Annotated in this window: 74 protein-coding genes; 68 read left to right on the top strand and 6 right to left on the bottom strand. The window is 32.0% G+C overall.

Annotation, left to right across the window (positions count from 1 at the left end; all coding sequences use genetic code 11):
* Window positions 1-191: 191 nt before the first annotated feature.
* From N4A57_RS02515 to N4A57_RS02530, 4 genes are all read right to left on the bottom strand, one after another.
* Window positions 192-992 carry an ABC transporter permease gene (locus tag N4A57_RS02515; RefSeq protein WP_293655903.1) on the bottom strand — a complete coding sequence of 267 codons (801 nt, stop codon included), beginning with the start codon at window positions 990-992 and terminating at the stop codon, window positions 192-194.
* Window positions 985-1170 carry a hypothetical protein gene (locus N4A57_RS02520; protein WP_330671428.1) on the bottom strand — a complete coding sequence of 62 codons (186 nt, stop codon included), beginning with the start codon at window positions 1168-1170 and terminating at the stop codon, window positions 985-987. The genes N4A57_RS02515 and N4A57_RS02520 overlap by 8 nt, the downstream gene beginning before the upstream one ends.
* A gap of 41 nt (window positions 1171-1211) precedes the next feature.
* A complete protein-coding gene (locus N4A57_RS02525) occupies window positions 1212-2828 on the bottom strand; it encodes a recombinase family protein (protein ID WP_293655904.1) in 1617 nt (538 codons plus the stop codon).
* A gap of 122 nt (window positions 2829-2950) precedes the next feature.
* Entirely contained in the window at window positions 2951-4450 is a 1500-nt protein-coding gene (locus N4A57_RS02530) for a GIY-YIG nuclease family protein (protein ID WP_293655905.1), read from the bottom strand.
* Between the two features lie 937 nt (window positions 4451-5387).
* Here N4A57_RS02530 and N4A57_RS02535 point away from each other — a divergent pair.
* Window positions 5388-5510, top strand: a complete 123-nt coding sequence (locus N4A57_RS02535; protein ID WP_293655906.1) for a hypothetical protein — start codon at window positions 5388-5390, stop codon at window positions 5508-5510.
* Between the two features lie 11 nt (window positions 5511-5521).
* On the opposite strand, the gene N4A57_RS02540 is transcribed toward N4A57_RS02535, so the two are convergent.
* Window positions 5522-5878: a helix-turn-helix domain-containing protein gene (locus N4A57_RS02540; RefSeq protein WP_293655908.1), complete on the bottom strand. Its 357-nt coding sequence runs from the start codon at window positions 5876-5878 to the stop codon at window positions 5522-5524.
* A gap of 179 nt (window positions 5879-6057) precedes the next feature.
* On the opposite strand from N4A57_RS02540, the gene N4A57_RS02545 reads away from it, so the two are divergent.
* The 21 genes from N4A57_RS02545 (at window position 6058) to N4A57_RS02645 (ending at window position 16966) form a co-directional block, all read left to right on the top strand.
* Entirely contained in the window at window positions 6058-6291 is a 234-nt protein-coding gene (locus N4A57_RS02545) for a helix-turn-helix transcriptional regulator (RefSeq protein ID WP_293655909.1), read from the top strand.
* Window positions 6292-6405: 114 nt separating this feature from the next.
* On the top strand, window positions 6406-6630 hold the full coding sequence (locus N4A57_RS02550) for a helix-turn-helix domain-containing protein (RefSeq protein ID WP_293655911.1): 225 nt from the start codon (window positions 6406-6408) through the stop codon (window positions 6628-6630).
* A 24-nt stretch (window positions 6631-6654) separates the two neighbouring features.
* Window positions 6655-6837: a hypothetical protein gene (locus N4A57_RS02555; protein WP_293655913.1), complete on the top strand. Its 183-nt coding sequence runs from the start codon at window positions 6655-6657 to the stop codon at window positions 6835-6837.
* Window positions 6834-7565 carry a Rha family transcriptional regulator gene (locus tag N4A57_RS02560; protein WP_293655915.1) on the top strand — a complete coding sequence of 244 codons (732 nt, stop codon included), beginning with the start codon at window positions 6834-6836 and terminating at the stop codon, window positions 7563-7565. Before N4A57_RS02555 ends, N4A57_RS02560 begins: the two co-directional genes overlap by 4 nt.
* 16 nt (window positions 7566-7581) lie before the next feature.
* On the top strand, window positions 7582-7710 hold the full coding sequence (locus N4A57_RS02565; protein WP_293655916.1) for a hypothetical protein: 129 nt from the start codon (window positions 7582-7584) through the stop codon (window positions 7708-7710).
* A 73-nt stretch (window positions 7711-7783) separates the two neighbouring features.
* On the top strand, window positions 7784-8017 hold the full coding sequence (locus tag N4A57_RS02570; protein ID WP_293655917.1) for a hypothetical protein: 234 nt from the start codon (window positions 7784-7786) through the stop codon (window positions 8015-8017).
* 3 nt (window positions 8018-8020) lie between these two features.
* On the top strand, window positions 8021-8536 hold the full coding sequence (locus tag N4A57_RS02575; RefSeq protein ID WP_293655918.1) for a host-nuclease inhibitor Gam family protein: 516 nt from the start codon (window positions 8021-8023) through the stop codon (window positions 8534-8536).
* Between the two features lie 3 nt (window positions 8537-8539).
* Window positions 8540-9388 (top strand): hypothetical protein, encoded by an 849-nt coding sequence (locus N4A57_RS02580; RefSeq protein WP_293655920.1) that lies wholly within the window; start codon window positions 8540-8542, stop codon window positions 9386-9388.
* Window positions 9389-9415: 27 nt separating this feature from the next.
* On the top strand, window positions 9416-9661 hold the full coding sequence (locus tag N4A57_RS02585) for a hypothetical protein (RefSeq protein ID WP_293655921.1): 246 nt from the start codon (window positions 9416-9418) through the stop codon (window positions 9659-9661).
* Between the two features lie 37 nt (window positions 9662-9698).
* Window positions 9699-9851 carry a hypothetical protein gene (locus tag N4A57_RS02590; protein WP_293655922.1) on the top strand — a complete coding sequence of 51 codons (153 nt, stop codon included), beginning with the start codon at window positions 9699-9701 and terminating at the stop codon, window positions 9849-9851.
* Between the two features lie 9 nt (window positions 9852-9860).
* Window positions 9861-10802 carry a phage replisome organizer N-terminal domain-containing protein gene (locus N4A57_RS02595; protein ID WP_293655923.1) on the top strand — a complete coding sequence of 314 codons (942 nt, stop codon included), beginning with the start codon at window positions 9861-9863 and terminating at the stop codon, window positions 10800-10802.
* Window positions 10803-11000: 198 nt separating this feature from the next.
* Complete coding sequence (locus N4A57_RS02600; RefSeq protein ID WP_293655924.1) at window positions 11001-11171, top strand: hypothetical protein; 171 nt, start codon at window positions 11001-11003, stop codon at window positions 11169-11171.
* A 23-nt stretch (window positions 11172-11194) separates the two neighbouring features.
* On the top strand, window positions 11195-11644 hold the full coding sequence (locus tag N4A57_RS02605) for a Cas9 inhibitor AcrIIA9 family protein (protein ID WP_293655925.1): 450 nt from the start codon (window positions 11195-11197) through the stop codon (window positions 11642-11644).
* Between the two features lie 20 nt (window positions 11645-11664).
* A complete protein-coding gene (locus N4A57_RS02610; protein ID WP_293655926.1) occupies window positions 11665-13599 on the top strand; it encodes a PcfJ domain-containing protein in 1935 nt (644 codons plus the stop codon).
* A gap of 15 nt (window positions 13600-13614) precedes the next feature.
* Window positions 13615-13953 (top strand): hypothetical protein, encoded by a 339-nt coding sequence (locus tag N4A57_RS02615; protein ID WP_293655927.1) that lies wholly within the window; start codon window positions 13615-13617, stop codon window positions 13951-13953.
* A 1-nt stretch (window position 13954) separates the two neighbouring features.
* Window positions 13955-14494: a Holliday junction resolvase RecU gene (locus tag N4A57_RS02620; RefSeq protein WP_293655928.1), complete on the top strand. Its 540-nt coding sequence runs from the start codon at window positions 13955-13957 to the stop codon at window positions 14492-14494.
* On the top strand, window positions 14491-14811 hold the full coding sequence (locus N4A57_RS02625) for a hypothetical protein (protein WP_293655930.1): 321 nt from the start codon (window positions 14491-14493) through the stop codon (window positions 14809-14811). Before N4A57_RS02620 ends, N4A57_RS02625 begins: the two co-directional genes overlap by 4 nt.
* 13 nt (window positions 14812-14824) lie before the next feature.
* Window positions 14825-15022 (top strand): hypothetical protein, encoded by a 198-nt coding sequence (locus N4A57_RS02630; RefSeq protein WP_293655932.1) that lies wholly within the window; start codon window positions 14825-14827, stop codon window positions 15020-15022.
* 14 nt (window positions 15023-15036) lie between these two features.
* On the top strand, window positions 15037-15210 hold the full coding sequence (locus N4A57_RS02635) for a hypothetical protein (RefSeq protein WP_293655933.1): 174 nt from the start codon (window positions 15037-15039) through the stop codon (window positions 15208-15210).
* Window positions 15203-15877: a sigma-70 family RNA polymerase sigma factor gene (locus tag N4A57_RS02640; RefSeq protein ID WP_293655935.1), complete on the top strand. Its 675-nt coding sequence runs from the start codon at window positions 15203-15205 to the stop codon at window positions 15875-15877. Before N4A57_RS02635 ends, N4A57_RS02640 begins: the two co-directional genes overlap by 8 nt.
* A 60-nt stretch (window positions 15878-15937) precedes the next feature.
* A complete protein-coding gene (locus N4A57_RS02645) occupies window positions 15938-16966 on the top strand; it encodes a nucleoid-associated protein (protein WP_293655936.1) in 1029 nt (342 codons plus the stop codon).
* A 548-nt stretch (window positions 16967-17514) separates the two neighbouring features.
* Here the strand turns inward: N4A57_RS02645 and N4A57_RS02650 are convergent.
* The gene (locus N4A57_RS02650) at window positions 17515-17952 is read right to left on the bottom strand and encodes a hypothetical protein (RefSeq protein ID WP_293655937.1); all 438 of its coding nucleotides are present in this window, start codon (window positions 17950-17952) and stop codon (window positions 17515-17517) included.
* A gap of 283 nt (window positions 17953-18235) precedes the next feature.
* Between N4A57_RS02650 and N4A57_RS02655 the strand changes: the two genes are divergently transcribed.
* From N4A57_RS02655 to N4A57_RS02880, 46 genes are all read left to right on the top strand, one after another.
* A complete protein-coding gene (locus N4A57_RS02655) occupies window positions 18236-18895 on the top strand; it encodes a hypothetical protein (RefSeq protein WP_293655939.1) in 660 nt (219 codons plus the stop codon).
* 22 nt (window positions 18896-18917) lie between these two features.
* Window positions 18918-19436 carry a sigma-70 family RNA polymerase sigma factor gene (locus N4A57_RS02660; protein ID WP_293655941.1) on the top strand — a complete coding sequence of 173 codons (519 nt, stop codon included), beginning with the start codon at window positions 18918-18920 and terminating at the stop codon, window positions 19434-19436.
* A 220-nt stretch (window positions 19437-19656) separates the two neighbouring features.
* Window positions 19657-19836, top strand: coding sequence for a hypothetical protein (locus N4A57_RS02665; protein WP_293655942.1), 180 nt, complete (start codon window positions 19657-19659; stop codon window positions 19834-19836).
* A 323-nt stretch (window positions 19837-20159) separates the two neighbouring features.
* Entirely contained in the window at window positions 20160-20345 is a 186-nt protein-coding gene (locus N4A57_RS02670; RefSeq protein WP_293655943.1) for a sporulation protein Cse60, read from the top strand.
* A gap of 136 nt (window positions 20346-20481) precedes the next feature.
* Entirely contained in the window at window positions 20482-20955 is a 474-nt protein-coding gene (locus N4A57_RS02675; RefSeq protein ID WP_293655945.1) for a hypothetical protein, read from the top strand.
* A gap of 77 nt (window positions 20956-21032) precedes the next feature.
* Window positions 21033-21209: a hypothetical protein gene (locus N4A57_RS02680; RefSeq protein ID WP_293655947.1), complete on the top strand. Its 177-nt coding sequence runs from the start codon at window positions 21033-21035 to the stop codon at window positions 21207-21209.
* A 58-nt stretch (window positions 21210-21267) separates the two neighbouring features.
* Window positions 21268-22029 carry a phage terminase small subunit gene (gene terS, locus N4A57_RS02685; protein ID WP_293655949.1) on the top strand — a complete coding sequence of 254 codons (762 nt, stop codon included), beginning with the start codon at window positions 21268-21270 and terminating at the stop codon, window positions 22027-22029.
* The gene (locus N4A57_RS02690) at window positions 22016-23380 is read left to right on the top strand and encodes a PBSX family phage terminase large subunit (protein ID WP_293655951.1); all 1365 of its coding nucleotides are present in this window, start codon (window positions 22016-22018) and stop codon (window positions 23378-23380) included. The genes terS and N4A57_RS02690 overlap by 14 nt, the downstream gene beginning before the upstream one ends.
* Window positions 23380-24852 carry a phage portal protein gene (locus N4A57_RS02695; RefSeq protein ID WP_293655953.1) on the top strand — a complete coding sequence of 491 codons (1473 nt, stop codon included), beginning with the start codon at window positions 23380-23382 and terminating at the stop codon, window positions 24850-24852. The genes N4A57_RS02690 and N4A57_RS02695 overlap by 1 nt, the downstream gene beginning before the upstream one ends.
* The gene (locus tag N4A57_RS02700; protein ID WP_293655954.1) at window positions 24852-26495 is read left to right on the top strand and encodes an exonuclease SbcC; all 1644 of its coding nucleotides are present in this window, start codon (window positions 24852-24854) and stop codon (window positions 26493-26495) included. The genes N4A57_RS02695 and N4A57_RS02700 overlap by 1 nt, the downstream gene beginning before the upstream one ends.
* Before the next feature lie 18 nt (window positions 26496-26513).
* Window positions 26514-26663: a hypothetical protein gene (locus N4A57_RS02705; RefSeq protein ID WP_293655955.1), complete on the top strand. Its 150-nt coding sequence runs from the start codon at window positions 26514-26516 to the stop codon at window positions 26661-26663.
* A gap of 62 nt (window positions 26664-26725) precedes the next feature.
* Complete coding sequence (locus N4A57_RS02710) at window positions 26726-27367, top strand: phage scaffolding protein (RefSeq protein WP_293655957.1); 642 nt, start codon at window positions 26726-26728, stop codon at window positions 27365-27367.
* Between the two features lie 16 nt (window positions 27368-27383).
* A complete protein-coding gene (locus N4A57_RS02715) occupies window positions 27384-27734 on the top strand; it encodes a hypothetical protein (protein WP_293655958.1) in 351 nt (116 codons plus the stop codon).
* A 12-nt stretch (window positions 27735-27746) separates the two neighbouring features.
* Window positions 27747-28784 (top strand): major capsid protein, encoded by a 1038-nt coding sequence (locus tag N4A57_RS02720; RefSeq protein ID WP_293655959.1) that lies wholly within the window; start codon window positions 27747-27749, stop codon window positions 28782-28784.
* Between the two features lie 51 nt (window positions 28785-28835).
* A complete protein-coding gene (locus N4A57_RS02725; RefSeq protein ID WP_293655961.1) occupies window positions 28836-29048 on the top strand; it encodes a DUF7210 family protein in 213 nt (70 codons plus the stop codon).
* 29 nt (window positions 29049-29077) lie between these two features.
* Window positions 29078-29359 carry a hypothetical protein gene (locus tag N4A57_RS02730; RefSeq protein WP_293655963.1) on the top strand — a complete coding sequence of 94 codons (282 nt, stop codon included), beginning with the start codon at window positions 29078-29080 and terminating at the stop codon, window positions 29357-29359.
* Entirely contained in the window at window positions 29356-29736 is a 381-nt protein-coding gene (locus tag N4A57_RS02735; protein WP_293655965.1) for a hypothetical protein, read from the top strand. The genes N4A57_RS02730 and N4A57_RS02735 overlap by 4 nt, the downstream gene beginning before the upstream one ends.
* 1 nt (window position 29737) lies before the next feature.
* Window positions 29738-30142 (top strand): hypothetical protein, encoded by a 405-nt coding sequence (locus N4A57_RS02740; RefSeq protein ID WP_293655966.1) that lies wholly within the window; start codon window positions 29738-29740, stop codon window positions 30140-30142.
* 2 nt (window positions 30143-30144) lie between these two features.
* Window positions 30145-30966 (top strand): hypothetical protein, encoded by an 822-nt coding sequence (locus tag N4A57_RS02745; RefSeq protein WP_293655967.1) that lies wholly within the window; start codon window positions 30145-30147, stop codon window positions 30964-30966.
* 11 nt (window positions 30967-30977) lie between these two features.
* Entirely contained in the window at window positions 30978-31172 is a 195-nt protein-coding gene (locus tag N4A57_RS02750; protein ID WP_293655968.1) for a hypothetical protein, read from the top strand.
* A gap of 1 nt (window position 31173) precedes the next feature.
* Window positions 31174-32604 (top strand): phage tail sheath family protein, encoded by a 1431-nt coding sequence (locus N4A57_RS02755; protein WP_293655969.1) that lies wholly within the window; start codon window positions 31174-31176, stop codon window positions 32602-32604.
* A gap of 10 nt (window positions 32605-32614) precedes the next feature.
* Window positions 32615-33022 carry a phage tail tube protein gene (locus N4A57_RS02760; protein WP_293655970.1) on the top strand — a complete coding sequence of 136 codons (408 nt, stop codon included), beginning with the start codon at window positions 32615-32617 and terminating at the stop codon, window positions 33020-33022.
* 20 nt (window positions 33023-33042) lie between these two features.
* Entirely contained in the window at window positions 33043-33477 is a 435-nt protein-coding gene (locus N4A57_RS02765) for a phage tail assembly chaperone (RefSeq protein ID WP_293655971.1), read from the top strand.
* A gap of 23 nt (window positions 33478-33500) precedes the next feature.
* On the top strand, window positions 33501-33656 hold the full coding sequence (locus N4A57_RS02770; protein WP_293655972.1) for a hypothetical protein: 156 nt from the start codon (window positions 33501-33503) through the stop codon (window positions 33654-33656).
* Window positions 33657-36638, top strand: a complete 2982-nt coding sequence (locus tag N4A57_RS02775) for a phage tail tape measure protein (RefSeq protein WP_293655973.1) — start codon at window positions 33657-33659, stop codon at window positions 36636-36638.
* Window positions 36639-36688: 50 nt separating this feature from the next.
* Window positions 36689-37639 carry a hypothetical protein gene (locus N4A57_RS02780; RefSeq protein ID WP_293655974.1) on the top strand — a complete coding sequence of 317 codons (951 nt, stop codon included), beginning with the start codon at window positions 36689-36691 and terminating at the stop codon, window positions 37637-37639.
* A gap of 146 nt (window positions 37640-37785) precedes the next feature.
* Window positions 37786-38442 (top strand): LysM peptidoglycan-binding domain-containing protein, encoded by a 657-nt coding sequence (locus N4A57_RS02785; protein ID WP_293655975.1) that lies wholly within the window; start codon window positions 37786-37788, stop codon window positions 38440-38442.
* Window positions 38443-39414 (top strand): XkdQ/YqbQ family protein, encoded by a 972-nt coding sequence (locus tag N4A57_RS02790; RefSeq protein WP_293655976.1) that lies wholly within the window; start codon window positions 38443-38445, stop codon window positions 39412-39414.
* Window positions 39401-39805 carry a DUF2577 family protein gene (locus tag N4A57_RS02795; RefSeq protein WP_293655977.1) on the top strand — a complete coding sequence of 135 codons (405 nt, stop codon included), beginning with the start codon at window positions 39401-39403 and terminating at the stop codon, window positions 39803-39805. The genes N4A57_RS02790 and N4A57_RS02795 overlap by 14 nt, the downstream gene beginning before the upstream one ends.
* On the top strand, window positions 39805-40266 hold the full coding sequence (locus N4A57_RS02800; RefSeq protein ID WP_293655978.1) for a DUF2634 domain-containing protein: 462 nt from the start codon (window positions 39805-39807) through the stop codon (window positions 40264-40266). Before N4A57_RS02795 ends, N4A57_RS02800 begins: the two co-directional genes overlap by 1 nt.
* Window positions 40267-40271: 5 nt before the next feature.
* On the top strand, window positions 40272-41399 hold the full coding sequence (locus N4A57_RS02805; protein WP_293655979.1) for a baseplate J/gp47 family protein: 1128 nt from the start codon (window positions 40272-40274) through the stop codon (window positions 41397-41399).
* The gene (locus tag N4A57_RS02810; protein WP_293655980.1) at window positions 41396-42034 is read left to right on the top strand and encodes a YmfQ family protein; all 639 of its coding nucleotides are present in this window, start codon (window positions 41396-41398) and stop codon (window positions 42032-42034) included. Before N4A57_RS02805 ends, N4A57_RS02810 begins: the two co-directional genes overlap by 4 nt.
* Window positions 42035-42036: 2 nt before the next feature.
* Complete coding sequence (locus N4A57_RS02815; RefSeq protein WP_293655981.1) at window positions 42037-46122, top strand: phage tail-collar fiber domain-containing protein; 4086 nt, start codon at window positions 42037-42039, stop codon at window positions 46120-46122.
* A 4-nt stretch (window positions 46123-46126) separates the two neighbouring features.
* Window positions 46127-46930: a hypothetical protein gene (locus N4A57_RS02820; RefSeq protein ID WP_293655982.1), complete on the top strand. Its 804-nt coding sequence runs from the start codon at window positions 46127-46129 to the stop codon at window positions 46928-46930.
* A gap of 110 nt (window positions 46931-47040) precedes the next feature.
* On the top strand, window positions 47041-47481 hold the full coding sequence (locus N4A57_RS02825; RefSeq protein ID WP_293655984.1) for a YcbK family protein: 441 nt from the start codon (window positions 47041-47043) through the stop codon (window positions 47479-47481).
* A gap of 21 nt (window positions 47482-47502) precedes the next feature.
* Window positions 47503-47925, top strand: coding sequence for a phage holin family protein (locus tag N4A57_RS02830; RefSeq protein WP_293655985.1), 423 nt, complete (start codon window positions 47503-47505; stop codon window positions 47923-47925).
* Between the two features lie 88 nt (window positions 47926-48013).
* On the top strand, window positions 48014-48196 hold the full coding sequence (locus tag N4A57_RS02835; RefSeq protein WP_293655987.1) for a hypothetical protein: 183 nt from the start codon (window positions 48014-48016) through the stop codon (window positions 48194-48196).
* A 253-nt stretch (window positions 48197-48449) separates the two neighbouring features.
* Window positions 48450-49181, top strand: a complete 732-nt coding sequence (locus tag N4A57_RS02840; RefSeq protein WP_293655988.1) for a hypothetical protein — start codon at window positions 48450-48452, stop codon at window positions 49179-49181.
* Window positions 49182-49700: 519 nt separating this feature from the next.
* Window positions 49701-49958 carry a DNA-binding protein gene (locus tag N4A57_RS02845; protein ID WP_293655989.1) on the top strand — a complete coding sequence of 86 codons (258 nt, stop codon included), beginning with the start codon at window positions 49701-49703 and terminating at the stop codon, window positions 49956-49958.
* Between the two features lie 58 nt (window positions 49959-50016).
* Window positions 50017-50388, top strand: coding sequence for a hypothetical protein (locus N4A57_RS02850; protein WP_293655990.1), 372 nt, complete (start codon window positions 50017-50019; stop codon window positions 50386-50388).
* 156 nt (window positions 50389-50544) lie between these two features.
* The gene (locus N4A57_RS02855; RefSeq protein WP_293655991.1) at window positions 50545-51597 is read left to right on the top strand and encodes a lamin tail domain-containing protein; all 1053 of its coding nucleotides are present in this window, start codon (window positions 50545-50547) and stop codon (window positions 51595-51597) included.
* A gap of 310 nt (window positions 51598-51907) precedes the next feature.
* Complete coding sequence (locus N4A57_RS02860; protein ID WP_293655992.1) at window positions 51908-52210, top strand: hypothetical protein; 303 nt, start codon at window positions 51908-51910, stop codon at window positions 52208-52210.
* 204 nt (window positions 52211-52414) lie between these two features.
* Window positions 52415-53515, top strand: a complete 1101-nt coding sequence (locus N4A57_RS02865; RefSeq protein ID WP_293655993.1) for an AAA family ATPase — start codon at window positions 52415-52417, stop codon at window positions 53513-53515.
* Window positions 53516-53518: 3 nt separating this feature from the next.
* Window positions 53519-55912: a S8 family peptidase gene (locus N4A57_RS02870; RefSeq protein ID WP_293655994.1), complete on the top strand. Its 2394-nt coding sequence runs from the start codon at window positions 53519-53521 to the stop codon at window positions 55910-55912.
* Window positions 55913-55973: 61 nt separating this feature from the next.
* Window positions 55974-56501, top strand: coding sequence for a hypothetical protein (locus N4A57_RS02875; protein ID WP_293655995.1), 528 nt, complete (start codon window positions 55974-55976; stop codon window positions 56499-56501).
* Window positions 56502-56516: 15 nt separating this feature from the next.
* The gene (locus N4A57_RS02880; protein ID WP_293655996.1) at window positions 56517-56681 is read left to right on the top strand and encodes a hypothetical protein; all 165 of its coding nucleotides are present in this window, start codon (window positions 56517-56519) and stop codon (window positions 56679-56681) included.
* The last annotated feature ends 26 nt before the right edge of the window (window positions 56682-56707 follow it).

Raw genomic sequence — 56707 nt, forward strand, 5'->3', positions numbered from 1 at the left:
AGAATTTGGTAGTGAAGAGACAATAATTAGTTTGTCTCAAAGTTAGTATGTAAATAACTTGTTTTGGAATATTTATTTGTTCAAAGGTTTTAATAATAGGCATTTTGCAAATTTTATATATTTTAAAAATTAAGTTTTAAAGAGACAGAAACTTCCTATTATAGGATCAACCCTATAGATAGGAAGTTTTTTTATAACCATCTATTATTCTTAATTAATTTCTTCTCTATATAAGCAACAAATTGATACATTAAGGCTGCAAGTATAGCTAATATAAATACACTCATCATGACTAAATCTAGCTTAAATACTTGACTTCCATATACGATCAAATATCCAATTCCAGCCTGAGATACTATAAACTCGCCTACTATAACACCAACCCAAGAAAGGCCCACATTTATTTTTAAGGCATTAATAATAGCAGGTACACTAGATGGAATAACTACCTTTTGAAGTACTTGAAACTTATTAGCACCAAAGGTTTGAAGCATCCTTATCTTATCATTAGAAACCTCTTTAAATCCTCCATATACTCCAAGTATAGTAACTATAATAGAAACTATCATGGCAGTAACTATGATACCAGATATACCAGCACCAACCCATATGATAATAATAGGAGCTAGGGCTGTTTTAGGCAGAGCATTTAATACTACTAAATAGGGATCTAATACCTTTGATAAAAAATCAGACCACCAAAGGATTATGGCTACCAATGTTCCTAGTATAGTACCCAAGGTAAATCCTATTACTACCTCTGTAGTACTTATTAGTACATGATTAAATAAGGCTCCAGATTTGATCATTTTAACAAATAGTGTAAATATCTCAGAGGGATAGCTAGTTAAGAATGTATCTATTAACTTAAATTTAGCTGCAATTTCCCATAGGGTTAGAATACATATTAGTATTAAAATTTGAGTGACTCTGATTAGTATTTTTCTATTTTTGACTTTCTTTAGAAATTCCATATGCTCTTTACTATACATGTATATCCAGCTCCTTCCATATGCCTTGAAAATAATCTTTGAATTCGGGAGCTTCCCTAGAACTTAGAGGAGTACGCTTAGTATCTAGGGTGAATTTTATCTCATGTATACTTTTTACACTGGCAGGTCTATTAGTTAGTACAATTACTCTGTCTGCCATGGATATAGCTTCTGCCATATACACAAAAAAGCCACTATTGGAAAATAGTGACTTTGTCTTTAACGTTGGCCTAAGAGAGTAACTTCTAAGTGCTCTCCATCCCAGTGAATATATTCAATTATTTGATTTAATAAAGATTTCTTCTCATTAAAATCTATGTTATGAAAATTCTCTATAAGTTTATGGATTGACTCTTCAAGTAAGTCTACATTCATTTGCTCTATGAACGTAGATTCTTTTTCTTCATCAAGCTCCTGAAGTTTAGTATTTATTTCAGTGATTTTTTTATGGAAATTTTCAATTTGCTCTATTATATATTTAGAAGCAATAGAGCTGTCACTTTCAGCTAACTGTAGAGTTAAATTATTAATAGATTCTTTATATTTGTTAACTTCTTTCTCTAAATTATCTTTAGCAGAACCTTGTGTTTTAGATAATTCTTTTATATTATTCTTTCTATTATATAGTTCAGATATTAAATTATTTCTATTGGAATAAATTTTCTTTAACTCATTGATCACAATCTGATCTGCTAAGGACCCATTTAAGTTAATGATATCACATTGTGACTTTCTGGATCTTTCTTTCAGGAGACATTTGTAGTAATAATTTTTAACTTCTCCATCGACTTTCCTATAGGAGATTCTCATTTTAGAACCACAGGATTTACATCTTAGGAATCTAGTTATAAGACCATGTTTACTTGTACCAGTCCGAGGAGCTTTTTTACTATTAGCCTTTAACATATTTTGAACTGTAATCCAATCCTTAGAATTTATTATACCTTTGTGCTTACCTACAGCAATTATCCATTCAGATTCATCTTTTCTAGATACTTTCTTTTTTCTTTTAACATTATTCTTATTAAAAACCATAAGCCCACTGGTTCCATCAAAGTCACTTAAGGGTGCTGCCATTTCCGCATTGAGATTATTAAAATATTCATATGCTAGATTGTCAGCCTTACAATAAACTGGATTAGTGAGAATTAATTTTAATGCACTTTTATCAAAGTTTTTATTATTCTTGGATTTGATTCCTTCTTCTAAGGTCCAGCTCTCTAATTGAGTAAGACTTTGAACCTCTAAATATTTATCATAAATCATATTCACAATTTCCAATTCTGATTGAATGGAAGTCAGTTTATAAGCTTTTCTTTGTACTAAATTTTCATCATGATATATTATAGATTCACTTTCATAACCTGTAGGAGTTTTACCACCTAACCATCTACCAGAGCGTGCTAGTTGGTGCATATTATCTTTAATACGTTCAGCTATAGTTTCTCGTTCTAATTGAGCGAAAACACTAGTAATGTACATCATGGCACGACCCATAGGTGTAGAGGTATCAAATTGTTCCCTGATAGATACAAAATTAATATCATGTTCTTCAAGTAGTTCCATGGTAGAGGAAAAGTCAGAGATATTTCTACTAATACGGTCTAATCTATAGCAAATTAAAGTATCAAACTTTTTTTTAGTAAGATCTTTTACTAATCTTTTAAATTCCGGTCTATCTGTATTGCCACCAGAAAATCCTTCGTCTTCATATATGTATATTTCTTCCACTTCAAAGTGTTTATTTGCATATTCTTTACACAGTTCAATTTGATTTTGAATGGATTCACCTTTACCAGTGAATTTGGATTTTCTAGAATATATAGCTATTCTCATTGCATCACCTTTTCTAGTTTGTAATAATACCATTATATAACTTTTTAAGAAGAAAATAAAAACCACTTTAATCCAGTGGTTTTTATTCTAAAACATGTTTATAGTATATACAAAAGAGATAGTTAACTAACTTTTGTACTAGAAATTTTTTCAGTCATTATTTGAGACTGCCTATACTCTTGGGCTAAAATACTTCTTTTAAATTCAGCAGTAGGATCTATTTCATTAGTTATATTTTCTAAATCGTCAATTGAAACTCTGAAGAACTCTTTTCTAAGATTAACTTTATTTACACGATTACTGTCTAAAATTTTGTGAAGCTTATTTTCTAATGCTGGTGCATCTTCTGAAAAAATAAAACTATGGATATCAAAAGAAAAAGGAACACTAGCACCACCAAGCTCTTTAATTCTATCCATAGGTTCTAGTCTACGAGTCATACCTACTTTAAAAACTTCGTCTCCAAAAGAACCGATGTTACTAATAATATAAACATAACCAGCTTTTCCATTTTGTAAAGATACGATTTCTTCTTTCTTAGATTCAACTTGTGCTAATTGTGATTCTAGAAGCTTTAGACGTTCTTCTAATTGCTTTAATTTATTATCGTCCTTTTCATTTTGAATCAATTCATTAACTGTGGAGATTTCAGTTGAATACTTTGACTCTTCAGCTTCAATTTTCTTACGTTCCTTCTCAAGCTGTTTTCTTTCTTCAGCTTCTTGACGCATTTGTTCTTTTAAGGCTCTTTGTTCCTCTTTTTCTCTTTCTCTTTTTGTATAATATTCATATTCTGTATCAACTAAGTCCATAAAATGACTTTGAATTTCACCGATAAACTTAACTAGAGTACCATATATGCTTTTGTTACCATCTCCTGCGATTGTAAGATATTTATTGGTCATTTTTTCTATAGCATCTTTTGCGTTATCAATTTTATCATATTTTAAGTTGTAAAGAATATTTTGTAGCTCTGATTGTAGAGCTATAGTCATCAATGAGTAGATAGATTTATTGGCTTTTGTGGTGTACCTTTTATCATATTCAATCAATAACTTTTCAATTTGCTTTTGTATAGTTTTAGATCTACTTCTTAGAGCTTTTATATCCATGCTGTGTGTAGGTAATATAATTGTAGGGTAAACTAAGTCCAATATATTTGTATTAAATTCTTCACACTCGCCATATTGCCTGTAGTATTTTACAGAACTAGTAATTGACTTTTGAGCTATTTGTAAATTGGTTACTTTTTTACTTAACGATGCTTCTTTCTTTTCTAATTTTTCAATCTCGATAACTAAGGTATTTAATTTTTCATCTGCATTTGTTTTGTCCTGAATTGTTTTTTGTAATGATTCAGTTATTTGCTTAGCTTCTGCATTAGCATTATTGATTATTTTTTCTGATTCTATATTAGCAGTATTAATTATTTGCTTAGCTTTTTCATCAAGTTCTTTCTCTATATTTCTTCTTAAATTGCTACAAAAGCTTTTATCATGTTTATGCTGTTTGACAATTAGCGCTATACAGATAGGTGCAGGTATAATAAGAAAGCTAAAAATACCTAATAAAAATATAAACCAAGTATTTAAATACCATGGTCTTATTAAGTTTTTATCCATTGGTAATTCCCCCTTTTCTAAGTAGATTATAGCACCATGAAAAGTCATTAAATGTAGAAAATTGTAAGTTTAATCTAAAATGGATTATAAAAACTTAAAATGAAAGATCGTTAATAAGGTTATAGTTATAAGTTGTACAATATATTAAATGGTATTGATTTACAAAAATATCATATGATATAATATTTTTATGGATATATATTCAGGCTAGTCATTTTTAAAGTAGAAAACTATAATTAAATAAGAATATTGATTGTATGTATTTTAAAGGAGAAATTTACAACATAATAAGTGTTGTAAATTAAAGTAGATGTATGAGAGTGTAATTACGGAGGATGATATTCTGGTGCAAAAAAGCATTGTTTAAATGCCTTTGAGGAGGATATTACAGTATAAAAATACTGGTAATATAGATTGATTATATGAATGTATAATCAAATCTGAAGATGTATGAATTTAGAAATTCTTAATAGAACATAACTACTGTTTTGTTAAGCATTTTGAGGAGAGAGTAATCAATAAAATGATTCCCTAGTTTACTAGGTCTGTTCTTAATGCTTAAAAACAGTAGTTTTTTTATTGCTATAAATCGATTGTCAAAATATGCAAGAAAAAGACGAACGATAACGCTATAGCGTCCATTTTTTCTGCTACAATAATATATATAGTAGGCCTATAGAATCATATTTTTGTGTTATTTGTATTTTGTATCGTTATTTTTACAATAACATAAACTGAGTATTTGCAATGGACACAACGGAAATATATAATAAAAAACAAGCACGTGCTAAAAAAAGATAAGTGAAATTTAAAAGAATTTGTATAAAGTGGATATAATATTAATATAGTTAAATTTAACGTTGAAAGAAATAAATGGAAGTAGTATAATATAAAAAAGAACGTATGTTCGACGGGGTTCGAACAAAGGGGGCAACTTATGAAGAAAATAGAGATTAAAGAAATTGAAAAAAATATAGATATAGAATATTTAGTAGATTTAAAAATAAATAATAAAATTATTATAAATAAAAAAAATAACAACAGGTCTAATAAGATCTAGTTGTTATTTTTTTATGTGTGTTTTTTTAAAATATCTAAAATTTTCTTGACATCTTCTGGGGGGATTTCTTTATCCTGCATTTCTTTAGCAAGAGTTAGATACTCAATACCGATATCTCTAAGTTCTTCAGGAAGTTTATCTCCTGAAACTCTTATATGATTAGGATCATCCACTATCCCTAAAAGATAATCAACAGATACATCAAAGAAACAAGATAATTTTTTTAATGTATTAGCATCTGGAATTCTATTTTCTTTTTCCCAATTAGATACTGTTTGCTTAGAAACGTTCATATACTTAGCTAATTGGGGCTGAGTATATTCTTTTTTTAACCTTAATTCCTTTATTCTATTACCAATTGTCAACATAATTAAAACTCCTTCCTTAAGTCAATTATAAACAATTAGTTGATTTTTTAAAATGATTGTCAACTAAATGAATATTTTTTTAGAAAAAAAGTAAAAATACTATTGACAGTAAACAAAAAGTTGACTAAACTGTAAATATATCAAGTAAACATAAAGTTGACCGAGGTGGTGATGAAAGTATGGCTAAAGAATACAAAAGTTTGAAAGCCTATAGAAAGTTAGTAGGTATAAATCAAAGTGATTTGGCACAAATGTTAGGTATAGGAACCAATACATATTCCTTTAAAGAAAATGGCAAAACTCCATTTACATTAGATGAAGCAAAAACCATAGCAGATTTCTTTGGAGCAACTGTAGATGAAATTTTTTTTATGGATACAGTCAACGGTAAGTTGATAAAGACAACTGCTTAAATATAGTTTACCACATGCATATAGGTAAAAAATGAGTAAATATTGGAAAAACAGAGGAGCAGAGAGAAACGAACTCTAGAAAGGGGGCAATAAAAAAGCAGGAGATGAATAACATTGAAATTACTTCTAAAAAAAGTTAGAACACAGAAAGATTTTAGCAAAAGAAAACTTTCTATAGAATCCGGAGTATCAAGATCATTTTTAGATGAACTCGAAAGAGGTAGCAAGAGAAACATATCAGTTAAGCTACTTTGTAAATTGGCATGTGCAATGGAGGTTGAAATAGGGGATCTAGTAGAGTGTAATTGTAGTGAATATGACAAGCAGAATAAAACATAAAGTTTACAAAGGGAGGGAGTAGAATTGGCTAAACCAAAAATCAAAGTTGTTATGAATATTCCAGATATGAAATATGCGGAAAATCTAAAAACTAAAGCATTAGCAGACATAATAATAGCCAGAATAAATAAACTCCCATATGAGCAGAGAAAAGCTGCTAAAGAATACATTGAAAGAGAATATGAGAGGGGGAAGAACAAAAGATGAAATTTTTAAAATTAAATGAGCAAGAAGCAACTATGACAAGTTTAGAGATAGCTGAAATGACGGGCAAAGAGCATAAGAATGTTATAAGAGATATTAAGAATGAAATTGAACAAATAGAAAGTGAAGGCTTAAGAGCTGAGCTCATTTTTGAGCCCAGTGAATACAAAGATGTTACTGGAAGAAAGTTGCCATGTTACAAGCTGAATAAAAAAGGTGTTCTACAGCTAGGTGCTAGATACAATGCTGGAATTAGATATAAATTAATACACTACATAGAAAAACTAGAAGAAGAAAGACAACCGAAATGCATGGAAGATTTAATTATAATGCAAGCCCAGGCCATGAAGAATTTGAAGTTGGAAGTTAATACAGTTAAAGAGATAGCTGCTACTGCTATGGATGAAGTAAAGGAAATAAGAGAGGTTATAGAGATTAATCCAAAAGCAGAGTGGAGAAAGCAAACTAACTTAATGCTTAATAAAATTTCTAAGAAATTAGGAGATTACAGAACACCTAAGGAACAGGCATATAAAGCATTAGAGGAAAGAGCTAAATGTAAGTTAAGTATAAGACTTAAGAACTTACAGAGCAGAGCTATGATGAATGGAATGGCAAAAAGTAAGGTGGACAACCTTAATAATTTAGATGTAATAGCAAATGATCCAAGACTTAAAGAAATATATATTGTCATAGTTAAAGAATTGGCTATAAAGCATAGAGTTAACTAGAAAGGTGGTGGAATAAATGATTAGTGTGGAAACATTAGAAAGACTATATGAGCAAACAGGATTAATTGCAATCTGTAAAAATGGTAAGTTTGTAAAGTTTTCTAAGAAATTAGAAAAAGACCACAAAGCAGCTGCAACTGCATAATAGTGGCCTATAAAAAATACTAGTAATCAAATTATATACAAAACCTTCATTAGATGCAAGGGAGGGACAAGTCGTGAATGAGTTATTAGCTAAAGATTTAGATAAAACACTTACATTATCAGAAAAAGTAGCACGGTTAGAACTTAACAGTAAAAATGTATTAAATCAGTTAGAGGTAGTTAAGAAATATATTAAATCAGCGACTGCGAATAGTGATCCAATTAATAAAGAAATTGAATTAAATGTGGCTAATAATTTTTTAGAAGTGGCCATGGAAGACCTAAAAAAAGTTGAAAGGGGAATATAAAGCATGAATAAATTACAAGTATTAGAGATAAATGAGTTTGAGAAGGTGCAAGAGGAAATGAGAGAAGGGTTTAGAGTTGAAGATAAGGGCCAAGTTGAATGGTGCTTAAGAAAGGTACAAGCCTTACAAGCTGAAATTAAGGATAATAATACATTAGCAGACCAAGAGATAATGAGGATTAATAAATGGAGAGAAGATGAGAATAAGAAAGCTGAGGATAGTATTAATTTCTTCAAAGGATTGCTTGAAGAGTACATGAGAAGTGTCAATGCAGAGGATGAAAAAGTTAGAAGTATGAAATTGCCACACGGAATAATTAGGCTTAAAAAACAACAGCCAGAGTTTAAGTTCCATGAGGAAAAGACAATAGCATGGCTTAAAGAGAATTACCCTGACAAGATCAAGATAGTGGAGAAATTCTCTAAGACAGATGTTAAGAAGATAGTGAAAGATACTGGAGAGGTATTTGATGGCCTAGAAATAGTTCAGAGAGATTATAAATTTGAGATGGAGGTTTAAGATATGGAAAACGTAAGAGAATTACAACCCGTAGGTGGAAGTATATCAATCATAGATGATATAGATGTTACAGCCATACAAGGTACTATGAGAAAAATAACTCAGTTACAAGTAGCAGTACAGAGTACTTTAAAAAAAGATCATGACTTTGGGGTAATACCTGGAACATTTAAGCCTACGTTACTTAAGCCAGGAGCAGAAAAAATATTGATGATGTTCGGATTGACTAGTGAATATGAGTTTTTAGAAAAAGTTGAGAATTACGAAAAAGGTTTCTTTGCATATACTCTTAAATGCAAATTACTTAAAAAAGGACAGAAAATCACAGAAGGTGTAGGCCAATGTAATACCATGGAAGGAAAATATCGTTATAGATGGGTTAGCGAGAAAAATGTACCAGAAGGGATAGCTAAAGAAACATTACCTTCAAGGAATAAGGAAGGGAAGTATGGTCCATATACAGAGTACAAAATTGAAAATGATGATCCATATACACTTGCTAATACTGTTTTAAAAATGGCTAAGAAAAGAGCCCAAGTAGATGCAGTATTGACAGTGGCAAGTTTATCAGAAGTATTTACACAGGATATTGAAGATATGAGGGAGTTTATACAGCAAGAGCAAATGGACAACATGGATGTAACAGATGCCAAGAATTTGAAGATTACTTTTGGAAGTAAGCACAAAGGCAAAACTTTAGGAGAAATATATAAATCTGATATTGGCTATGTGAAATGGTTATCTCATAAAGCTTCTGATGCAGTAGTAAGAAAAGCAGCCACGGAGTTATTAATGGAAAAAGAAAATGAAGGAGAGAAAACTGTACAAGATGGAGACGATCATCCATTCTAACATAGATAAAGGAGAAGGTGAATCTCGATGTGTATATTTTACAAACCAACTGAATATGGAAAAAGCACCTGGGGTGATGTCGTTCCGCCTTCTCCGCCCTGGTGCAAGTTAAAGAGTGTTGAACTCATATCATTTGATAGACAAGACCCCTGCGGAGAGTGCAAATATCGTACAAATGATGAGCTTAAGATTGAACCTTACAAAAGGGAGTTCAATAAAGAATATATGGAACTGGCTATTACTTATGAAGATAATGAACCAATACCATTTTAAAGTAAATGTTAATGTAAAACATTAAGGAGGACACTAAATGCTTAGTAATCCCAAACTATTGAGTATAGAGCGTGCGAGTGTAGGTACACGCTTAAACTCAATAGCTAAAAAGAAAAAGAAAGTTTTTACCTTAATTATATTTTTAGTATTGGCAGTAATATTTGGAATTATACAGTTGATAGTAAAGTAGGTGGAAAAGATGACAAAAGCAAAAAGATATTATTGGTTAAAATTACATGATAATTTCTTTGATAGAGAAGAAATTAAGCTAGTAGAAAATATGACGAATGGTAAGGACTATATAATTTTTTACCTAAAGCTATTATTAAAATCTATCAAAACAGAAGGGGAACTTAGATTTAGAAACGTCATTCCTTATACACCTGAAATGTTAGCTAGTATAACAGGAATTAATATAGATACGGTTAGAGTTGCTACTGATTTATTTATCAATTTGCAGCTTATGGAAAAATGGGATGATGGAACTCTCTTTATGGCTGAAACACAAGCTATGATAGGGAGTGAAACCGAGTCAGCTAAACGGATGAGAAGGAAAAGAGAAAAAGATCAAAAACTATTAGCGTCACAATGTGACGAAGATGTGCAAAAAAGTGACACAGAGATAGAGTTAGAGAAAGAGATAGATATAGATATAAATAATAGTGTTGAAGATTCGGATGAACCTTCAAGCCATTCTGATGAAAAAATTAAATATGATGAAAAATCTACGTACTATAAAGCTGCTATATACCTAAGAGAAAAAATACTAGAGTTTAATCCTAAGTGTAGAGTTCCTAAGGATACTTTAAAGGATTTACAAAAGTGGTCTAACGATATGAGACTTATATTTGAGAAAGATAATAGAACTAGAGAAGAAGTATATCGGATTATTCAATTCATCTTTGATGAAGATGATTTTTGGAGCACAGTAGTTCAATCTCCTAGTGGTCTTAGGAAGAATTGGGATAAAATCATGGCCCAAATGATAGCCAAGGAGAAAAAGAAAGATAGGGTTGAGGTAAATAAACCTAAGGGTAATAATAATAGATTCCATAATTTTAAGCAACGAACGGATAAGTATTCGGCTGAGGAACTAGAAAAATTAGTGCGAAATAGGGGGAAGAACAAAGATGAGCCATAGGGGAGTAAGTAGTCCTTGTTATCAATGCAACGCAAGGTACATAGGTTGCCACGATGAATGTGAGAAATACTTGGAGCGAAAAAGAAAAATATATGAAGCTAAAAAAGTGGAACAGGAAATAAATAATTATATTTGCTGGCAGAGTGGGATAAATGCAGAAATAACTAGGAAATGCAATTCACGATAAGGGGGATAATCATGTTTAAACAAGCTAATGAATTAGCTACAGCAGTAGCGGAGATGGCCTTAGCAGGAAAAGATACTAATGAACTTATAAACCAGGCTAAAGAAGTGATGGGAACATATGGACAAGCTATAAAGTGTGAAATGGGAAAAGGGAAGCTACTGGATGTAGTCAGAGGCAAATAGTTCTATAGGAAAGGGGATCTTCAATGATTAACTCTGCAGTTGAGAAATTAGAAAAGGGACTTGAGAATGAGGATAAAGTAGGAGTACCGGCACGACATATAATTAAATTTTTAATAGCAAGGTGCAAAACAGACGAAGCTTTTTCAAAAAAAGTGCTTGTGAAGGAAAAAGAAGTAGAAGGTTGCTTTAATTATGTCTATGAAGAAGTAAAGAAAAGATTAAGTGGTAAAAGTGGCTGGATGGCTGATGATGAAGTTTATAAAATTGCATCAATGTATTTTGACCCTGATGATACTGAATTTGATTATAAGTCAATAAATAAAGCTAGAGTTGAAAATTCTGATTCAATTATTCAGACAAAGATAGTGGAGCAAAAGGCAGTCACTAATAAAAGGACCACAAGATTTACTAAAAAGAAAAATGGAAAAGTAATTAATTTCAAAGATCAAGTATCAATGTTTGAATTAGTGTAAGTTATTTGAGGGGGATGGCAATGAAAAAGAAATTACTTTCACAGGTGCCAATAGAAGAATTAAATATAGATTGGGATAGTTATGAATATGAAGATAAATTACATCATCTAGCAGCTAAAGAAGTGACAGTAAATGAGAATAAAGTTTTAATGATACATCTGTATAGAGCTAATCCAGAAGAAAGACAAGTAAATTTCAGTTACAGAGTATTCTTAACCAAAGATGATTATATAACACAGGATTTAAGGACAAGCCCTATGAAATGGAAAACAGGAGCCATAGAAAGCTTATTAGGATATGCAGGATATGTGTGGTATAAGAATGCTAAATGTGTTGATCAAGAATCAGCTAGAGTTATAAAAGACTTTCTTAAAACGGAAGATAATCCATGTAAGGCCATATATAAATTACAAGAAGAGATTAAACACAACAGATTGAGAAAGAGACATGCAGCCATTAAATCTAAGATTGATAAAAGAATGGAAAATGTACCACCAGTACCTATGGATTTTAAGGAATGGGTTGAAAATATTGCATTGTACAAGAGTAGATACATTTACTATGAATATAAAAAAGGCAAGAAGAAGCTAAAAGCTTATTGTACCCATTGTAAACAGGATCTTATTGTGGAATCACCACGATACAACCAGAAAGGCACATGTATTTGTGGTAGCCCTACAACGTATAAGTCAGTAGGAAAAGCCACTGGTGTACATGATACAGGGGAAGCAATTTTAATACAAAAGGTAGATGGAGATATTTTATTGAGATATTTTACAATATCAAAGACATACAGAGATCACTACAGACATCCTAAATTATACTATGGAGAAATGAAGAGAGTTTTTCTAAATAGTGAGGGTAGGACCAAAGCCTATGAATGGGCAGATTTTAAGCAAACAGGAGAAATGAGATGGTGTGATAGTCTTGGCAAATATGAAAGACTATATACTGCAGCTGTATATGATAGGAATTTAGAAGATGTTCTAGGAGGAACAAAATATCAGTACTGTGCACTAAAGGAATTTATAACGCATAAGCCAGGCCATAAGGTAGATGCATTAGAGTACTTAAGAAAATATGAAAAATATCCAGTCATTGAGTATTTAGTAAAACTTAAATTATATAACTTGGTTGGTCATATAGTAAAAGAATATAGCTACTCAAAATTAAATCTAAAAGGGAAGTCTATAAAAGAAGTATTAGGAGTAGACAAAGAGTATATGCCAGTACTACAAAGACTTAATGTAAACGATGATGAACTTATGATAATCAAAGAATCTCAGAAAAGAAATATAAAAATTAGTGATGAACAGATAAGGTTTATAGGGAATCAACTCATGGGAAGTCTAGATATATTTAATTGCAGCGAATATACCACTATAAGCAGAGTAATCAAATACATTAAGAAAAATGCATTTTGTAAACCTGGTGAGCGTTATGCCTATGATAAATTCCTAGATTGGAAAGATTACATAGAAAACTGTAGAGTTCTTGGATATGACATAAGAAGTGAATTTGTAATATTTCCTAAAGATTTTAAAAAAGAACATGACAAAGTGTATAAGTTAGTCCAGGAAAATCAAAGTGAGCTCTTTGACAAAGCTATAAAAAATATGAGTAATAATATATCTAGTCTATATAATTGGCAAAGAAAAGATTACATGATAATAGCTCCTAAGAGTGCAGAGGAAATTATAAGAGAAGGAGAAGCTCTTCATCATTGTGTAGGAACCTATATAGAAAAGATGGCCAAAGGCAAATCTATAATACTATTCTTAAGACAAAAGAATAATCCTATAAAATCATTCTACACCATTGAAGTAAAGAATGGGAAAGTAGTGCAATGTAGAGGCAAAAAGAATAAGAGCATGACTAAGGAGATAGAAAAGTTAATAAATAGATTTAGTAAAGAGAAATTAGTACCAATGTTACAGAAGAAAATAGCAAGTTAATAAGGGGGAATTAAGGTGGAATTTTTAATACCGATATTACACTCTAATGAAGAGTTAGGGTTTAAAGATAACTTAGATTTGGATAAGTTAGGAGAAAAATTAATAGAAGAGGCCAAAGAAGTACAGTCAGCTATAAACTGCTTTTTAGAATGTGATGATGTTGGTTTTAAATCTAAGAACATAGGAGATATAGTTGAGGAGGCTATGGATGCAATACAAATAGGTATAGGGATATTAAATTTCTGTATGAAAGAAGATGGTCAGATAACAAAAGAGAGAATGAAAGCTCATTTACCTAAATTGTTAAAAAGAGGATGGTTAGTTGAAAATGTATTGAGAGTTGAGGAGTTTTAATATGAGCAGAGTAAAAGGAAATTACATTAAAAATCATAGAATGGCCAACAAGGGGAAATTATTTGAGAAAGAAGTCATATTATCCAATACGGCCTATAAGAATAGTGGCATAGCATTAATTCAAAAGATTAGTACTCCATGGAATGTAGTAAGGCAAGGAAAGAAAATAGTATCAGCATTTCCTGAGGAAAAAAGTACTTTGGATTTTAGGGGAACTGTAAAAGGTGGTATGTCAGTATCTTTTGATTGCAAGGAGACAGTTAACGAAAATGGGTTGCCACTTAGGAATATAGAGCCACATCAAATAGAGTATATGAGAATGGCCATAGCCATGGGTGAGACAAGCTTTATTCTTTGTTACATGAAAAAACTTAATAAGAGATTCTTGATTCAAGGAAATATTGTTGTAGATCATTGGGACAGATGGCAAGAGAACAAAGGAAAAAGAGGTTTTAACTATATACCTAAGGAGCTTATGACTGAAGTTAAATCAGGTAAAGGCATTATACTAGACTACTTAAAGGGACTGGATAAGATATGAAGAGACAATCTATAGAACTAGACAATTTATTTCCACAGGATATAAAGCAGTATTATGAAGTTGCTCATGAGTACCTAGAATTACAACCGGAGAACTTTAGAGGAGCATTTAAGTTATCTCAAATGGCATGGGCATTAGCAGATAGATGGAATGACATATTGGCTAATATATCTAAATTAGACATTACTAAAGGAACTACTAAAAGTGAGTTACAAAAGTATTGTTATGGGAAGTATAGGCAAATGAAATTGATACATGAGCATTGTAGGAGTATATGGAGGCTAGGTGAAGATATAAACAAATTCAATGCAAAATAGTTGAGGTGAGGATATGAGTTCACAAGAAATGGCCGCAAGGGCAATCATTAGATTATTAAATGAAGAATTCGGAATATTCAGAGAATATAAAAGGGCAGCTATAGAATTATTTGAGGAAGAAGAAAGAGAGATAGAAATACCTAGAGCAAGTTTTCCTATAGGAGAGCTTATACCAAAGAAGGTTAGAAAAGAATTATACGAGATTGCATAAGGGGGATTATCAATATGTTTATAAATGCAAAAAAGGGTCATGTATGGGTTGTTACTGAGAAAGCTGAAAAACAATTTGGAGGGAAGAAAGCTGGAACACCACTTAATAAGGCATACAAGAAGAAAGTTCATGAAAGCTGGGTTAAAAAAGGTTATGTAGAGGAAAAGAAGGTGGATGCCAATGTATAACCAGGAGTTAGTAACAGAGAATATGGGATTGGTACATATGGTTTGCCAAAAGTATAGACAATCCATAAATGGAATAATTGACTATGAAGATCTTGCAGGAGTAGGAACTGAGGGGTTGATAAAGGCAGCACAAATATATGATCCATCAAGAGGAGTTAAATTTTCAACTGTAGCAGTGACTTGGATTAAAGGGTATGTAATGAAATTCATTAGAAATTGGAGCGATGGAATTAAGTATCCAAGACAAGTGAAGTTAGATTCTAGAGATATTGTAGAGAAAAACTTAATAGAATCTAATCCAGAAGAAATAGCTAATAAATTAAAGATATCAGTATATAGAGCTAAAGCAGCATTAGATTATTACAAGCACAAAGAAGTAAGGTATTTAGATGAACCTGTACATGATGGAGAAGGAAAAACCATAGTTTTAAAAGATAGAATCGGTTGTGAGTCACAAGAAAATAGTGTAGATAAACAACTCTTGTTAAATGCTTTTATAGGTACCTTAACTAAAAGAGAAAAATTAATTGTAGAGTTACAATTTAAAGGCGAAAGTCAAACTCAGATAGGTAAAATCATAGGAATATCACAAGCACAAGTAGGAAGAATCATTAAAAATATCTATGTTAAAGCAGAGACCTATGGAAAGGAAAATATAGTGGCTTAATAAATGGGCCACTATAGGCCCTAAGCTACAAGGCTGTAATTAAGAGGGGGAAAATATAAAATGAGAAAAATAGATTCAATACTTATAAAGAAGGTAATTACTCACGTAATAGACATGAATTCAGATAGACCATTACTAAATGATTTTACTCAAGAAATAGATGCAACTATTCATGAATTTTTAGAAAAACATATTGTGAAGAATCTACAAAGTGAGGATAACAAGAAGGCTAATTTTAGAAGTGGAGAACAGACTATATTGAGAGCTTGTGAGAGTATATTTGATGATAGTGATACTTTTGTAGCCAACTCCCAAAGAATAGCGGAGAGGCTGTTTAAGGTCATGAAAGATAATAACTATAGTTCATCTTGTGACTTGGTAGTAGTATTGTATTCCTTTGAAGAAAATGATTATGTAGCCATACTAAATTTAGACTACAGTACATCCTTTATACATCAGGTAGAGTTTGTAGAGGATAGATTTAAGATAGATATTAAACCACAAGCTATAGGTCTTCCAGGGACGAATAAGAAGATTAATAAATGTGCATTTATAAAAAGATATGATGAAGAAAGTGAATATGATCTCATTGTTCTAGATAAATATGTGGATTTAAAAAATGATGATATAGTTCCATTCTTTGTAAATGATTTTTTAAACTGCAATATGATTCTAGATGATAGAGATAAAACTAAAATATTTAGGGATTCTGTGGAAAAGTGGGTTAGAAAGAATCTGAGAGAAGATATTGATGCTGCTATGGAGGTTAGGGATGAACTAGTAAATCAATATAGAAATAAAGTGGATATAGATCCTAATGATTTTGTACGACAAGTGATTGATGATAATGATAAAAGAGACCATTTAGTACAATACTTAGCCGATGCAGGAATTAATTCTAAATTTGAAATAGATAAGGATTGGGTTGAGAAAAAGATTAAAAAGAGAAAAATCAAAACTAATACTGGAGTGAAGATTGAGGTAGCGTATGAGGACTTTAAAGATAATTCTAAAATTGAAATTGAAAGAAATAATGATGGAACTATAGATATAGTAGTTAAAAGTGTGAGATTTACACAAGAGTCCTAAAGATGTATTAAGTGAAAAGTATCGAAGAAAAAAGGCAGTTATCCATGTGGATTATGCTGTGTGTTGAACATCTATGTTCATGCTCTACCGCTGAGCTACCTCCCCAGAAAGCCACAACACACAGCATTGGTGATATAAAGTATCGAGTCAAGGAACCCCACAACCTTTCAATATAAATTCGTATAGCTGTAATTTCTTTTGTAAAGAAATCCACTGCTATAGTAAAAGTTACAACCGAAAAAATGGAAAGGATCAATTTCAACACTTCGGGGAGGGTTGGAATCGAACCAACGCACTGGGCATCAAATTGTATTATAAATTTATCACAAACTAACAAATAGTTCAAGAAAAGAAATGGGAATGCATGCAGAAATCAGTAATATGCCTTATATAGAAAAGGTTGTAAATAAGTATGAATTTAAAATAGATGACAAACGGAAGGTAAAGTCGCTAGAATGAAGTTTTACTGTATAGACCGAAAAAGTGATAAGGATAATAGTTAGGGAAAAGAAGAACTATGATGAAAAATAAGAGCAGGATCGCTGCTCTTATTGAGACATTATATACATAAATGTAAAGAAAACGAAAACAAGAAATAAAAAAATCATAGTTAACGAAACTAAATAATTGAGATAATAGAATCCAGCAATAAAAATTAGTAATCCTGCTATGCCAGTTAATCCGTAGACAATAACAGTATAATCTTCATAAAGATTAATTGCTTGTATTATTAATGTTATACCGTTATGAAAACAAAGTAAACCTGCAATAAGAGAACATATTAATGTAAGCATATAATCATCTGTATTAGAAAGTAAGTATTTGCCTAACTCTAAAAATGTTTCAGGTTTGGGTAGTTTTCCAATTAAATAGTTAGAAATAGAAGTAAAAATTGCTCCTGAAACAATAGTTGTTATAAAAATATTTTTATTACGTGAAAGATTATAGAAAGATGAAATTTTGTTAGATATATGATCTAAATCCAAATACATAGCAACCTCCAATATATAGAATTTTATACCAAAATTATACAATGTAATTATAAAGATTTCAAATTTATTTAAGTAAAATAATGTATAGATTTATATAAAAATGTCAAATTAAAGGTTTGGGTAATGGTTTTACTATGTAGGTTATCTAAAAAATTGAATATACAGATTATTAGAATGTATGGTAATAAGAAAATATAAAAAGAATTTAAAAAGATAGTTAAATATTGCAGTAAAGAAATTAAAAAGTTTTGAAAATTTATAACCAAGGAGGGGGATAATGTTTGATTGCTGCAGTAGATACATGGAATGTTCTAAAGAAGGATTCTGTACCAATAAAAATGAGGATCTCAAAAAAGAGTGCTCTTATAGAAAGAAGTTAGAACAGGGCATTAATTTTTATTACAAAGATAGATATTCAAAGTCTTTCATAGAGATACAGGGTAGATTATTTTCAATAGGAGAAAGATCTAGTTACGGAGGATATACTAGGAGCTTAAGTAAAAGTGCATTAGATGAACTTAATTCTAAGATTAATATAAGGGGAGTGGCCCTAGTAAGTCAGGTGAATTTTAAGAAAATACAGGTAGAAAAAGTGAGTGAAGAGAATAGAGCTCATTGCAAAGTAATATTGACCATTGATGGTATTAAGTATAATATCCAAAATTTCAACTCAAGAGCTTTAACTCACGATACTGCTAAAGGCATAAGAGAATTATTTGTAGAGAACGGATATTTATGTGCTATAGAACAATTTGGAACTAGTGGCTATGGACATAAGAGAAATAATAAAATAACAACTTCGAATAAAAGTACAACGAAAGATTCAGTAAAAAAAGAGATAAAGCCTATTAAGATGAAAGATAAACAAATGAAAAAAGAAGAAAAACAGCCACAAACAAATGTACAATTATCAATGTTTGATTTGAAAGTTATATAAGGCAGCATAAGGGGGAGATTACATGGCGAAAGTTAATATAGAAAGCATAATTAAAAGAACAGCACAAGAAACTGTTAAGGAGCTAGAGCGAAATAGATTAATTAAAAGTGATTCATTGACTTACTTTCAGAAAACAGAGAAGTTATTATATAGTTATCCAGATTTATTACAAGCAATTAAACAAAAAGAAGAAGATATTAAGTATATAGAATCATATGGTGTAGGAGAAACATCAAAGTCAGTGGTATTATATACTACTGGCGGTGGAGGAAGTGAACAGGAAAAGTATGTAGAGATTATAGAAGGATATAAAGCTTCAAGAGAAAGAACTAAGAGGCTAACTGAGAAAATAGAAAGAGCCATAGATGAAATAAAAGAGGATAAATATTACTGTATCATCGAGAAAAAATATTTTACTAAACTTACAAGAGAGGAAATGGAAGAAGTTTTAAATATAAGTGAAAGTACCATAAGAAGGCATAGAAACAGACTTATAAACAGATTAAAGGTAATATTATTTGGAGCAGATGCATTAGAATAGTGACCGTTTTGTGAATAATTATTGACCTTTTAGCCAAGGGGGTAACTGTAGTAATATGTTAGTAGAAGATTTTGTGGTTGTCCCCCTTGATGACCAAAGATGCAGAGAGAAAACTTCTTACATAATTATAAAATGGCTATGGTACACCTGATCTAGTAGAGAGGCAGTCGAGAAATCGGCTGTCTTTTGTTATGTACCGAGTAGGAAAGAAGGTGAGGTAATGAAGATTAAGGAAGTGTTGAGTAAAGAGGTTAAAAAAGAACTATATGAAATAAGAGCCAGAGCACCAGTTCGGCAAACTGATAAAAAGAAGATAGAACTAGGGGATTCAGTGAAGAATTTAATGAAGCATAGGAGTTATAAAAGAGTACATGGTAGGATTCGACAAGTAAATGATTAATAGTTAATTGTATTTTTACTTTGCAGTCGGCCTTTTAGACTCAAAAGAATCAAAAAAGGCTGGCTGCTAATATGCTTTTATAGTGTTAAGATATATCATAAACATAAGAACAGCCACGAATAATATAATTCGCAGTATTCTCTTCATTATTTTACCTCCTGTAAAAGAGATAATTTTATTATACCTTAATAGTATAGCAAATTTAATTTGTAAAATATGGTAATTAATTATCGATTATCATATGTCGAAACTTGCGAACGATTAATGTAGGATATTATCTTTTAATGTAGAATGTATAAATTATAAAGTGAGGTGATATAAAAATGATTAAAGTTAAAATCTTTAGCGAAACGGATGAAGATAATCTTCAATATAAAATCAATGAGTTTATTAAATATGAGAAGGCAGTTAAGGATATAAAATTTGATACTGCATTATCATACTCTGATAAGCAAGAACATTGTTTTAGAACATATAATGCAATGGTAATTTATGAAGTATCAGAGTAAAAAATATTATAAAATCAAAGGAAGAGCCAAAGGGCTCTTTTTCTATATTTTTAAATGTCGAAACTTGCGATAAAAATATGTAGGATTTTTTATTTTATTGTAGAAATTATTTAGATATAGAAAGGGGAGGATAGAATTGCTATTTGAATACAAGGGCTTTCACAATTGTGATAGTGTATGTGATATCGAAATATATAACAATATTGTGCTGTGTACAGAGTTAAAAGAGAATGTGGGCACTAGTATAACTAATATGGCTGAAAAGGTGGCCACGCTTGCATGTGAGAAGTTTAATATACCGCAGGATAAATTAATTTGGATAGAGCATTATCCTAAAGGGCGTGTATCGGGTGAAACTTTCAGTATTGTAAGTTTTGATATTTGTGGTAAAAGATTTACATCACCAAGTTGGAAAACAGTTAAGAAGAAAGATGTTGAAGAAATGATAGGTAGGAAGTTTACTTATGATTTAAAAATGGATAAAGATGAGGCAATGTTTTTAAAGAAAGCACTATTAAAACTTTATACAGATGAAAGCTTTATAAAAGATAATCAAAAAATGCTTGAAGCAGTGATTGACAAGGTATCTGAAATAGCGGAAATATATTAAATGCGTAATATGCAGCCAAGGTTGAAATAGTTTTTTATGAAAATATGTAAATAGATGATTTCGATAGGGGGATAAATATGGATGAAAGAGTAATAGAATTATTAGAGAAAGTAGTAGAAGAACTTCAATATTTATCTAGTAGAATTGATAATATTGAACATAATACTACACATACAGAAAGAAATACACAGTATAATAAAAAATATCTTAAAGATATATTTGATGGTGTAGATAGCATAAGAAGAAAATTATAGAGCCAAGTGGCTCTTTTTTCATACCCAAAAACAACACGAATAATAGAGGTGGTGGTGAATGGCTAGAGCTAGGAGTCCGAATAGAGATAAAGCAAAAGCTATTTATATAGAATCTAATGGAGAAAAGAAATTAAAAGACATTGCAGAAGAGTTAGCACTAAAAGATTCTCAAATTCGAAAGTGGAAAAGCCAGGATAAATGGGATCAAGAATTAAAAGGAGCGTTACCAAAAACAAAAGGTAACGTTACTAATAAAAAGAAACGTAACAAAGGTGGCCAACCAGGTAATAAAAATGCCTTAAATAATGACGGTGGGGCTCCTCTCGGTAATCTTAATGCTATAAAGCATGGAGCATATCAGTCACTATATACTAATATGCTTAGTCCAGAAGAAAAAGCTTTATATGAACAAACCACAGCAGTAGTTAATATAGATGATGAAATAAGACTTATAAGACTAAAGATTGCTAGGTTACTTAATAGAGATAAAACATTCTTTTATAATATGTTTGGGAAAAAGCTATATAAGGATATAACTGAGGAAGATAGAGAAAATGGAATTTTACTATGTATGGATCAATTAAGAAAGTTAATAGAAACCAAAGCCGCTATTATAGGAGATACTGAGAAGTTACAAATGGAAAAAGAAAAGTTTGAGTTTAATAAATATAAGATAGATATTGAATTGCAACTTAAGAAGGAAAAGCTTGAACTAGAAAAATCTAAAGTAATGGGTAATGAAGGTGAGATTGGTGATGATGGATTTATTGAAGCATTAGAAGGAAAAGTAGATGAGGTGTGGACAGATGGCGAAGAATAAAATCATACCCTTTAAATTTAAACCTTTCTCAAATAAACAATTAAAAGTATTAACTTGGTGGATGCCTAATTCACCAGTGAAAGATAAAGACATATTAATCTGTGATGGATCTGTTAGAAGTGGAAAGACAGTGGTTATGTCTTTGAGTTTTGTCATGTGGGCAAACTCAAGTTTTGAGGATGAAAATTTTGCCTTATGTGGTAAAACAATTGGTTCATTAAGACGTAATGTAATAAAGCCATTAAAAAAGATGCTTAAAAGCAGAGGATACAAGTGTAAAGAACATAGAGCAGATAACTATATTACAATAAGTAAATATGACAAAAGAAAAGGAAGAGTCGTGAATAACGACTTTTATTTATTTGGTGGGAAAGATGAAAGCTCACAGGACCTTATTCAAGGGATTACTTTAGCAGGAATATTATTTGATGAAGTTGCTTTAATGCCACAAAGCTTTGTGAATCAGGCTACTGCTAGATGTTCTATTGATGGGGCAAAAATGTGGTTTAACTGCAATCCAGCAGGACCATATCATTGGTTTAAGCTTGAATATCTGGATAAGCTAGAAGATAAAAATGCATTACATCTTCACTTCACAATGAAGGACAATTTAAGTTTATCTGAGAAAGTTAAAGAAAGGTATTCAAGAATGTACTCTGGAGTATTTTTCAAAAGATATATCCTGGGTCTTTGGGTGCTTGCAGAAGGAATCATATATGATATGTTTGATGAAGCAGTACACAAAGCTAAAACAATCCTAAGAAAATATGAGAAATATTATATTTCTATTGACTATGGTACTCAGAATGCATGTGTTTTTCTTCTCTGGGGATTATATAAAGACAAATGGTATATTGTTAAAGAATATTACTATAGTGGTAGAGAAGAAGGGAAGCAGAAGGCAGATGTTGATTACTCTAGGGATTTAAAGGAATTTACAGAGGATATTTCTTATTCAGGAATAATAGTGGATCCATCTGCAGCAAGTTTTATTGCTCAACTTAAAAAGGATGGATTTAAGAATATTATTAAAGCTAAAAACAATGTGGAAGATGGTATAAGAAATACCGGAACAGCATTAGCTAATCAAATGTTTTTTATAAATGATTGTTGTATAAATACATTGAGAGAGATAAGTGGATACATATGGAATCCTAAGGCACTTGAAAAAGGTAAAGAAGAACCACTAAAGGAAAAAGATCACTGTATGGATGCTATGAGATATTTTGTTGAAAAAGTATTAGCTGGAATTATTAAAGCTTTATATGACGATAAGGTTTACAACAAAGGTATGGGTCTTAAAAATAATATGCATAAACAATATCGTAAGAAGGGAGGTAGCGTATTCTAGTGGCCAGTATAAAAGAACAGTTACTTAAATTAAGTAAGGCAGAGAAAAAGGAAAGAAAGCAGGCTAGAAAAGATTATTTTTATTTTCTTGGGAAATGTAAAGATGAAGAAGTAGCAAAGTCTAATCTGGACTTACTAGGTCAAAGCTGGATTGTGACAGATGATTTAGACTATGTTCCAACACAGGATATTAGGAATAAGATTAAACCACTCCTAAAAAAACAGGCAAGGTTCATGTTTGGTAGAGCTCCAACAATACTATTTAAACCTTATGATCCAAAGGATAAAGAAAAATGTGAAGAGCTTAGACAATTTATTGATGATATATTAGAAAGCAATGGCTTTTGGAGTGATACTCTAAAGGCTTTTTTAATGTGTACAGTTAAAAAGAGAGTAATGCTTAGGCTTGAAGCTAATCCAGAGCAATCAATAAACCTTATTTATCACAATATAGAAGGCTTTAACTATAAAAAAGAAGGTAAACATTTAAAAAGCATTACACTAGTTGTCCAGGATAAAGACACCATAGATAAAGAGAAGAATGAGAAAATATACTATAGATACATGTATTACATGGAAGGAGAAACCTGTAAGCTTAAAATTGAAACCTATAAAGGTGGTTTTAATGTAGATAAACCATTTAAAACAGAAATAAAGGATACAAAGTTAAGTAGGATACCAGCATGGGTAATAATTAACGGTGGCCTTCTGGGAGATGAATTTGGAGAAAGTGATTTAGATGATTTGAAAGATGCTCAAAATCAGTATAATAGAAGAGTTTCTGACTTTGCCGATGCACTTAGATTTCAAATGTTTGGTCAGACTGTAATAATAGATGCAGAAGAAGATAGCGTAAATAGACTAAATATAGCTCCTAATGCTATAGCACCTTTAAGGTCTATAGATGAGCGTAAGGCCGATATGAAAAAGGTTGAAAGTACATTTAGCTCAGCAGAACCAGTTGAAATGTATTTGAAACGTGCTGAACATGATATGTACCAGGCATTAGATATGCCAGAAGATGAACAGCTTAAAGAGATACCAAGTGCTAAGGCTATGAAGTATATGTACAATGATTTAATTGCACGATGTGAAGAAAAGTGGAATGATTGGGCAACTCCAATTAAAGAACTTATAAGATTAATAATTGAGTGCTGTAGTAAATTCGGTTGTTATTCCGATTGGAATGAGGAGTGGGGAAAACTCAAATTTAAGATAGTAATTAATTATAATTATCCTATTCCAGAAGATACAGAGGACAAGAAGCGCCTTGCACTTGAAGAAGTTAATTCCAATGTTAGAAGCCATAGAAGTTACATAAAGGATTATTCAGATGAAGAAGATGCAGAAGGAGCCATGAAAGAAATAGCTGAGGATATTAAAACAATCATTGAAGCTGAACAGGATCAATTTCAAAAAGCTATAGATAGTGAACTGAATAATTTAAATAAAAATACTGGTGATGGTTCATAATGAGTGAATATCGAAAAAGGGTTTTAGAAGCTAGAACAAAATTTTTAGAGCTTAATAAGAAACAAGAAAAAGAACTTTTTCAGATATATAAAGATTTAGCTAATCAATTATCAAATGAAATTATTTCATGTAGAACTACTTCAGGTGGGAAATATTTGAAAGAACTGAATCAGATAGTACAGACTTATATGAATGATTTAAACATTAAATTAAGTAGTACTATAAAAAGTAATATTGAAGCTAGCTCTCAGATAGCAAGTTCAGCAGAATTAGCGTATTATGAAGCTATAACTGATGATATAAAACTCAAGTCTATGTTTAATAAGACAGTACTAAAATCATCATCTGACTCTGTTAAAAAGCTGATACAAGGAAATTATTATGCGGATGGTAAAACCTTAGATAAAAGACTCTGGAACATAACCAAAAGCAATGCAAAGGATATAGATAGGTTTATAAAGATTAATGTAACTAGAGGTGCTAATTCTAAAAAGTTAGCAGAACAACTAGAGAAATATATTAATCCAGCCAAAAGAATAGAGGCTAAGACTTTAGAAGCTGGTATGAATAAATCCATTGCGTATCAAGCACAACGTTTAGCTAGAACATCAATAACTCATAGTTTTGGAGAAACTACTATAGAAAATGCAAAAAATAATCCATTTAATAAAGGTATTAAGTGGAATTTGAGTGCTAGTCATAGTGCTAGAATGCATGGTAGAAAAGATGAATGTGATGATTATGCTGGAAGGATATTTAAGCCAAATGAAGTTCCTATGCAACATCCAAACTGTTTATGTTATTTTACAGAAGAAAATGAGGAAATAGATAAGGCTATTGAAGAACTTAAAGCATGGAGCAATGGAAAAACTAATTCTAAGCTAGATAACTGGTATGAAAACAATAAAGAATTAAATATTATTGAATATCCTAATAAACCTAAACCGGTGCAATGGAAAGACTTTAAAGGAAGTAATACCAAATTTAAGAATAAGCAGGCAATAAAGAAACATATGTTAGAAAATTATAATATAAAGTTTTCTGATAGTACTAAATATCCTATAGATAAAGATATATTACAGGATTCAGTTAATTGGTTAGATAAATTTCATAGCTATTTTAAAGGGTTTAAAACAATAGATCCTGTCAAATTACCAGCAATAAAAGTTAAGGCAAGAATGAATGCAGTAGGCTATTACAAATATTATATTAATAAACCTCAAGTAGTAGAATTGGCCTTAAATGGTGCATATTTTACAGATAAAGGGTATAATATTAGTTATATAGAAGAATGTATTAAGAGTAGGTGGACAGTGGCTAATGCTAAACCGTACAAAACATTTGTACATGAATACGGCCATCATGTTGCTAATTCTTTGAAGTGGCTTGATAAGAAAGAAGGTATATCTAGTACTAATTGGTGTAAAGAGTTTATTAGTCATACTATTAAAGAATATAATAAAAAATATAATGAAAATATTAGCTTTAAAGACATAGCACAACTGGTAAGTAGATATGGAGGAACTAAGCCAGAAGAAGCTTTTGCAGAAACATTTGCAGAATACTTCGGTGGGGAAAATCCAAGAAAGTTTGCTAAAGTTTTTGGAGGAGAAGTAGAAAAGAGATTAAAAGAATATATATAAACAAAAGGGTGATGTATAATGGAACAACTTGAACCAAAATTTTTAAAAGAAGGTTATGGATATTATACAGATGATGGATTGCAAATTAGAAATGATGCACCACAGTGGGCAAAAGAAGAATACGGAGAGTTTATGAAACAACTGAATATAAACGAAATTAGTGAATAAAGGCATTTACTGTTAAAAGTAGGTGCTTTTTTTAATGGAAAAAATTAAGGAGGCACAAAACAATGGGATTATTAGAATATCTTAAAAAAATTTTAGGAGATGAGGAAGGTCAAAAGGCCTTTGAAAAAATCAAAGCAGATAATGAAAATGTGCTTTTAGTTGACTCGAAGGAGGAATCCAAGTATGTAGAAAAATCTAAATTGAATGATGCTAATTCTACTATAAGAGATTACAAGAAGCAATTAAAGGATAGAGATAAGCAACTTGAAGATTTAAAGGGAAAAGCAGAGGGCAATGAAGATCTTACAAAAGAAATTGAAAAACTCAAAGGTGAAAATAAAAAAGTTACTGAAGATTATGAAGCTAAGTTAAAAGAAAAAGATTTTAATTATGCTTTAGATAGAGCTTTAACTGATGCTAAGGTGAAGAACCCTAAGGCAGTTAAAGCTCTTTTAAATTTAGAAAATATTAAGCTTGATGGAAATGACTTAATAGGGTTAAAAGAGCAGATGGAAAAAGTAAAAGAGTCTGATTCTTACTTGTTTGAAGAGAGACAGGAAGGAGGAACCGGGACCATAGGGAGCAATATATCTTCATCTACTAATACAAATGATAAAGAACCAAAAAGTTTGGGCGAAAAATTAGCAGCAGAAAAGGCTGAAGCTACTAAAGCAAGTGAAACATTAAATAGTTTTTTTAAATAAGAAGGAGGTATAAAAGATGAGACAAAGTTCAAGAACAATATTCACACAACAGAAAGACATTAGAGAAATTGCAGGAGATCACTATGTAAACATTAATATTAAGGTTGCTAAAACAGATGTTCAGGCAAAATTAGTTGAAGGGGTTTTACCAGCAGGTACTGCAGTTGATTCTACAGGTAGACCAGCAAATGGAACAACTTCACATGGAGTTACTTTTGCTGATGTAGATTTTAACGACTCCATGGGAACTGAAATATTGCCAGTAATGATTCATGGCTTTGTAAATAAAGCTAGGCTAAAAGAATACAGCAGTGAAGATTTAACTGCAGAAGCTATAACAGCAATGAACATGATTAAATTTTTATAGGAGAGTGATAATATGGATTTAAAAGATTTTATAAACTCAAAAGAAATTGCTTTGTATATTAAGAACCTACCACCTCAGGTAAATATTGATGAAGCACTATTCCCAAAAACTAAACAGCTATCACCAGAAATAGAACTTGCAAAGGGAGCAAAGCAAAGACCAGTAGCATTAAGACTATCCACTTTTGACACAGCGGTTAAGGTTAGAGCTTTAAAAGCTGATGTATCTATAGAAAAGAAAGAAATGCCTTTCTTTAAGGAAGCTATAGGAATAAAAGAAAAGGATAGAAGAGATTTGATAATTGCTAAGAGCTCTAATAATCAAAATCTAGTTGAGTTTTTAGTGAAAAATGTATTTGAAAATTACGCCAATTTAGTCGCTGGTGCTGATATACAAGCTACTAGAATGAGGGCACAATTAATGCAAAAGGGTGAAATAAATGTAACTACGAATGATGGGGATGTAGTTGTAGATTACAAAATACCAGCTAATCATAAAGAAGTTTTAACAGGGTCAGCTGCATGGAGTGATCCGACAGCAGATATAGTTGGAGATATAAAAAGATGGCAAAAGGTATTTACAGAAGAGGGGTTAGAAAAGCCAACTAGAATGTTATTGACAGAAAAAACTTTTGGTTATATAACTCAAAACACAGCAATAACTAAGGATTTAAAAGCAAGAGTGCTAGGTGAGGTAATTCTAACGGATGAAGATTATATATCATTCCTAAAGAAAAAATTGGGCTTAGAAATTGCTTTCTTAAATGGTGTTTTTGTAAATGAAGAAGGTCAGACTATGAATTTCTATGAAGATAATTTAGTAACATTAATTCCAAAGGGAACCCTTGGACAAACAATATATGCAGTTACTCCTGAAGAGTTTGATAGCGAATATGGTAGTGGTAAATTGGATACTCAAGTTATAAAGACAGGTATAGCAATTACTACTATGGTAAAAGAAGATCCAGTTGCAGTTGACACTAAGGTATCTCAAATAGTTATACCTTCATTTGATAAAGCAGATGAATGTTTCTTTGCAACAGTAGCATAGGAGAGGGGATTTTCCCTTCTCTTTTTATTATGAATAGAAAGGATGATGAAAATGGCTGGAAAGAAAAGAATTGTAGAAGTTGAAGCATTAGTTAATCTGAAATATGATAAAGAAGTTAAAAAGATAGGTGAAAAATTTAAAGTAAAAACTAAGGATATTAAAGAATTAACAGAAAGAGGAATAGTGAAACTTCTAGAAAACATTGAAGATGATCTAGGGGAGCCTAATGATGAAGGTGATACTAACAACGAAAATGATGAATAATAGTATAAGTTTACTAGGGAGGTTTCACCATGGGTAATAGTATAGAAATTCTGAAGTTCAATCTTCAAGAAAGACAATATCCTTATTTTACAGAGGCAGAATTACAAATGCTTTTAGAAAATAATGATAATGATATGAAAAAAGCTAGTTATCAAGGATGCATTATGAAAGCACAAGCGGATGATGGTGTTAATATTGGTCCTATTAAAACACAATCAAATAGAGAATACTGGCTGTCTTTAGCTGAAAATTTCAAGCCTCCCAAAGTATATAATTACAATACTAGTATGAGAAGAGCTGATGGCCAATGAGTTTAAATCCTGAAAGAATTAAGCAACAAGTTATTAGAGCTATAGATGTTAATCCTACTGAAATTGAAATAGAACAAATAATAAAGGTAGAAAAGGATGGGTACTTTGATGAAGAAGAAGTATCATCCAAAATTAAAGTAGTGATATATCCTTTTAAAAGTAGTGAAGTGCAAGTTAGTAGTGATAAGATAGGTACTTCTTATTCAAGTAAAAAATATAATATGGTTGCTGATTATACTTCTAATTTACAGGTTAATCCTAAAAAATCTATTGAATTTAATTGTATAGAAGGCCATATGAAAATAAAGGCTGTTTATCCAATAGTAGTGAAAGAAATAATTTGTGGTTATGAATGTGAACTAGAGAGGATTGACTAATATGTCCTTTGAAGTTTTAAACCATATAGCTAGAAAAAAAGCCGGCATGCATGTTTTATGTAATCTTATTTCTAGAGACTTAGAAGGACAAGCAAAGCATAATGCTAATTGGAAAGATAGAACATCTAATGCCAGGCAAGGTTTAAAAGGTGGAGTTGAAGGTGGTCCTAATCTATACTCTATATATCTATCCCATGGAGTTGACTATGGAGAAATATTAGAAGAAGGATCTAAGCCACATATAATAAAACCTAAAAATAAAAAAGCTCTTTATTGGAAAGGTGCAGCACATCCAGTTAAACAAGTTCATCATCCTGGTACAAAAGGTTTTAAAACCATAGAAAATACTTTGAAGAATAATAAACCTTTAGTGATACAAAGGATAACAGACTATTGGAGTGATTAAAAATGAGAGCAGGAATAAGAGAAAAACTATTGAGTAGTATTCAGGACCTTAAAGGTTGCTATGAACCTACTGTACCTGATAAAAAGACAATGAAACCATATGCAGTAATAGTTCAGGGGGCTGACAATGAGGAAAACACTCCTACGTCATTTAGAAGAACTATAGAAATATGGCTATATGAAAAGCGAACAACTTTTCAAAAGTTAGACAGCTTAATGAAAGGGGTTATAGAGGCATTAGATATGCAGACTATAACAGACCCCAATACTCAGCAGTCTTATACATGCATGTTTAGTGGAGCTATAGGCCAGGATGTGATTGATGAAGATTGGAATGCAATTGCTAGAGGACTAAGTTTTTCAGTTATAGCATTACATGAGGAGGAAGAGTCAACAGGAGATCCATGGGTAGAGGCATTGAGTCTTTATACAGAAGTGTTAACTAATATGTCTGTGTATAGAGATTACTGGAGAAAAAACTTCCAGGTACCTTCTATACTTTGGAGAACCACTACAGTAGAGAAAGAGCCTATAAATGGAGCTTTATTTAAAATATCTAAAACTATGAGATGTCATGTAGTAAGTAAGAATAGAAGTGAGATAGAACAGTTGCTTGATATCCTAGAAAATAAGCTCATAACAGAGTTGAAAGTACCTTTGGACTTAGAAGATAGAAGATATCTTACCATAGAGAGTATTAAAGAAGATAGAACTGCAGATATGCTAGGTATAGGACAACTTACTGTAATATTTAGTAGAAGGCAAATGATAGAAGATCATACTCCTACTATAGAAAAGATTTATAGTAGAGGAAACATAGAATAAGGAGGAGCAATATGGCTAAAGGCGATACAAAACCAATTGAAGAAGCAAAATATCCTATAGAGGAATTAATAGAGAATTGTGAAGCGTTAACAGGCTATAAGAAAGATGTAGCAGTTGGCGCTTTATTTAATTGTGAAGAAAAAGAAATTACTAAAACAGAATTTAAGGCCAAAGTTAAAAGTTTCTTAAAAAGGAAGGTGAAATAATATGGCAGGAGGATATTGGAGTGAAACTGATAAGCCAATACGACCAGGGTTTTATAATCGATTTAAAGCTGTAGCTTTAGCAAGAATCCAAATGGGTAAACGAGGAATTGTGGCAATGCCTGTGAAGGCAAACTGGGGTCCTTCTAAAAAAGTAGTAATTATCACATCAGAAAAAGATTTGATGGATTGCTTTGGAGTTGATATGAATTATACTGCATATAAACTAGGTAGATTAGTTCTACTAGGTCAGCCAAAACAATTATTACTATATAGACTTGTAGATGGACAAGAGAAAAAGGCTACTACAACCCTTAAAGATACAACAGCTGATACGCCAGTTGATGTACTTAAATTAGAAAGTAAGTATCCTACAACTAGAGATTTTAATATAACCGTCAAACCTAACATAGTTGATGGTACCAAAGTAGATATAGTTTTATTTGAAGAAGCTAGACAGTTATATGTATTTTCTGGACTTTCAGGAACTATAGAGGAAATAGCTGTTGCCATTAACAGTAATTCAGAAAATAAATGGCTCGAAGCTACTAAAGTGAATGATGGAAATGGAAATTTAGCAAGTGTAGCAAATCAAACTCTTACAGGTGGTAATGATGGTGTAGCCACAATAACTAATGAACATTACATTGGAGCTATGAATGCCTTTGAAGGTCATAAATTTAATGGATTTGCACTTGATGGGATAACTGATTCAGCACTTCATACAAGTGTAAAGGCTTGGGTTGAAAGAAATAGAAGAAATGGCAAGAAAATTAGAACTTATTTTGGTGGAAATTCAGATGAAACATTAGTACAAGCTAATAACAAATCAAAGAGTTATAATCATGAAGCAATACACTATGTAGGTGGTGTAGGGGGAATTTTGGATGGAATAGAATACACACCTGCTGAAACCGCATGTTATATAGCTGCCTTAGGAGAAGGTCAGGACCTAAAAGAATGTTTATGCAATGCCACTACAGTATTTCAAGATGTTACTAAGCATTTAACAGATGAAGAAATTGAAAGTGCCTTATTATCTGGAACTATTGTACTTAGATATGATGATGGAGCTGTGGTGATTGAGGACGATGTAAATACTCTTAAGACTTATGGCCAAGACCAAAATGAGACATGGGGATATTTAAGAGCTATTAAGTTCATGGATGCCGTGGATGAAGATACTGCATTTACAGGCAATAGACAGTATGTAGGAAAAGTATTAAATAATAGAAATGGCCAGTTAGCAATCTTAGCAGCGCTTAAACAATATTTTGAAGTCTTAAATGCTGGAGAATTAATAGATGATGATTTTACTGTAGAAATTGATGAAGAATTACAAAAGAATGCAGCTAATGATGAATTCTTCTGGAAATGGGATGCTAGATATGTAAATGTCATGAAGAAAATCTTTGGAACAGGCTATATAAGATAGGAGGGAGAATATGTTAGATGCATCAAGAACTATACATGGTTCAAGAGGAAAGATACTTATAGATGGAGAATGGCAAACGAATCTTACAGATTGTACTGCTGATGTGGAATTAGATAAAAAAGAAGTAAATGTATTAGGTGATACATGGGTTAGATATAAGCAGGGTAACTATAAAGGGACAGGATCTATACGAGGATATAAAGTAACTTCTAAAATGATTCAACAAGGATTTGAAAGGTTTGAAGTTATTACAGCATTAGAAGACCCTGAAGCTTATGGACATGAAAGAATAAGGCTTAAAAACTGTATGGCCGATAAAATACAGCTTGTGAACTTAAAAGCTAATGAGCTTGTAGAAGAAGAAACCCCTTTCACATTTGAAGGGTATGAATTAGTAGACAAAATTGAAGTAAAATAAAAAATTAGGAGTGATTTAAAATGGAAAATAATAAAAGAATAACTGAAGAAGAAATATTAAATATGACTGAGGAAAATATAATTGCAAAGCTTATGGAGCCTACAGAAGCACCAGAAGCTACATACCTAATTGATAGGTTAGGAATACCAATAACTCTTAAAGGGCTTTCAGAAAAAGAAATAAACAGAATAAAGAGAGAATGTACTTATACTAGAAAGGAAAGAGGAAAAAGGGTTAAAGAACTTGATGATGAAGAATTTAACGCTGCATTAATAGAAGTTGCAACTGTAAAACCTAATTGGAATGATAAGAAGTTACTAGATGCGCTTAAAGCTTCAGATGGTAGGCAAGTAATCAGAAAAAAATTCCTTGCGGGAGAAACGTCTGCTATGGCAGATAAGGTACTAGAATTAAGTGCTTTTGATAATGATCTAGAAGAAATAAAAAACTTATAAGTCGGGGTGGCCAAATTACTGCTTTGTATAATTTATTTGTAAAGCACGATATGGACCCCGACTTTGTTATGTCTAGAAGTGATATGGCGAGGAAATTACTCCTCGCTTTTTCTGATTATGAAATTCAAGAAGAAAAAAGAGCAGCAGAGAAAGCTAAAGCTCAAAAGGGGGCGAGATAGTTGGCCCAAAGGGAAATATATAGATTAGATATAAATGTTGGAGTATCAGGTGATGAACAATCTAGAAGAAGATTAAGGTCTTTAGATAGATACACTGAACAGTCAGAGAGAAGATTACGGAGACTTAATAGGATAAGAGCAAGTCCATCTGTAAGGTTAAGAGATAGATTAAGTAGACCTTTGGATAGAGTGGAATCAAAAATATCCAAATTTTCAAAAGTTGCTAGAAGCAAATTGCTAGCAGTGGCCACGGCAGGAGCAGTATTAGTTGGTGGTTTAGGAGTAGGTTCTACTCTGAAAACTTTCATGGACTTTGAACAGGGAATGAAAAATGTTCAAGCTACTAGCCAAGCAACAACGCAAGAATTTGAACAGTTGTGGGGTAATGCAAAACAATTAGGTGCCACCACGGCATTTAGTGCTAAAGAAGCCTCAGATGGCATGAATTACTTAGCAATGGCAGGATTTAAAACAAATCAGATTATAAAAGCTATGCCTGGTCTTTTAGATTTAGCAGCCGCAAGTGGTACTGATCTAGCGACGACCTCAGATATTGTATCAGATGCAATTACAGCTTTTGGACTAAAAGCTAAAGATACCACACATTTGTCAGATGTTATGGCTAAGGCTTCGAGTACCGCTAATACAAATGTTCAAATGTTAGGTGAATCTTTTAAATATGCAGCATCACCTGCCACCGCTTTTGGAATGAGTGCAGAAGAAACTACTACTGCACTAGCTATGATGGCAAATGCAGGGATTAAGGGTTCAATGGCAGGTAATGCTTTAAGAGGAGCATTAACTAGGCTTGCAAAACCACCTAGAATGGCATCAAAATGGTTAGATAAATTAGGAATAAGTATAGCAGATTCCCATGGTAAAATTAAGCCTTTCAATTCTATTATGGATGATATGAGAAAGAAAATGTCTAAATTAACTCAGCAAGAAAGACAACAGGCTGTGGCCAGTATATTTGGACAGGAAGCCATGAGTGGTATGTTGGCTGTACTTAATACAAGTACTGAGAAATTTGATACATATATAGATATGCTTGAAAGTGCTGATGGTGCAGCAAAAGAAATGGCCAATACTAAACTTGATAGCTTAGGTGGGCAATTTACCATACTTAAAAGTGCAGTAGAAGGAATGAAAATTGAGCTAGGAGAAAGATTGGCACCATATGCAAAAGAATTTGTGACATGGTTTACGGATAAGATTCCTGACATAACAAAAGGAATAATTGCAGTAGTGGATACAATATCTAATTTAGCACATGGATTTAGTGAATTGAGTCCAGCAACTAAAAAATTCATATTAGGAATAACAGTTGGTACTTTAGCAATGGGACCTTTCTTAAAAACTGTTAATGGAATTACAATGGGTATATCAGGATTAATGAAATTAGGATCTGGAGTAGGCTCTTTCTTTGGATTATTCAAAGGTGCTACTGTAGCAGCAGAAGCCACCACGGCAGTTGCAACATCAGCCGAAGTAGCAACAGGCAGTATAAGCGGATTTGGAATAGCAGCAAGATCAGGAACATTATTATTAAATCCTTGGGTACTTGGAATAGGAGCTGCAACAATAGCTGGGATAAAGTTATATACACACTTGAAAAAGGATGCTATTCCAAAGGTTGAATTATTTGGTGAAGAAACATCTAGAGCAACAAAAAAAGCTATTGGAGCATATTTGGAACTAGAGAGAAAAGCGACTACTAGTTTGAATCAAATACAATGGAGTGGAGCTAAAGTCACTCAAGAAATGAAGGATACTGTAGTTAATAACTTTAATGCTATGGCAACTCAAATTACAACTAAATTAGATGAAACTAAGAATAAGAGTATGTCCACATTGCAAAAAATGATTTCTAATTCAAAAGGAGTAAGTGATGAAGAAAAACAACAGTTAATTGCTACTACAGAAGAAGCTTTCAAATCAAAGGAAGAAATAATAAATAATGGAATGACTAGAATTGAAGAAATTTATTCAAATGCAGCGGCTGAAAATAGGAAAATAAAACAGGAAGAGTATAATGAAATATTAAGAATTAAGTCAGAAATGTCTAGCGCTGCTATACAAATCATGAGTGAAACTGAAGCTGAACATGCGGCGATACTTGAAAAAATGAGAGCTAATGCAAGTATACTAACTGCTCAACAAGCAGCAGATGTTGTTAAAAATTCATTAGAGCAAAAAGAAAAAACAATAGCAGCAGCACAACAGGAGTTTGATACAAGAATGAAGCTAGCAGCTATGATGAGATCTTTAGGAGGAGAAAAGAACGAAAGTACTGCAGATTGGATAATACAAGAAGCTACAAGACAAAAGGATGAGGTAGCAAGTAGGGCTGAAGAAATGCATTCTAGAGTTGTAGAGCAAGCCAAACAACAGGCAAAAGAACATGTTACGGAAGTTGATTGGGAAACTGGTCAGATACTAAGTAACTTTGACGCAATGATAGAAAAGGCTAAAGAGTTCTATAAGTTAACTGCTAAAGAGCAGTTTATAAGCGTAACTCAATCAATTAATAGTGCTTTTGAGAAACAAAGTAATAAAGGGTTAGGGAATTATACAGGACCAGGTTCCATTCCTAATATTAGACTTGAGAAAGATTATGCAAATGGAACAAATTATGCAACATCAGGAATTCATCAAGTTGCAGAACATGGTTTTGAGATTGTAACTTCTCGGCAACATCGTTTATTCAATGGGGGCGAAAAAGTTTTGAATCATAGAAAATCAAAGAAATTATTAAGTGATATGCTTAGAGAAAATTCAGAAGTAGATGGTGTTCAAAAACAACAATTTTCAGTTGCAAGACCTACTGTAGCAGGTGTTGGTGGTATTAGTGTGAATGTTGGAGATATTGATGTACAAAATGAATTTGATTCGGATGTTGATATAGATGGAATAATAGATGAAACAGTAAAGCAGGTAGCTTATAAATTAAGAGAGGCATTTAAGAATATAAAAAGGTAATATAATGCCCTTCTCGATTTGGTATAATATAACAGAAAGGGAGGGGTATTATGAAAAATGCATTTTTCATGATTTTAATTGCTGTTGCATTTCTATCATTTGTAAACATGGGAAGCGAAAAAAAATCTCAAGAGGTCTATGAAAATGAAGAATTGGTTATTACTAAGAATGAAACGGATGGGAACGGTAAGTCAAATCAACAAGTTATGACTAATCATAAAAAAGAAATAAATATAAAGGAAGAGGCTGTTAAAGCAGATTTTATAAAACTAAATGGGCATACAAAAGAAAATGCTAAGTTACCAGTATTTGCAGAGGGTGAGATTTCTTGTGTAGACTATGAAAATGTTATGGATGTAGTTCCTTCTTTCTTACTTTCACAAAAGGAAGGCGATGGGTATGGGATATATCATATTGCAAATGTTCCAGCTTTTATAGGAAAAGATGGGAACATCAAGTTAAAAGATGGTGACATAGTTAAAATTTATGGTATTGTAGATGCAGAAACTGCAAAAGACGGATCAATTAGAATAGTTGCAACGAGCATTGAAAAGGTTAATAATACAAAAATTGAAATAGAAAATACAAAGGAAACAAAAGGTGAGAATAAATCAATAACGGATAAAGAAAAAGAAAGTAAAAGAAAAGTGGATCGCGAATCTGAGATAGAAACTACTATAAGAGACAAGTTTTATAGTGAAGATTATACAAATGCTAAACTTAGTAGCATAACCATAAATGAAAATTTAGGGACAGATACGTCTGATGATTATATAGCTCTTGTATATATTAAATTTGATATAAAAAATAGTCGTGAAACAGGAAATAAAATTATGAGAATGTATTCAGATGATTTAGTTGCCAAAGTAGCAGAGTTAGGAATAACAGATATAAGTGAAGCGGCAATATTTTGGGAGGATGAATACAACAGCAGAAGTGTTAAATATTCATATGAATATAAAAATGATGAATTTTATATTATGGATATTGCAGGAGAATAAAATTAATGAGCAATTCTTAAACTGAAGATGTTTCTATATTGAACAGTATGTAGTAAGCTTATCGAAAGACCACAATTTTGTGGTCTTTTATAATTCTTATTATAGCTTTGTAATTATTCAAAACATTAATAAAGGCAGGTGATTGCATGGATGTATATCTTATAAACGACAAAGAAAAAAGTACTCTTCATTTTCCTGTAAATCCATTTTTCATAACTGTAAACAGAAATAAAAGGTATGAAACAGTAGATATTATTGACTTTGGGGAAGTTGATTTTAGTGATAAGGGTAAAAAGATAAAAGAATTGACCATGGATACATTATTACCTGCTAAATATGATACTTATTGTAAGTACTCCGATATCCCTAAACCTATAAAAACCATGCAAAAGTTAGAGAAATGGATGAACCAAAAGGAACCGTTAAGACTTATTGTTACAGATTTTGGTTTTAATGAGCTAGTTAATATTGTCACTATACATGAAGAAGAAAGAGCAGGAGAAACAGGCGATAAATATATAACTTTAAATTTTAGAATGTGGAGAGAATTAAAAATTGAAACTGTAGTTTCAGCTGTAAAGAAAACTTCAGGCAGTGACCGAAATAAACAGCTAAAAAGAAATAGATCTATAATTAATTATTCATCTAAAACTTATACTGTTAAGCCAAAGGATTCATTATATAAGATAGCAAAAAAAACATTGAAAGATGGTTCTAGATGGTCAGAAATATATAGTAAAAATAAAAAAGTTATTGGTAAAGATCCTAATCGTATTTATCCAGGTCAAAAGTTGGTGATTTAAATGGCTATTCTCATATTTAAAGATAAATATAAAATAGACAATTTAAATGAAGGGATACAGCTTAGTGAGGCAATAGACACAATTGCTTATACAGCGACCATACAACTTACAATAACAGATGAGCTTGATAAGATAGGAATAGATAAAGGGGATGCCATTGAAATACTTGAAACGAATTTTGAGACGAAAGAATTAGAATCAGTATTTAAGGGGATTATCTGGGAGAAGGATACAGATAGAAGAATCAGAAAAGCAGGAAGAATTATTTGCAAAGAAAGAACGGTATATTTAGAAGAATCAGAGGATGAATATTTATTTCCAGCAGGACAACCAGCAACTCAAAGAGCAAAAAAACTTTGTAGTGATTGGGGTATACCTATAGGAAGTTTTGAAAATACCATAATACCTTTATCAAAGGCTGTTTATAGAAGTGAATCTATATATGGGATTATGTTAAAGGATCTTCAAGAAACAGCTCAAAAAGGTGGAGAACTTTATATATATCAGATGAAAGGAAATTTAGATTTAATCAAGGTAGGTAGTAATAAAAAGGTATGGGATATATCAAACATTATAGAAGAAGTAAATCAAAAAAGTTCTTTAGATGGAACTGTAACACAAGTAAAAGTACTAGGTAAAGAAGAAAAAGATATAAAAACGCCTGTGATTGGAATTTATAAAAAAGATGCAGATAAATATGGAACTGTACAAAAGATTATACAGGATGAAAAAATTAAAAGTGCTGCAGATGCAAAAAGCAGAGCCAATAATATGTTTAGTCCTGGTACTGGAAGTATAACCACAACAGGAATTGATATAAATTCTATAAGAGCAGGGGATAAGGTGAAGTTAAATGGATTTGAAATTTTTGTTTCAGAAGTTACTCATAAACTAGGGAATCCTGGTCGTATGAGTCTTACCTTGGAAAACTATGATCAAATAAGAAGGAGATTTTACAATGGAAATATTTAATGAGATTGTGAGAGAAATTAAAGGATCTTCAAATAATGCTGCAAAGCGTACTTCTGAAACTGTTGGATTAGAACTAGGGACTATGACGGGAGAAAGAAAGGTAAAACTTGATAATTTTAAGTATGAAGTATCCTGTCTATTATCAGAGTATGTAACAAGACAACACAAGCGAATTGTAACATTAACTCATGAAGAAATGGCTCAGAGGGATCTAGGGGATAAGACTGAAAATGACTACCTAGATACAGACGATAAAGTTCCTCTTTACACAAGCTATAAACATAATTTTATAGAGCTTCAGTTCGAGGATGTTTTGAAAGTAGGTGATAGGGTATTGGTAGCTTTAGTTAATGGTGGAGTTGATTTTGTTGTGTTAGGGAGAGTGGTATAGTGCCTAATTTATTCCCACAAAACATGGAATTTGAATATGAAGAGAAAAGCATAGAAGATTTGGAAGAACCTTTAGAATTTAAGGGTTCTTATTTATTTGACTTTGAAAAGGGTGAGTTTGTAAAAAATCCAGATGGAACAATAGCAAAATCAAATGATCTAGAAGCTTATGTACAGTGGTGTAATAAGACAATGTATTCTCCAAGATATAAACTAGCCTATAGTGATCTATATGGACAAGAGTTTAATAAGCTTATAGGGACCTTACTTTCTAAGGATGCCATAGAACTTGAAATAAAGAGAATGACAGAAGAAACACTCATAGTGCATCCAAGAACTAGAGAAATTACTAACTTTGTATTTAAATGGTCTGATAGTAAGGAAGAAGTTTTCTATGAATATGAGGTCATAACCATAGATGGTGAAAGGTTTATGCTAGAGAATAGTGTGAAAGTGAGGTGATACAATTGGAAAAAGATTTACCTATGCCAGGTTTTTTAGAAGAGGATGCTGATATTATACATAAGAGGATGTTAGAAAAAGCTCCACCTGGTATAAGTACTATTGAAGGTGATTTCTTTTGGGATAATACTAGACCTACTGCAGAAGAAAAAGCAGAACTTATTCAACTAAAGTTACAAAATATTTTAAGGCTGGCATTTCCACAAACTTCATATGGTCTATGGCTAGAATATCTAGGAGAATGTAAAGGTGTATTTAAGAATCCAGCAACTAAATCCACAGGGGTAATAAAAGTAAAGGGTAAGTTTGGAACAGTAGTGGAAAAAGGTAAGATAGTAGGTATTCCCGCCACAGATAAAAAAGAAAGTATAGAATTTGAATTCACAGAAACTGAGGCAATAGATGATACAGGGATAGCTTATATTAATGCAAAATGTCTCCAAGAAGGAACTGTAGGAAATGTATTACCTAATACCATAACAGTACTTATTACTCCTATAAATGGTATAAAAAGCATTACAAATGAAGAAGAGTTTAAGGGTGGTACTGAAATAGAGGATGAAGAACATTATAGAGATAGAGTTATAGAAGAAGAACAAGATGAAGATTCAAGCGGAAATGATGAAGACTATGTGAAATGGGCAAAGCAAGTACCTGGTGTAGGATTTGCTTATGTAATATCAGAATGGGATGGTGCTGGAACAGTTAAGGTATTAATATTAGACAAAAATGGGCAACCAGCAGTACCAGAACTCATAGGTGAAGTACAAAAGTATATTGCACCAATAGTCCCCAAAGGACAAAATCGAGGAGGAAAGGCTCCTATAGGTGCCATAGTAACTGTAACTGCTCCAAGTGTATTAAATATAGATATACGAGCTCATTTTGAATTTGAAGATGGTTTTAATACTGAAGAGGTATTAAATAATCTGAAGGATAAAGTAAATGCATATCTAGGTGGAATTGATGTAGGTGGCACCATAATTTATAAAGTTATAGATACTATTGCCGGATCCATGATACTTCAAAAGGAAGGTCTTAAAGATTTCAATAACCTTACTATTAATAATGGAACAATCAACATTGAACTCATAGATCAGGTAGCTACAGTTGGAGAGGTGAATAGCATATGATTAATTCACCTAAAGGAAGAGATATGATCTCTTATGTATCACCTATCTATGGACAAAGTGAAGTAGCAAAAGCAATATTTGAGTCGATAGGGACTGAATGGGATAATGCAGATGAATTAGCGGAAGATATTTTGCTACAACTTTTTCCACAGACAGCTACATGGGGACTAATATTTTGGGAATTACGATTAGGATTGTCAACTAATCTAAGTGAAGATATAGAAAAAAGAAGAAGAAGAGTAATAGCAAAAATGCAAAGTAAGTACACCATTAATCCAGAACGAATGGCCATGATACTTAAAAATTATACTGGGGCAGAAATAGAAATAATCGAGAACATAGCACCTCATACATTTGAAATTAAATTATTAGGAAGTGAAGGATTCCCTAATAGCTTAGATGATTTATATAAAAGAGTGAAAAAAATTAAACCTTCTCATTTATCAGTGAAGTATAAATTAGTATCTATAAGCAACATGGATATATACTTTGCAACCTTTATGAGAACTGGCGAAGAAATAACTGTGTACCCATGGACACCTAAAGATATAGAATCCAAAGGACAAATAAATATAGCTATGGCCAGTAGTACTGGCTCAGAAGACATAACAATATATCCTAAGAAGGAGGGATAGGTTTGGCAGAACAATTTTATACCATATTAACCCAAATTGGTAAGGCTAGAATAGCTAATGCCAATGCATTTGGAACCAAGATAGATTTAACAACATTAGTAGTTGGGGATAGTGGAGGTTCTTATTATGATCCTACAGAAGAAAGTGAGAATGTAAGAAATGAAGTTTGGCGTGGAAATATCAACTCAATAACTACAGATGAGGAAAATCCTAATTGGATAGTAATTACAACTGTTATTCCATCTGATATAGGTGGATTTATGATTAGAGAAGCTGCAATATTAGATGGTGAAGGAAATCTTATTGCCATTGGAAAGTATCCTGAAACATATAAGCCCAAAATACAAGATGGAAGTTCTAAGGATCTAATAATAAAGATGATATTAGAAGTTTCTAACTCATCTAGTGTAACATTAAAGATAGATCCTACAGTTATATTAGCTACTAAAAAAGACATTCAAGTTGTAGAAGATAATTTAGAAATTAAGGCAAAGCAAACACAAGATTTGATGAGAGCTTCAATACCTAGTGGGGTTATAGGTTTTAAGCAGTTAGAATTTACAATGGAACCTAACAAGATTATACTTCCAGCAGACACGTATCATATAAATGGAGAGATTATAAACTTACCTGGGCAGGACATAGTATTACCACTACCACCAGTTACAGGCGAGCGTGACGACTTCGTATTTTTAGAAGTTTACAAACAGAAAAACGCAAGCGGAAAAACTGAGATTAAGCACCGTATAAGGGTAGTTGAGGGGGTAGATTTCGATAAATACCCCGAGGGTTTCGTATCTAGCAATATTGTGTCGGGAAGTAGTTTAGTAATCAACCCGAAAATTACGGCACAGGGCGCAAATTCAGAGCCTATGGAGGTTGTAGATACAGGAGAGAGTCAAGCGTGGAACATACAGACTTTTGTCCACCAAGCTATGAGAAATTATTCGCAACGAATAGCAGGAGACGACGTAGGACTTTATGTAGCAGGACTAGGCGACCATGACAGTAAGACTATATTAGGCACGACCGACGGCTACGTGTATGCCGTACCACTGTTTCGCGTAAAACGCAGGAACACGGCGTCGTATAGTGATGTGAACCCAGGAGGGGCGCCAAACTTCATACCTGTAAGTGTCACAAGACCCGAAGAAGTAGCACCCAGCCAATCGTCACAGATAACAGTAAATAGTAATTACGACAAATTAGCTGTAGGCGACATATTAGAAACTATGGAAGGCTTAGACGTAATGAGGGTAGACCGCTTAGACGGTAATAACTTAATAACTGTAACTAACGTATATACGTCTACGATAGGGGCTATATCTCATGATTATAAAATAGGCGGAGCGCAAAGACCCGATAGTCTACACTGTGACGTAATAGACGAAAGGGACATTATAGACCTACGCCACAAAGTAAGCTTAACAGGAGTCAATTATAATCAACTCCTAGAGCAGAGTTTTGACAAATTACTACGCGGAGAACTTCAAACGAAGGATAAGAAGCAAATGCGTAAAACGTACCACGGTGTACGTAAGACTCCTAAAGACGCGAATACCGTGTTTTATGCGTCTTTAGATGGAACTACTACGGCGGAAGTAGGCGGCGCACCTACTGAAATAAATACTACAGAGGGAAGCGGCTACGCGCCAATGCCTACGGGATTAGGAGGTAAAGCAACTGTTAAATATGACCTAACAGATATAGACACAACAGAATTAACTATGGATATGTGGGTTAAAACACCACCTAATACAGATAGTAATGAACATATTTTTACTATCTATGCTAATGATGGAAATTGGTCTAATGAAAATATAATGAAAATGTACTTCGGTGGTCCGACTGGTACGGGTTATCTTAGATTTAGACCTTTTGGTATTACATGGGATATTAATATGTGTAAATACAAGTTTAACGAAATAATCCATATAAGGATTACCGTAAGCAATGATAAGTACACGGTATACGTTAATGGTGAATCCGTTTACGAAGGTATTGTCGCAAACATAAACGAAAAAACTATAAACAAACTGGAAATTACGTGTACTAGTGCAACTAAAGTTGCCGACTTCTCTATCTCAAACATAGACCGCGGTGCGGACTTCGCTACACTTCCACAGGACTTTATAAGCGGTCACGCGGATATTACGGCGGCGTTTAGCGGACAAAGAAACGTACATAGCGATGCACTAACTAGCCAACCTACAATAGGTATTGCTAGAGGTAGTGGTAGCGGTCACAGCTACGGAGTAACAGCTACACCTGGAACCTGGGCGGCTGGTGATACCGTGAAAGTCAAGGGGATGGCTGGCGAACTAATTTCGGGCGTGCTAGACAGTAATACGGCATTAGCTAGAATAGAGGAAATAGTAAGCAGTAACCAGGTCAGAGTAACCGACGTAGCTAAACTGGTTGTAGGCGATACTGTAGACGTAATAGGTAGCGACTTATCTAATGGCACGTCTATAGATACTACAATTATAGCTATAGACGGTGATGTAGTTACCGTAGATAATGTAGCGTTTGACGCCGCACATGTTGGATTTTACTTAATAGAGACAACAGCCAGTAATTCCAGTCCTATAGTAAGATACTCAAGCGCAGGAGTTTCATATATAGTAACTGGAACCTGGGCGGGACTAGGTACGAATGAGGCTACATTCACACTAGGAAGTAACGCGGGCCTAGTAAACGCGGACCTACAAGTAGGGTATGGCCTGAACATGGAATCAGGCCAGGCGGGTATACCTGTAGTGTATACCGAAACCCTACAGGGAGAGGTTAACGGTAAAAAACTTATACCTGGAGTAGTGGCAGTAATAGACGATTTTAAGGGCAAGGTAGAAGGAAGTATTGTAGAAAATCCTAACGTAATGAAGGCGAACTATGGACAAACTACCTTACAACCGCCTACGGGTACGTGGAATAGCGTAATAACAACGCCTGCATACGACTTAGTAACAACGCTAAACAATAACCTATTTACACTAGAAACAGCTCCGAACGGTGCTATACCACAACAAATGTTCTCCTTTAATTTAATCCGTATTGTGGAAGACAAATACGGGCCTATCCCTGCGGCGGATAAGGTAAAGTGGCTTAAAGACAACTTAAATAAAATAATCGTGACATACTACGGAAGGGCGGAAAACCCGACTGACAATATTATGTATGTATCCTGGTGGCAGGATGGTACTGACGACTGGGCAGCATTTCCACCAGGTTCGTCTTATGATACAGATACTACAAACGGAGTTACTAAATTTACAAGACCCTGCTATGCTACTAATTCCTGGTGGTCCGAGTGTATGGATATAAATGGGTTTGTCCACCTATTAGCTAGTACGAAGGCTTCCGACGGTGTTAAACCTAGTACGATTTACACGGACTACGTAAATATAGAAGTAGAATTAAAAGGTAAAACGGACTACGATATGTTAGTCCCAGAAAACCCACGCCGCGACGACGGAAAAGCTGGGGTACTCCTGGTAAGAAAAGAAACTAGGGAAATAGAGACATATTTCCCGGCCGAGGAGTCCGACGGCGTAATTACATGGGGGGACCACACGCCTTATGGTGGTTGTATAGATGGTAAAAGTATACTAGACGCAACCATAAGTGGTAAGGGCTTCAACGTATCGGGTGGTAACTTTATTACGTGCCTTAAAAATGTGTTTGTGTCTCCATTCTGTATAACGAATATTTCTAGGCTGGACCTACTACCCGTACATGCTAACTTAAAAGTATTTGATAACAGGGGAGCGCTGATACATTACGAAAACCCTATTATCAGTAATAGTGTGGGCGTTTACGCTATTCCAAATACTGTATATGGAGACTTTAGTACAAATAACAGCGTTAGGCCGCTAACCTTCTATGTACATGAAGATATAGCAAAAATTTATATGCAATCTGAATATGAAAGAGATTTACTGTATATGTCAACGGGCATATACGAAGTTAACGGGGAATTATACTTAGGGGTATCTACTAATAACGACCATATAACTAGGGAAACAGGCGAAAATGCTAGTTTTGACCTGTTTAAAATAGAAGGTAGACCACTAATAAAGGGGGTATAAACTTTTGAAAATACTAATAAACAGACAAACTGATAAGGTAGTAGGGGTAAATATTCCCCCTACTCCTTTTACTATAGCGTTAGAAATTCCCGACGACCTACAGGTAACGAAGGTCGTAGAGTACCAGGACGGGACTAAGCACAAGAAGAACGACCAGGACCAGCCACTATATAAGGATAACGTCGTAGTAGATCCCGAAACACAGGAGGAGACATACGACGAAGTGACAGAGAAGTCAAAAGCTGTAGAGTGGGAGGACAAGGACATAGTAGAGAAGCACGTAGGCGACGACGGGACCATAACCGAAGTAGATAGGGTTATACAGGTACCTACGAAATTCGAGGAACTGGACCCCGTAATAGTGCCTAATATGCTACATAAGTCCGTTAGATTAAAAGAGGAGCCTACGGAGTTTACCTTGGATGAAATTTTAAATGCTAAATATCTTGAAGTTCTGAATCAAACTGAAATGGATTATATTTTGGCAGACATCTTTTTATCAGAAGATGATATTGACTTGAAAGACGAAAGTCACAAGGCTAATACAGGAAAAGCTATTGTGCAGATCCTTCCACAAGGACAGGTAAAAACTAAGAACATTCAATTAGCTTCTGCAACAGATACTTTCAAACTGCTAGAGCTAAATGTAGATGATGGAATTGAAATATATATAGCTGGTAAAAAGTTCGTTGATGGGATAGTGGATTTATCTACTCCTATTGAGAGCTGCACAATTAAATTTTTAAATACAACAGACAAACCTAAAATGGCCTTTAGTTATGCCATAGGATATAAGGAGGTGATCTAAGTATGATTCAATTAAAAAGAACCAAACCCAAACCTATAAAGAAAGATTAAAAGCACCTAAAGTATAGGTGTTATTTTTATACTCAAATTTAAAAATGGAGGAACATAGATATGATTAATATTAGAGTGTATGATGGACAAATAACAAAGAATTTTAACATCAAAGAATTTAAATGCAGGGCTAATGGAGAAGTACTTCTAAATGAGGATGTTATTAGCCATATAGTAAGATTACAGAAATTTAGAGAATGGTATGGAAGGACCATGAAAATTAACTCTGGTTATAGAACTACTACTTACAATTCAAAAATAGGCGGAGCTCCAAAGAGTAAACATATGCAAGGAATAGCTACAGATTTTGCTTTACCTTTAAAAGAATTCAGTGGGTATTCACAGGACAGAAAAAATGAATTCTTGGATAATGTAAAGGAAAAATGGTATCAACTTTGTGAAGAAGATGGAGTACAAGGTGGAGTAGGATTTTATGATACGTTCATACATTTAGACAGTAGAACAGATAGGCAAGCATTTTGGAATATGAGAAATAAATAAAAATTGAAAGGGGTAATTGAGATGAATTATAAGAACATAATAAATAGCATTATGGCAGCTGGAGCTACAGGAGTAACACTTTTAATTGGAGGATGGGATAGTGTAATGAAAATATTAGCTATCCTTATTATTTTAGATTATGTTACTGGAATAATGAAGTCTGCAAAGGAAAAGAAATTAGATAGTTCTGTTGGGTTTAATGGACTACTAAAAAAGGCAGCGATATTCGTGGTTGTAATATTGGCTCACCAATTAGATTTAACAATACCACAAGAAGTACCTGTATTTAGAACAATGGTAGGCTATTTTTACATAGCTAACGAAGGAATAAGCATTACAGAAAACATAGCTATCTTAGGAGTGCCATTACCATCTGGTCTAGTAGGTGCATTAAAGAAATTAAAAGAAGAAAATAACAATGTAAACAATGAGGCAGATTTATAGATTATACATTTACACTTCTTAATTATAGCAGTTTAAGAATTAAGAAAATGGAAAAAATAAAAATGATGTTATGAATAGGAGGTTAAAAATGACTAAGCAAGAAATGATAGATCAATTAATTGAATGGAATCAAGATCCTGATGAACTAAAAGAGATGACTTATAAGGAACTAAAATCTTTTTATAAGGAAATGAAAGAAGAATTTTCGGATGATTATTTACTTTTTCCAAATGGTAGAGATCGAGATGCAGAAGATGAAGATGGTATATAAATTGGTATCAATGGTTAAATGAAAAAATGTACAGTATCTTAATATGTAATAAAATATTTTTAGAGGATTACTTAATACAGGGGCTCAGGCCCCTGATTTTTTAGTTTTTGGGTAAATACTATACTTAACTTAGGTGAATGAACTTATAAATAACTTATTGCAAATACATGTAATTATAAAAATGTTATAATATATATAAATTTTCCAGAATGTTGAATTAAATATAATACATAACTAGTAAGGGGGACTACACATGTCAAAGGAAAATCATAAAATATTTTCACTAGAAACAAAAGAGGATTTTATCATTTACCTGAGTGAACTTATAATATTGGTTCAGATGAAATTAACTATATTGAAAAGATATTTAGAACAGCTTGAGAAAGAAATAGAAATATGTGGTTTGGACCAGAATCATAATGTAAAAATATCACCGAATGTTTATCAGGAATATAGGGACAAATTGATGAATACGCAAAACTATTTACTGAATTTAGTTGGGGATGAAACAAAAACAGCTATGTCATATAAAAAGTTCAGGAAAATTTTAGAAAAGAAATCAAAATCTATAGGTATAGAATTTGATAAGTTGAAAGAAGAGTTGCAAGCTTTAATAATAAAGGCTAATGTGTCTAGAAATTGGAGCATGCATGTTCCAGAATCATTATTAAATGCACAAATGGAATATGACACTGAAGAAAGTGGAGAGGATATTAGAAAATTTATCTTAGATAATGTAAATCCAATAGGAATACCGCATTATGAATATTATGAAGGAAAATGGTTATTAGATTTATATGAAAATAGTAAGTTAAGTTATGAAGGCACTAGAATGATACATCAGCAAATGAAGAAAGATTATTCAAAATTAATTGGTGAAAGTGTGAGAATACTGCCAGTAATTAATGAAATTCGTACATTTAAACAAATAAATATTCCTAAAATATCTATGGATATGCAGCTACGTAAATACAAGAAAAAATAATTTTACATAATTATTTTTTCAATTTAAACAAACTTTTGTAGTCTGTTATTATGTAATAAACGTGTGATTAATGCAGGGGCTTGGGCTCCTGTATTTTTTAGTTTTTGGATAAAATTTGTCGAACGATTTTTAGGAGAAAATAGAAAATACTCCCTCGGATCTATTGTTTAAAAACAATAGATGTGGTATAATGTAATTAAGAAAGAGAGGTGAGAAAATGCTAGATGATATAGGAAAAGTCGTCCATATCATATTCGAAGTAGTCAGTACCATTGCCATAGTAATTGCACTACTTAGAAGAGATATAAACGACTAACACCAGGGGCTATAAAGCCCCAACTCTTAATATTATTATATCACATCTAGCGATAACTTATGAATAAAAAGATTATGCTAATAGGATTGTTGGTTATTCAAGCATTACATTTATTGACTCCATATAAAGTATTTGATGTACTATTCTATTTAGGAATTACATTATTAATACTTAATTTATTAAGAAAGAAATAGGGTGATAAGGTGAAAGATATAAAAGAAGTGCTGGGTAAACTCTCCATAGAAGAGCTTACTCAGCTGATAAAAGATGAAATATTAACTAGTAAAGAAGTCCAGGAAGAATTAGGTATAACACAACAAAGACTATCGTCAATGAATAAACCTGGAAAACTTCAACCAATTAAAAAAGGAATTTATTTGAAGCGTGAGGTATTATTAAGGAAAGAAGAGCAGGCAAATTTAAGGCAAAAATACCTTCATACTGAAGAATATAAAAAGTAGTATTAAAAAGTATATTCATGTGAGCCAAAGAAAAGTAGATGAAAATGGAGGTGAATTTATGTTTGATGTAGTGGAAATTCCATATGAAAAATTAGAAGAGCTAAAAGAGCAGGTAGAGTTAGAGTTGTTACCATATTTCTATAAAAAAGCTGGACTAATCTTTACAATTTCAAACCATGAAGGAAATATAGGAATAATCATTATTAGAGAATATAGTGATGGATTTCTTATTGAATACTTTGAAATAGTTAAAAATCAAAGAAATAAAAAATTAGGCAGAAAATTTATTTATGATTGTATACAAGATCTCAAAACCAATATTTATGTAGCTCCATTTCCTGAAAAAGAACGATTTTGGAAAAATTGTGGTTTTAAAAATTATAAAAATATATCACCAATGTTATGTTACAAATATGATAATGATAATTAATAATAACAAAAACATCTTATGATTTGTTTTTAGATAATATGCTATTTTTTATGCATTAAAAAATTGTTTAATAGGTGTAGTTAAAGGAAAAATAGGTCAAGGCAATAGAATTGAATGTTAGCTTTGAAAGAAATATTAAAATAGGAGGAGATTAGAATGGATATGAATAAAAAACTAACTACAGCTTTATGTATTCTTCTGATGTCAATTTCTATATTGTCAGGATGTGGAAATGACTCAATTAAAGATACAAACGCAGTTTTAAAATCAAATGAGGTTGCTGAAACTATTGCTTTAGATAAAGAGCAAATAAAAAATGAAGAAACTTTGATAGCAGAAGATTCACTTGAAGGAAATAAATTAATTGAAGTTGATGGTGGAAATCAATCAGGCCATAGAGAGCCTAACGTTGTTGTAGATATAGGATATGGTGATAGAGAATATTATGCTTACACGAATGAATATGGTCAATTGGTGAAAGTAACAGCTAAGAAAATTACTTTACAAGATGAATCTACTGAACCTGTTCTGTCAACTGGAAGGTATTACAGGGACGAAGCGAAAGTACCTGGGGTGGAAAGTAAAACTTTAGACGAAGGTCATGTAATAGCTGATTCTCTTGGTGGAGTATCAAATGCATACAACATAACTCCTCAAAATAGCACCCTTAATAGACATGGAGATCAAGCATATATGGAAAAAGCTATTAGAGATGCTGGAGGTTGTACAGATTTTGTTGCTGTTATAACTTACCCAAATGCAAATACTCAGATACCAAGTCATTATAGTTATACATACACTATAAAAGGAAATACTGTAAAGGATGGATTTGATAATGTCAATCCAGATGAAGTCAATGCAAAATTAGAAACAAATGCACCACCTGAGAACCAAACAAGTGAGATGAGTAAAGAACTAATGATTACTGAGCTGGATAAAAAAGCTGAATATATTGTAATTACAAATTCAGGCAGTAAATCAGTAGATCTTACAGGGTGGAAGATTATGTCAGTAAGAGGTAATCAGTCTTTTATATTTCCAAAATTCATTTTAGATTCAAATGCATCTGTAAAAGTTGGCGACTCCGCTAAAAACTCAGGTGTAGAATTCCATTGGCTAGATGGCAAAGGTACTTGGAACAATAGCAAAAGCGATCCTGCAGAGTTATATAACACTAAAGGTGAACTTGTTAATAGATTTGATGATTAATAGATTAAGTGAAAGGAGAATAGGTGCTATTTTCTATGCACTAAACGTGAGATTAATGCAGGGGCTTAGGTTCCTGCTCTTTTTTAGTTTTTGGATAAAAACCTAAATTAGAAAATGTAAATTAATGTATTCAAGTAAAGAATCATAAGTATAAAACTATAATTATGATATAATATGGATATATTTGACATGTGGATTGTAAATAGATGGAATCCTTTTTGCTTTTTTATAGAGAGTTATTACTGATAAAACTGTTTTTGGATGAAGTAAGTTTTCATAAGGAAAGCTTTTATTATAAGGAGGGCATAAAATGAATGATTTTAAAGGAGAACTATATAATATGTATCCAGCCATTGGTATAAAAGGTTATTGGGAAAATCAAGATGGATTGTATAGGATTAAAGAAATGGATGAGCTATGGATAAAAAATACAATAAATATGTTGAAAAATAAGAATGGAATTAATTTAACGTCACTTGAAAAGTGGATTAAAACTGACAGGGATTTCTTTAGTTCTACTCAATGTAAAAATCTTGAAAAAGCAATAGAATTAATTAGAACAAAAATTGAAGATTTAGAAGATCATTTAAATGCAGGTTTGTATAAAAAATAAATAATATTTAAGTAAAAATTTCTTGAGTATTATGTTAGACTTTTAGGTTTACTATAAGATTAAAAAAACTAAAAGCGTACAAAAAAAATAAAAAAAGGTATAAATTCGCTCTAAAACGTGCAGAATCTTTAGTAAAATGATACAATTAGTATTGAAACATATAACTTTTAAAGTTTGTATGTTTGATAATAAGGAGTGAATTTAATGTATATGCGTACTGAAATATTAAAGATAATTGAAGGAGGATTAGAAAAAAATCGTGATAAAGTACAAAGTTATGCATTATTATTTTCTGAAAAACTGAGAGAAGAAGGAGAAGATAAATTTGCAGACAGAATAAAAAAAATAATTGATAAAAAGTCTGTACATCCAGTATATCTAGATGAATTTCTTTCTAAACCAGTTGATCAAGACAGTCGATTGGATATGGTTGACGTCGCGATAGAAAGTAATAATCATAAAAAAATTGTCTTACCTGAAATTACAAAAGTAAAGGTTGACAACTACATAGAATCTTTGAAACACAGAAGTAAATTTATAGAATTAGGTATTAATTTACCAGAATCTTTGCTATTATATGGACCACCAGGTTGTGGGAAAACTAGTATAGCACATTACATAGCACAGCAAACGCAATTACCATTAGTAACAGCTAAATTAGATGGATTAGTATCATCTCTTTTAGGGAGTACTGCTAAAAATATTAGAAAAATTTTTGAATATGCAAATGAAAGGCCTTGTATTTTATTCTTAGATGAATTTGACGCAATAGCAAAGGCACGAAATGATGAACATGAAGTTGGTGAATTAAAAAGGGTAGTTAATAGCTTGCTTCAAAATATTGATACCTTTAATGAAAATAATATATTAATTGCTGCTACTAATCATGAAAAACTTCTTGATCCAGCAGTTTGGAGGAGATTTACTACTATTGTAGAAGTTCCAAAGCCTAGAGAAGCAGAAATTGTTGAACTTATTAAGCTTTATCTAGAAACAGTAAAATATGATTTTGATAAAGATAGAAAAAAAATGAATACATTAGCAGAACTTTTATTAGGATTTAACGCCTCAGATATAAAAACATTATGTTTTAATTCAATAAAGAAAAGCATAATATCTGAAGAAAAACAATTAACCTATGCTACAGTTTTGTATCAAATATATTTGCACAAGGGATTTAAGGAAGACGAAATTACACTAGTAAGTTTTTTGAATACAAATGGGGTATCTCAATCAGATATATCAAAGATTTTAGGACTTTCTCGTAGGCAAATAAGGAAAGTTTTAGATGATCAGGGGGAATAAAAGATGAAAGAAAAACATCTACCAATTAAAATTTTCGAAAAAAGACTTGAAGTTGATGAAAGGCAAACAGAAGGAGGTGGAAGTGATAAACCTCCTAAATGGGTATTGAAAGGAGAAGCATTAATTCATAAAGCCAAAATACTTAAAGAAGAACTTAGTGAAGCAAAAACACAAGTGGAGCAAAAAATGGAAAAATACAACAACGTACCTGCAATTCTTAAAGCAAAAATTGTTGAGGATGCATTAGCGAAATCACATCGTAAAGAAATATCTCAGCTATTTTATTCAAATCAAAAAAAAGATAGAATTATAGGGTTATCTAGAGATCAAGAATTAATAATAAGAATTGATGATGTTGCTGAACTTGAAGCGATTAATAAAAAATTATTACAAACACAAAAAAATGCAAAAGCAATTTCTGGTGTGGAGTCAATAGAATCATTTGAACCTATGATTGATACGTCTAAAACTGAGATTACGAAAAATGGGAAATTTATATTTAAAGTTAGACTACATGATTATAGTGATTATCATACTAATAAACAAGTGTTACGTACTTTTGAAAGGTTATTAGAAAGAAATAAATATCTCAAGTTGGATAAAACAGTAAAATATTCAGAAAAGCTGTATATTCATCAAATTACAGCAGATTCACTGGATGCACTAAATGATATAGATGACTTTAGCGGGATTTTATCCATTGAACCAATGCCATTATTAAAGGTGATAACAGATGATTTTTTTCTTGAGAATGTAGTTCAAGTCCCTGCACCAAATAAAGATGTTGAATATCCTGTAGTGGGTGTTTTAGATTCAGGAATAAGTGATATACCACAATTAAGACCATGGATTATAGGTAAACGTCATACCAATTATCCAACGCAAGTAATTGATCCGTCCCATGGAACTTTTGTTTCAGGAATTATTGGATTTGGAGATTTATTGGAAGGAAAAAGTTATACAGATGTTAATGGATGTAAATTATTTGATGCGGCAGTTTTTCCAAATCCTAGAAAAGAAGAAATCTCTGAAGCATATTTAGTAGATAATGTAAGGGAAGCTATAGATAAACATAGTGATACAATAAAAATTTGGAATATGTCTTTAGGAAGTGAATATGAAGTCAATAATGGGGATTTTACAGAATTTGGAATAGCGTTAGATAGTATTCAAGATGAAAATGAAGTGCTAATAATTAAATCAGCAGGTAACTGTAGGAATTTTTTAAACAATAAATGTGTAAGTAGAATTGCTAGAGGTGCAGACTCAGTTAGAGCATTGACTATAGGATCTATAGCACATTCTAAAATTAGTACCGATCTTGCTGATATCAATCATTTGTCTCCTTTTAGCAGAGTAGGACCGGGACCGGCAAATATTATAAAACCAGATCTTGTCCACTATGGAGGTAATTGTGGGGTTAATAGTGGACGCCCGATACCAAACGGTGTATGTTCATTTGACATTAATGGCAATCTAAGAAACACAATAGGAACAAGTTTCTCGACTCCAAGAGTATCAGCAATTGCTGCAGATCTAAATGATAAATTAAAAGAAGGTTTTGATCCAGTATTAATAAAAGCTTTACTTATACATTCGGCAAAATACCCGCAAGAAGTAGATTTAGATATAAGTGAAAAATTAAATCAATTAGGGTTTGGACTTCCAAGTTCGTCTTCTGGAATATTATATAATGACCCGTCGGAGATTACTCTAGTATTAAGAGAAAATCTAGTCAAAGGCGAATATATTGATATCTTAGATTTTCCTTTCCCTGAATCATTAGTAGATGATGATGGATATTATTATGGTCAAATAATCTTGACGGTAGTGAATACACCAATTCTTGCAGAAAATGAGGGAACTGAATATTGTCAATCAAATATTGACGTGAAATTGGGGACATATAACAACAAATGTCAAAGAGATACAACTAAAAAAACCATAAAAAATCCAATAGGCCGTGATGAGGGGTCATATAACTTGTTAAATACTAGTTGCTATAGTAAAAAGAAATCTAATATTAAACATAAAAATTTTGCTACTGCTGAAAAGATGTTAGTTCAATATGGAGATAAATTCTATCCAAATAAGAAATATGCTGTTGACTTATCTGAATTAACTCAAACGAACAAAGAAAAGTATATTCAAGCACCAAAAAAATGGTTCTTAAAGGTAACAGGTTTGTATCGTGAATTTGCAGAAAGAAAAGCTGAGATTGAAAGAAAAGAATTATCACAGGAATGTTGTATTATAGTAACTATTCGTGATCCATATAAGGCAGAACCTATTTATCGAGAGGTTACAAAATTATTAGAGAGAAATAATTTCTTGCACAGAGATATCAAACTTAAGCAAAATATTCATATTAATCTAAGAGGAAATCAAGAGGTTTAATAAAATATAATTTTTTATGTAGCAACTAAAATTACAACATATTATATGAAAGGAGATAGATATGAGCAATCCTAATGTAAATTTACTAGATAAGTTATTAGAAAAAGTATTACAAATATCAAAAGTTTCTTATGAACAAGAAGTTGATAGAAGTAAACAATTACTAGCTAAATCTGATTATCTTATTAAATACCTTTCAACAATATTTGTTTTTGTCAATATATTTTTACCTTTGGCATTTAAATATAATATTATAAATTTAAAAGTCTTGGCATTTATATATTTTGCTATTTCAGTACCTTTGATATTCAGTTTATTTTTATCAATTAAATCTCAAAGATTAAGGCTAGGAATGTTTTTTCCAACAGGTAAGTATCTCTTAGAAGAAATGAAACGAAACCAAGATAAATTTAATACTGAAATTAAGATGAAGAACAAAAGCATTCTTTATTATAGTACTTCAACAGAAACATTGCAGAAAACTAACGATGAAAGGGCAAAAAACCTTAAAGCAGCTTATACATCGTATTTTTCAAGTATTATTATTCTTGCAGTTGCAATATTCTCTATAATGATAATAGTTGCCTAAATAAGGGGGGATTTTATGCTACAACATACTAATGCTAGACCTGAGGGTCAGAATGATTCAGTAGATACTACTTTAGAGGATTTAATTTCTAATCTAGATACTAATAAGCCTACTGAAATGAGAACTGTTTGGGATGGATTTTCTATGGATGAAGATGTTGATTCACAAGAAAAAAAATAAAAGTAATAAAGCATTCAGAGATAATA

Origin of the sequence: Anaeromicrobium sp., assembly GCF_025210435.1 — a bacterium.
Taxonomy (GTDB): domain Bacteria; phylum Bacillota; class Clostridia; order Peptostreptococcales; family Thermotaleaceae; genus Anaeromicrobium.

What these genes read in the sequence shown, in the direction of transcription:
- N4A57_RS02655 (WP_293655939.1), top strand. Translation starts at nt 18,236, where the DNA reads ATGTTTGATTGCTGCAGTAGATACATGGAATGTTCTAAAGAAGGATTC.
- N4A57_RS02520 (WP_330671428.1), bottom strand. Translation starts at nt 1,170, where the DNA reads ATGGCAGAAGCTATATCCATGGCAGACAGAGTAATTGTACTAACTAAT.
- N4A57_RS02715 (WP_293655958.1), top strand. Translation starts at nt 27,384, where the DNA reads ATGAGACAAAGTTCAAGAACAATATTCACACAACAGAAAGACATTAGA.
- N4A57_RS02605 (WP_293655925.1), top strand. Translation starts at nt 11,195, where the DNA reads ATGATTAACTCTGCAGTTGAGAAATTAGAAAAGGGACTTGAGAATGAG.
- N4A57_RS02610 (WP_293655926.1), top strand. Translation starts at nt 11,665, where the DNA reads ATGAAAAAGAAATTACTTTCACAGGTGCCAATAGAAGAATTAAATATA.
- N4A57_RS02525 (WP_293655904.1), bottom strand. Translation starts at nt 2,828, where the DNA reads ATGAGAATAGCTATATATTCTAGAAAATCCAAATTCACTGGTAAAGGT.
- N4A57_RS02645 (WP_293655936.1), top strand. Translation starts at nt 15,938, where the DNA reads ATGAGAAAAATAGATTCAATACTTATAAAGAAGGTAATTACTCACGTA.
- N4A57_RS02865 (WP_293655993.1), top strand. Translation starts at nt 52,415, where the DNA reads ATGTATATGCGTACTGAAATATTAAAGATAATTGAAGGAGGATTAGAA.
- terS (WP_293655949.1), top strand. Translation starts at nt 21,268, where the DNA reads ATGGCTAGAGCTAGGAGTCCGAATAGAGATAAAGCAAAAGCTATTTAT.
- N4A57_RS02765 (WP_293655971.1), top strand. Translation starts at nt 33,043, where the DNA reads ATGGAAAATAATAAAAGAATAACTGAAGAAGAAATATTAAATATGACT.
- N4A57_RS02690 (WP_293655951.1), top strand. Translation starts at nt 22,016, where the DNA reads ATGGCGAAGAATAAAATCATACCCTTTAAATTTAAACCTTTCTCAAAT.
- N4A57_RS02595 (WP_293655923.1), top strand. Translation starts at nt 9,861, where the DNA reads ATGACAAAAGCAAAAAGATATTATTGGTTAAAATTACATGATAATTTC.
- N4A57_RS02830 (WP_293655985.1), top strand. Translation starts at nt 47,503, where the DNA reads ATGAATTATAAGAACATAATAAATAGCATTATGGCAGCTGGAGCTACA.
- N4A57_RS02660 (WP_293655941.1), top strand. Translation starts at nt 18,918, where the DNA reads ATGGCGAAAGTTAATATAGAAAGCATAATTAAAAGAACAGCACAAGAA.
- N4A57_RS02705 (WP_293655955.1), top strand. Translation starts at nt 26,514, where the DNA reads ATGGAACAACTTGAACCAAAATTTTTAAAAGAAGGTTATGGATATTAT.
- N4A57_RS02855 (WP_293655991.1), top strand. Translation starts at nt 50,545, where the DNA reads ATGGATATGAATAAAAAACTAACTACAGCTTTATGTATTCTTCTGATG.
- N4A57_RS02590 (WP_293655922.1), top strand. Translation starts at nt 9,699, where the DNA reads ATGCTTAGTAATCCCAAACTATTGAGTATAGAGCGTGCGAGTGTAGGT.
- N4A57_RS02710 (WP_293655957.1), top strand. Translation starts at nt 26,726, where the DNA reads ATGGGATTATTAGAATATCTTAAAAAAATTTTAGGAGATGAGGAAGGT.
- N4A57_RS02760 (WP_293655970.1), top strand. Translation starts at nt 32,615, where the DNA reads ATGTTAGATGCATCAAGAACTATACATGGTTCAAGAGGAAAGATACTT.
- N4A57_RS02530 (WP_293655905.1), bottom strand. Translation starts at nt 4,450, where the DNA reads ATGGATAAAAACTTAATAAGACCATGGTATTTAAATACTTGGTTTATA.
- N4A57_RS02850 (WP_293655990.1), top strand. Translation starts at nt 50,017, where the DNA reads ATGTTTGATGTAGTGGAAATTCCATATGAAAAATTAGAAGAGCTAAAA.
- N4A57_RS02840 (WP_293655988.1), top strand. Translation starts at nt 48,450, where the DNA reads ATGTCAAAGGAAAATCATAAAATATTTTCACTAGAAACAAAAGAGGAT.
- N4A57_RS02795 (WP_293655977.1), top strand. Translation starts at nt 39,401, where the DNA reads ATGGAAATATTTAATGAGATTGTGAGAGAAATTAAAGGATCTTCAAAT.
- N4A57_RS02560 (WP_293655915.1), top strand. Translation starts at nt 6,834, where the DNA reads ATGAAATTTTTAAAATTAAATGAGCAAGAAGCAACTATGACAAGTTTA.
- N4A57_RS02860 (WP_293655992.1), top strand. Translation starts at nt 51,908, where the DNA reads ATGAATGATTTTAAAGGAGAACTATATAATATGTATCCAGCCATTGGT.
- N4A57_RS02540 (WP_293655908.1), bottom strand. Translation starts at nt 5,878, where the DNA reads ATGTTGACAATTGGTAATAGAATAAAGGAATTAAGGTTAAAAAAAGAA.
- N4A57_RS02730 (WP_293655963.1), top strand. Translation starts at nt 29,078, where the DNA reads ATGGGTAATAGTATAGAAATTCTGAAGTTCAATCTTCAAGAAAGACAA.
- N4A57_RS02720 (WP_293655959.1), top strand. Translation starts at nt 27,747, where the DNA reads ATGGATTTAAAAGATTTTATAAACTCAAAAGAAATTGCTTTGTATATT.
- N4A57_RS02620 (WP_293655928.1), top strand. Translation starts at nt 13,955, where the DNA reads ATGAGCAGAGTAAAAGGAAATTACATTAAAAATCATAGAATGGCCAAC.
- N4A57_RS02880 (WP_293655996.1), top strand. Translation starts at nt 56,517, where the DNA reads ATGCTACAACATACTAATGCTAGACCTGAGGGTCAGAATGATTCAGTA.
- N4A57_RS02750 (WP_293655968.1), top strand. Translation starts at nt 30,978, where the DNA reads ATGGCTAAAGGCGATACAAAACCAATTGAAGAAGCAAAATATCCTATA.
- N4A57_RS02680 (WP_293655947.1), top strand. Translation starts at nt 21,033, where the DNA reads ATGGATGAAAGAGTAATAGAATTATTAGAGAAAGTAGTAGAAGAACTT.
- N4A57_RS02635 (WP_293655933.1), top strand. Translation starts at nt 15,037, where the DNA reads ATGTTTATAAATGCAAAAAAGGGTCATGTATGGGTTGTTACTGAGAAA.
- N4A57_RS02785 (WP_293655975.1), top strand. Translation starts at nt 37,786, where the DNA reads ATGGATGTATATCTTATAAACGACAAAGAAAAAAGTACTCTTCATTTT.
- N4A57_RS02640 (WP_293655935.1), top strand. Translation starts at nt 15,203, where the DNA reads ATGTATAACCAGGAGTTAGTAACAGAGAATATGGGATTGGTACATATG.
- N4A57_RS02790 (WP_293655976.1), top strand. Translation starts at nt 38,443, where the DNA reads ATGGCTATTCTCATATTTAAAGATAAATATAAAATAGACAATTTAAAT.
- N4A57_RS02735 (WP_293655965.1), top strand. Translation starts at nt 29,356, where the DNA reads ATGAGTTTAAATCCTGAAAGAATTAAGCAACAAGTTATTAGAGCTATA.
- N4A57_RS02700 (WP_293655954.1), top strand. Translation starts at nt 24,852, where the DNA reads ATGAGTGAATATCGAAAAAGGGTTTTAGAAGCTAGAACAAAATTTTTA.
- N4A57_RS02725 (WP_293655961.1), top strand. Translation starts at nt 28,836, where the DNA reads ATGGCTGGAAAGAAAAGAATTGTAGAAGTTGAAGCATTAGTTAATCTG.
- N4A57_RS02745 (WP_293655967.1), top strand. Translation starts at nt 30,145, where the DNA reads ATGAGAGCAGGAATAAGAGAAAAACTATTGAGTAGTATTCAGGACCTT.
- N4A57_RS02565 (WP_293655916.1), top strand. Translation starts at nt 7,582, where the DNA reads ATGATTAGTGTGGAAACATTAGAAAGACTATATGAGCAAACAGGATTA.
- N4A57_RS02665 (WP_293655942.1), top strand. Translation starts at nt 19,657, where the DNA reads ATGAAGATTAAGGAAGTGTTGAGTAAAGAGGTTAAAAAAGAACTATAT.
- N4A57_RS02875 (WP_293655995.1), top strand. Translation starts at nt 55,974, where the DNA reads ATGAGCAATCCTAATGTAAATTTACTAGATAAGTTATTAGAAAAAGTA.
- N4A57_RS02755 (WP_293655969.1), top strand. Translation starts at nt 31,174, where the DNA reads ATGGCAGGAGGATATTGGAGTGAAACTGATAAGCCAATACGACCAGGG.
- N4A57_RS02780 (WP_293655974.1), top strand. Translation starts at nt 36,689, where the DNA reads ATGAAAAATGCATTTTTCATGATTTTAATTGCTGTTGCATTTCTATCA.
- N4A57_RS02580 (WP_293655920.1), top strand. Translation starts at nt 8,540, where the DNA reads ATGGAAAACGTAAGAGAATTACAACCCGTAGGTGGAAGTATATCAATC.
- N4A57_RS02670 (WP_293655943.1), top strand. Translation starts at nt 20,160, where the DNA reads ATGATTAAAGTTAAAATCTTTAGCGAAACGGATGAAGATAATCTTCAA.
- N4A57_RS02545 (WP_293655909.1), top strand. Translation starts at nt 6,058, where the DNA reads ATGGCTAAAGAATACAAAAGTTTGAAAGCCTATAGAAAGTTAGTAGGT.
- N4A57_RS02630 (WP_293655932.1), top strand. Translation starts at nt 14,825, where the DNA reads ATGAGTTCACAAGAAATGGCCGCAAGGGCAATCATTAGATTATTAAAT.
- N4A57_RS02740 (WP_293655966.1), top strand. Translation starts at nt 29,738, where the DNA reads ATGTCCTTTGAAGTTTTAAACCATATAGCTAGAAAAAAAGCCGGCATG.
- N4A57_RS02625 (WP_293655930.1), top strand. Translation starts at nt 14,491, where the DNA reads ATGAAGAGACAATCTATAGAACTAGACAATTTATTTCCACAGGATATA.
- N4A57_RS02810 (WP_293655980.1), top strand. Translation starts at nt 41,396, where the DNA reads ATGATTAATTCACCTAAAGGAAGAGATATGATCTCTTATGTATCACCT.
- N4A57_RS02825 (WP_293655984.1), top strand. Translation starts at nt 47,041, where the DNA reads ATGATTAATATTAGAGTGTATGATGGACAAATAACAAAGAATTTTAAC.
- N4A57_RS02535 (WP_293655906.1), top strand. Translation starts at nt 5,388, where the DNA reads ATGAAGAAAATAGAGATTAAAGAAATTGAAAAAAATATAGATATAGAA.
- N4A57_RS02870 (WP_293655994.1), top strand. Translation starts at nt 53,519, where the DNA reads ATGAAAGAAAAACATCTACCAATTAAAATTTTCGAAAAAAGACTTGAA.
- N4A57_RS02515 (WP_293655903.1), bottom strand. Translation starts at nt 992, where the DNA reads ATGTATAGTAAAGAGCATATGGAATTTCTAAAGAAAGTCAAAAATAGA.
- N4A57_RS02600 (WP_293655924.1), top strand. Translation starts at nt 11,001, where the DNA reads ATGTTTAAACAAGCTAATGAATTAGCTACAGCAGTAGCGGAGATGGCC.
- N4A57_RS02585 (WP_293655921.1), top strand. Translation starts at nt 9,416, where the DNA reads ATGTGTATATTTTACAAACCAACTGAATATGGAAAAAGCACCTGGGGT.
- N4A57_RS02575 (WP_293655918.1), top strand. Translation starts at nt 8,021, where the DNA reads ATGAATAAATTACAAGTATTAGAGATAAATGAGTTTGAGAAGGTGCAA.
- N4A57_RS02835 (WP_293655987.1), top strand. Translation starts at nt 48,014, where the DNA reads ATGACTAAGCAAGAAATGATAGATCAATTAATTGAATGGAATCAAGAT.